The following is a 56,811-nucleotide window of genomic DNA, read 5'->3' on the forward strand; positions in this document are numbered from 1 at the left end:
TCTCCCGGGCGGAGGGCGGCGGCCGGCCCGGCGGCGGATCCGCCGGGTACGCGCCCCTTCTCACGGTCGTCGACCAGCGCGAGCGCCCGGCGTCCGGCGACCGTGCCGCGCTTGTCGGCGAGCGCTCCGCGCATCCCGATCGAGGTCTCCAGCTCGGCGCGCGCCCGGTCCACCCGGTCCGTGCAGAGCGCCAGGACGCCCAGCTCATGGTGGAAGTACGCCTCTTCGGCCACCTCACCCGCTATCCGGGCGGCCTCGGAGCCGATCCGCAGCGCCCGCTCCCAGGCCCCCCAGTGGAGACCGGCGGCGAAGGCGGGCGCGGCGCTGCGGGCGAGCAGTACGGCGGCGCTGGGGTGTCCCGTCGTGTCCTCGGCGTCCGGTCCGGCGGTCCGGCTCGCGACCAGAGCGGTGAGCGCGGCGACGACGGCGTCGGCCTCCAGGGCGGCGCGCTCGGGGGTGACGGAGGGGTGCCCGGTCCACCAGGTGTAGTGCTGGGCGGCGGCATGGGCGTGGGCGGCGGACTCGTCCGCGTACCCCTGCTCCTTGAGCTGGAGCAGTACGCCGGCGGCCAGCCGGTAGCGTCCGCCGACGGGTGAGAGCAGTCCGCAGCCGAGGAGTTCGCCGATGGCCGTGTCGGCGTGGGTGTCGCCGATGAGCGCGGGGAGGTGGGCCTGGTGCGGGACCTCGCCGCCGAGCGCGACGGCGAAGCGCAGGGTCTTACGGGCGGACTCGCTCAGCCGGGAGGCGAGCAGGGGCGCCGGAGCCGCGCCCTGGGCGAGGGTCGGGGTCGGCGGCGCCGCCCCGGCTCCGCCGGCGCCTTCGGACGGTGTGAACGCCGCGAAGGCGCCGGGTTCGTCGCCGAGCCGCTCGCGGAGCTCGTCGCACTGCCGCAGCAGCGCGCCCGCCTGGACGAAGCGCAGCGGCAGTCCCTCGGATTCGAACCAGAGGTCTCCGGCCCAGTTGGTCTCGTCCTCGTCGAGCGGCCGTTCGGCGACGCGCCGCAGCAGTTCCAGGGAGGCGGCCCGGCCGAGTCCGGCGAGGGGGACCTCTTCGAGGCGGGACTCGGCGGCCGGTTCGGCGACCTCGGGGGCCGCCGCCAGGACGAAGGCGCACTCGGGGGTCGCGTCGAGCAGCTCGCTGAGCGCCGCGCCGCCGAACTCCAGGTCGTCGAGGAGGACGACGGCCCCGATGTCCGCGACCCGGCGGAGCAGTTCGGCGCGGCCGGGCCGGTGGCGCGGGGCGTGGTGGACGGCGGCGAAGAGTTCGTGGAGCAGATCGGCCGGGGTGCGGTGGCATCCGTTGAGTCGCACGACTCCATCGGGTGCGAGGTCGGCGCAGTCCTCGGCGACGGCGTCGAGGAGGGCGGTGCGTCCGCTGCCCGCGGGGCCGGTGATCCGCAGGGAGCGGCCCCGGGCCAGCAGCCGCCCGATGTGCTCGCGTTCCGTCTCGCGCTCCAGGAGCGGGAGCCGGGCGGCGGCGGGTCCCGGGGGCACGGGCGGCTGTGCGGCGCGTTCGTGTTCGGCCCGTTCGGCGGCGGTGCGGCGCACGGGCGGGGCCATGGCCGCGGGTCCGCCGGGCGGCGCGGGCTCGATCTCGCTGCCGTCGACCGGGTTGACGGTGAGCAGGAAGTCCCCGGCGGCCAGCCGTACGGTGCGGGCGGGCGCGGGGGCGGAGGGTTCGAAGTCGGGTGTGCCGGGGTCCCGTGGCGGGCGCTTCGAGCCCGCGCCCTCGCCGAAACTGTCGTTGTCCATGGTCAAGCCCCCAGATGCACTTCGCAGAGGTCCGTCCGCGCCGGGATTCCGTCGGGAGTCGGGAGTCCGTGGCGGAGCCGGGTACGCAGGGCGCCTTCCGGTCCTTGCGCACGCCGGCTGTCGCGTCGGTCCGGCAGTCCAGCCGCGCGGCTGCCCGAAGCGGCTCACCGCTCTGGCGCCACGAAGCGCTCCCGCACATCGGCGGACGAACGAACCCTAGACGCAGGCAGGGTATCCGTCATCCGGCGGGGTGCGGCCCGTCCGCTGCGTCACAGCTTGGTGAGAAGGGCGGGCGCGGGCCGCCTGCCCCTGTTCGCGCGGGGTGCCGCCCGGGGGATCGCCCCGGCGGGGATCACACCCGGGGAAGCGACTCGGCGGCGAGACCGCCCTCGATCGCGAGGATGCGGTGGAGCCGGGTGGCCACCAGCAGCCGCTGCATCTGCGGTGGCACGCCGCGCAGTACGAGCCTTCTGCCGCACCGTCCGGCGCGGCGGTGTGCGCCCATGATGACCCCGAGTCCGGTGGCGTCCCAGGAGTCGAGACCGGTCAGGTCGAGCACCAGATCGCCGTCTCCGTCGTCGACCGCCGAGTGCAGGACCGTACGGGCGTCCGCCGCGCTGCGGACGTCGAGGCGGCCCCCGACGACCAGCTCGGCGTGGTCGCCCCTGATGTGCATATGCGCTCCCCGAGAGTGCTTCGGTGCCCTGTGGACATGTCGTGGGCCGGTCCGGCGCCCCCGCCCGTTCGGACCGGTTGTGCTATTTCCCCTTGCATCAACTGACTCCCCTGAGGGCCTATCAGTTGCTGTTTGTAAGCGAACCGATACCGAAATCACTCCGTAGGGTGATACCGGCGGCGTGGGCGAGCCGCTCGGCGGCCTCCGGCGGGCGGGGTGCGTCCGTCCGCCGGCGAACCGGTCCGGATCAGTAGGTGTAGAAGCCCTGCCCGCTCTTGCGGCCGAGGTCCCCGGCGTCCACCATCCGGCGCATCAGCTCCGGCGGGGCGAACTTCTCGTCCTGGGATTCGGTGTAGATGTTCCCTGCGGCGTGGAGCAGGATGTCGACGCCCGTCAGATCGGCGGTGGCCAGCGGGCCCATGGCGTGGCCGAAGCCCAGCTTGCAGGCGAGGTCGATGTCCTCGGCCGAGGCCACCCCGGACTCGTACAGCTTGGCGGCCTCCACGACCAGCGCCGAGATGAGACGGGTGGTCACGAACCCGGCGACATCGCGGTTGACGACGATGCAGGTCTTGCCGACCGACTCGGCGAACTCGCGGATGACGGCGAGGGTTTCGTCGCTGGTCTTGTAGCCCCGGACGAGCTCGCAGAGCTGCATCATCGGCACGGGCGAGAAGAAGTGCGCGCCCACGACCCGCTCCGGACGCTCCGTCACCGCCGCGATCTTGGTGATCGGGATGGCGGAGGTGTTGGAGGCGAGCACGGCGTCGTCGCGTACGAGCTTGTCGAGAGCACGGAAGATCTCATGCTTCACCTCCAGCTTCTCGAAGACCGCTTCGACGACGACATCCGCGTCGGCGACGGCGTCGAGGTCCGTGGTGGCGGTGATACGGGCCAACGCGGCCTCGGCGTCACCCGCTTCGAGCCTGCCCTTGGCGACGAACCGGTCCCATGACGCTTTGATGCCGTCGGTGCCACGGGTCAGGGCCTCGTCGGTGACGTCGCGCAGTACGACGTCCCAGCCCGCCTGGGCCGAGACCTGCGCGATTCCGGAACCCATGAGTCCGGCTCCGATGACGGCGAGCTTCCTGGCCACTGAGACACCCCTTAACGGCTGTTTACATTTCGCCCCTCGGCCGGAGATTAGCGGGCGGGAGGGGCCAAGTGGCGCTGAAGAGATGCGCGTCACGTCTCACATGACGGACATCACATCGACGCCGGGGCGGGTGGGGCGCAACAGGGTGCCGTGACGGGTGTGACGGCCTGGTTCCGGATGTCTCCCGCGCCCGCCGTGACGGGTGTCCCGCGCCCGCCGTCACGGGTGTCCCGCGCCCGCCGTGACGGGTGCGGCGGTCCCTGTCCCAAGGCCCCGGCATCCGGTATCCCGTGTCCGCGTGACGGGCGGCACGGCCCGGGTCCGCTCCCCGGGGCCGGGGCCTCATTACGCTGGACGCATGGTCAATCTGACACGCATCTACACCCGTACCGGCGACCAGGGCACGACCGCCCTCGGCGATATGAGCAGAACCGCCAAGACCGATCTGCGGATCTCCGCGTACGCCGACTCCAATGAGGCGAACGCCGTCATCGGCACGGCGATCGCGCTGGGGCAGCTCGCGGACGACGTCGTCCAGGTCCTGCTCCGCATCCAGAACGACCTCTTCGACGTGGGCGCGGACCTCTCCACCCCGGTGACGGAGAACCCGCAGTACCCGCCGCTGCGGGTGGAGCAGTTCTACATCGACCGGCTGGAGGCCGACTGCGACCGGTTCCTGGCGGAGCTGGAGAAGCTCCGCAGCTTCATCCTCCCGGGGGGCACCCCGGGAGCGGCCCTGCTCCACCAGGCATGCACGGTGGTACGGCGGGCGGAGCGCTCGACCTGGGCGGCGCTGGAGGCGCACGGCGAGACGATGAACCCGCTGACGGCGACCTATCTCAACCGCCTCTCCGACCTCCTCTTCATTCTGGCGAGGACGGCGAACAAGGAGACGGGGGACGTTCTCTGGGTCCCGGGCGGGGAACGCTGACCACCGGCGACCGGGAGTCCTGAAAGCTCAGGAGCTCAGGCGCTGTCGTCCGGGTCCCTTCGGCTGCCCGCCCGGACCGGGACGCGGTCGCCGGCCTCCGGAGCGGGGGCCTTCCCCGGCCGGATCGCGTACGACAGGGCGATCACCCCATGGATGCCCGCCGCCTTCCACGCCTGGTACATCCAGCCCTCCAGCGAGCCGGAGCGGCTCGCGTCGTCCACGTACCAGATCGCCAGCTGGAGCAGGGCCGTCGCCACCGCGGCCCCCAGCAGCGTCCCGGACCAGACCTTCGCCTCGTGGCGTGCCCGGGCCATGCCGTACCGCGGCGGCTTCGGCGGCGGCGGAGCGCCCCCCAGACGGTGGGCCGCGTGCCCGTCGAGCCAGACGACGGTGCGGTGGCCGTGGCCGACGGTGTAGCCGATGTAGAGCGCGGCGAGCCCGTGCCCCCACCCCGGCTCCGCGCCGTTTCTCAGATCGACGGCCGTGGCGATCAGCAGCACGACCTCCAGCAGCGGCTCGCACAGCAGCAGCCCCATGCCCAGCCGGGGCATCCGCAGCGCATAGCGCGCGGCGAGCCCGGCGGCCAGCAGCACCCAGAAGCCGACCTCGCAGACGACGATCAGCGTGACGATCACGGTCCTCTCCTCTCACCGCCTCCAGCCTCCCGTCCCCCGGGCCGCCGGTCGTCGTCGTCAGTGACGACGCGGCACTGCATCCTTCGATGTACCGGGACTCCCCCGCCCCGATGAGGCGCGCGGCGGCGGGCCGCGTGTTGGATGGGAGAGTGACGATTCCCCGCCCCCACCGCGACGACGTCCTCATCGGCGCCGGGACCTTTCTCGGCGGTCTGCTGCTGTGGTCGCTGGGCCTGAACCTCCACGGGGGCCACAGCGAGCTCCCCCACTGGGCCGCCCTCGTACCGCTCGCGGTGATCTGCGCCCAGGAGCTCTTCCGCAGATCGCTGCCGCTCACCACCCTGGCGGTCGGCACCCTGGCGCTGATCGCCGACCTCTTCACGGTCGGCAGTCTCTTCACCGTGCTGGCGTTCACCGATGTGGTCTACGCGGCGGTGGTGTACGGCTCGCCCGCGACCGCCCGCCGGGTCCCGGTGACCGCCGCGCTGCTCACGGTCGCCTCGGCCATCGGTCTGATGGTCCTGCTCCAGGACCCCGAGGGGCTCTTCCTCGGGGTGCTCTTCGGCGTGCTCACCCTCACTCCGTCGATCACCGGGGTCGTCATCCGCAACCACCGCGAAGCCGCCGGAGCGGCGAGGCTGCGGGCCGAGCAGACCGCGCTGCTCGCCGAGATGGACCGGGTGCAGGCGGTGGCCGCCGAACGGGCGCGGATGGCTCGTGAGCTGCACGACATGGTCGCCAACCATCTCTCCGCCATCGCCATCCACTCCACCGCCGCGCTCTCCCTGGACGATCCGGGGACCACCCGTCAGGCGCTCGGGGTCATCCGGGAGAACAGCGTCGCCGGGCTGGCCGAGATGCGACGGCTGATCGGTCTGCTGCGGCAGAGCGACGACGACGACGAACCGGCCGCCGCGCCCACCCTCGCCGGCCTTGAGGCGCTGGTGCGCCAGGCGTGCGTCAACGGCGCGGGCAGCGGGCTGGACTTCGCGCTGGACGACCGGCGCGAGGACGGGCCCGCCCTGCCGGCCCCGGTGGAGCTGGCGGCCTACCGGATCGTCCAGGAGTCCCTGACCAACGCGCTCAAGCACGCGGCCCCCGGCGAGGTGCGCGTCCAGCTCACCCATGCGGCGGGCCGGGCGCTGACCGTGACGGTCAGCAGCCCCTTCGGCAGCAGGCCCGGCCCGCGCGCGCCCGGTTCGGGGGCCGGTCTGGTCGGCATGCGGGAGCGGGTCGCCCTGCTGGGCGGCGAGATCACGGCGGGCCCGGCGGCGGGCCCGCCCGGCGGACCCGCGAGAATCTGGTGCGTACGGGCCGTACTGCCCGTACCGGACGGTAAGGAGCACTCCGCATGACGCGGGACGCACACCCCGAAGACGGCTCGCGGGACGCGGCGCCCGTACGAGTGCTGGTCGCCGAGGACCAGAGCGCGGTCCGCGCGGGCCTGGTCCTCATTCTGCGCAGCGCCCCCGACATCGACGTGGTCGCCGAGGCGGGGGACGGCGAGGAGGCGGTGCGGCTCGCCCGTGCGCTCCGTCCCGATCTCGTGCTGATGGACATTCAGATGCCCCGGCTCGACGGAGTGTCGGCGACCCGGCAGATCGTCTCCGAGCGGCTCGCCGACGTTCTGGTGCTGACCACCTTCGATCTGGACGAGTACGTCTTCGGCGCGCTGCGCGCGGGGGCGGCGGGCTTTCTGCTGAAGAACACCGAAGCCGGGGAGCTGCTGACGGCGGTACGCACGGTGGCGCGCGGCCAGGGGCTGATCGCTCCGGCCGTCACCCGCCGGCTGATCGCGGAGTTCGCCGCCGGGCGTCCCGTCCGCTCCCCCGACGCGCCCGACCCGGCGATCCTCGACCCGCTCACCCGGCGCGAGCGGGAAGTGCTCTCCTGTCTCGGTCAGGGGCTGTCGAACGCGGAGATCGCGGTACGGCTGGAGATGGCGGAGGCGACGGTGAAGACGCACGTCAGCCGTCTGCTCGGGAAGCTGGAACTGCGCAGCAGGGTGCAAGCGGCGGTGCTGGCACAGGAGTTGGCGGCCGAGCTCGGGATCTGACGGGTCGTTTCCCGCCACTCGTGGCCCATCCGTCGCCTTTGGTCTGGACCTATTGACGATTGGTACAGACCTTCCTAGTCTCACCGCAACACACGCTGCGGTGAGCCACGCAGAGTGCGCAGTGCACGGTCCCACCCCACCACTGTCCGGACCTCCCCACAAGGAGCACCCGTGAGCACTCAACCCCCACCACTGCACGGCTTCAGAAAGCGTCTTACCCGATCCGGGGCCCGCCTCTCCACCCGCTCCAGGATCGTCGCGGCCCTGACCGCGCTGCTCCTCCCGCTGGCCGCCATGGTCGGCCTCGCCACTCCGGCCCAGGCGGCGACCTCGGCGACGGCGACCTATGCGAAGGCATCCGACTGGGGCAGCGGCTTCGAAGGCCGCTGGACCGTCAAGAACACCGGCACCACCGCCATCAGCGCCTGGACCGTGGAGTGGGACTTCCCGGCCGGCACCCGGGTCACCTCCGCCTGGGACGCCGATGTGACCAACACCGGCGACCACTGGACCGCCAAGAACAAGTCCTGGGCGGGCTCGCTGGCCCCGGGCGCTTCCGTCACCTTCGGCTTCAACGGCACCGGCTCCGGCGCCCCGTCGAACTGCAAGCTCAACGGCGGCTCCTGCGACGGCGGCACCATCCCGGGCGACAACCCTCCGTCCGCCCCCGGAACCCCGACCGCGAGCGCGATCGGCGACACCCAGCTGACGCTGAGCTGGACGGCCGCGACCGACGACAAGGGCGTCAAGAACTACGACGTCTACCGCGACGGCACCAAGGTCGCCACGGTCACCGGCCTGACCCACACCGACACCGGGCTGACCAAGGCCACCGACTACACCTACACCGTCCAGGCCCGTGACAGCGCCGACCAGCTCGGAACGCAGAGCGGCGCCCTCACGGCGCGCACCACCGGCAAGCCCGACGCCGGCTCCAAGATCAAGATGGGGTACTTCACCCAGTGGGGCGTCTATGGGCGCAACTTCCATGTGAAGAACCTGGACACCTCCGGCACCGCCGCGAAGCTCACCCACATCAACTACGCCTTCGGCAACGTCCAGAACGGCCGCTGTACCATCGGCGACTCCTACGCGGACTATGAGAAGGCCTACACCGCGGACCAGTCCGTGGACGGCGTCGCCGACACCTGGGACCAGCCGCTGCGCGGCAATTTCAACCAGCTGCGGGAGCTGAAGAAGAAGCACCCGCACCTCAAGGTGCTGTTCTCGTTCGGCGGCTGGACCTGGTCCGGCGGCTTCACCCAGGCCATGCAGAACCCGGCCCAGTTCGCCGAGTCCTGCTACAACCTGGTCGAGGACCCGCGGTGGGCCGATGTGTTCGACGGCATCGACCTGGACTGGGAGTACCCCAATGCCTGCGGTCTGACCTGCGACACCAGCGGCCCCGCCGTCATGAAGAACATGATGCAGGCGTTCCGCACCAAGTTCGGCCCCAACTATCTCCTCACCGCTGCCATCACGGCCGACGCGTCCAACGGCGGCAAGATCGACAAGGCTGACTACGCGGGCGCGGCACAGTACGTCAACTGGTACAACGTGATGACGTACGACTTCTTCGGCGCCTGGGCCGCTCAGGGCCCGACCGCTCCGCACTCGCCGCTGAACACCTACGCCGGCATCCCGCAGGAGGGCTTCAACTCCGCCGCGGCGATCAACAAGCTCAAGGCGAAGGGCATCGCGTCCGAGAAACTCCTCCTCGGCGTCGGCTTCTACGGCCGCGGCTGGACGGGGGTGACCCAGGCGACCCCGGGCGGCACCGCCACCGGACCCGCCCAGGGCACCTATGAGCCCGGCTTCGAGGACTACAAGGTCCTCAAGAACACCTGCCCGGCCACCGGCACCGTGGGCGGCACCGCCTACGCCAAGTGCGGCAACAACTGGTGGAGCTACGACACCCCGGCGACCCTCGGCGCGAAGATGAGCTGGGCCAAGAGCCAGGGTCTCGGCGGCTCCTTCACCTGGGAGCTCAGCGGCGACACCGCCAACGGCGAGCTGATGACCGCGATGGACAACGGGCTCAAGCCCTAGGCGCAACAGGCTCAAGCCCCAGCACGACGGGCTACGGCCTGAACCTCACGCCGGGCCGTCATCGGCAAGGCGAAGGGGCCGGGGGATCACCCCCGGCCCCTTCGTATGCCAGTTGCCAGTCCTGTGGAGAGGGAGACCCGCCCGCAGAAGCTACGCCACATTCACCCGCTGGCCCGGCGGAGCCGCCTCCAGCCAGGCGAGAAAGCCGGTCAGCGCGTCCTCGCTCATCGCCAGCTCAAGCCGGACCCCGCGGTGCAGACAGCCCAGCACCACCGCATCCGAGAGCAGCGCGAGCTCCTCCTCGCCCTCCGGGGTGCGGCGGCCGATCACCTCGATCGCCGAACGCTCCAGGACCCGGCGCGGCCGGGGAGCGTAGGAGAAGACCCGGAACCACATGATCCGGTCACCGCTGTAGCGGGCGACGCCGTACACCCAGCCCTTGCCGCCCGGAGCCCCGGCGGCCGGATCGTCCGGCTCCTCCGGGACGTTCCAGCGCAGGGAGCAGTCGAAGGTGCCCCCGGAGCGCTGGATCAGCCTCCGGCGCAGCCCGAAGACGAACAGCCCGATCCCCACCAGGGCGACCAGAGCCAGGACGCTCACAAGCACCGCGAGGAACATCTCCACCGACCTCCTCGCATCGACTCGGCTGAGGACGTACCCAACCGCTATCTCCTACGCACCTGCATTGCCTCAGCCGCGGTCCGGTCTGGAGGACTCCAGTCCGGGCCGCGGCTGAGGGTGACGACTGTCGGCGGGGTGCTCAGCGCACCGCCACCGCACGCAGCCGGACATCGGCACGACGCTCGGCGGCGGCGTCCGAATCCGACTTGGCGCGCTCCAGCGCACGCTCGGCGCGCTGGGCATCGATCTCGTCCGCCAGCTCAGCGATCTCCGCCAGCAGCGACAGCTTGTTGTCGGCGAAGGAGATGAAACCGCCGTGCACGGCGACGACGACCGTACCGGCGCCCTCAGGGGTGCTGGTACGGATGGTCACAGGGCCCGATTCCAGCACACCGAGCAGCGGCTGGTGACCGGGCATGACGCCGATGTCGCCGGACGTGGTGCGCGCGACAACCAGGGTGGCCTCACCGGACCAGACCTGACGGTCGGCGGCGACCAGCTCGACATGCAGCTCCGCAGCCAAGGGTGGCTCCTCGGGTCACCACCCGGCGAGGATGCCGGGTGTTGGGTCAAAGTCTAATGGGGGTCCGGCCGCGGAAGCGTCCGGGCCCCGCCCCGGCATTTCACGGCCGGGATTCCGGGGGCTGGCCCCGGAGAGGCGGAGCGAAGGGGGGCGGGACGGATCCCGCCCCCCTCCTCACCAGCCGTCCGGCTCAGCTGACGCCGAGCGCCTTGGCGTTGGCCTTGAGGTCCTCAATGCCACCGCACATGAAGAACGCCTGCTCGGGGAAGTGGTCGTACTCACCGTCGCAGATCGAGTTGAACGCGGCGATCGACTCGTCGAGCGGCACATCCGAGCCGTCCACGCCGGTGAACTGCTTGGCGACGTGGGTGTTCTGCGACAGGAAGCGCTCCACACGACGGGCACGGTGGACAACGAGCTTGTCCTCCTCGCCCAGCTCGTCGATACCGAGGATCGCGATGATGTCCTGGAGGTCCTTGTACTTCTGCAGGATCCCCTTGACGCGCGTGGCGGCGTCGTAGTGCTCCTGCGCGATGTAGCGCGGGTCCAGGATGCGGGACGTGGAGTCCAGCGGGTCCACGGCCGGGTAGATGCCCTTCTCGGAGATCGGACGGGAGAGAACCGTCGTCGCGTCGAGGTGGGCGAAGGTGGTGGCCGGGGCCGGGTCGGTCAGGTCGTCCGCGGGGACGTAGATCGCCTGCATCGAGGTGATCGAGTGACCACGCGTCGAGGTGATGCGCTCCTGGAGGAGGCCCATCTCGTCGGCCAGGTTCGGCTGGTAACCCACCGCGGACGGCATACGGCCGAGCAGGGTGGACACCTCGGAGCCGGCCTGGGTGTACCGGAAGATGTTGTCGATGAAGAAGAGCACGTCCTGCTTCTGCACATCGCGGAAGTACTCCGCCATGGTCAGACCGGCCAGGGCGACCCGCAGACGGGTCCCCGGGGGCTCGTCCATCTGGCCGAAGACAAGCGCCGTCTTGTCGATGACGCCCGACTCGCTCATCTCGTCGATGAGGTCGTTGCCCTCACGGGTACGCTCACCGACGCCCGCGAACACCGACACACCGTCGTGGTTGTTGGCGACGCGGTAGATCATCTCCTGGATCAGCACGGTCTTGCCGACACCGGCACCACCGAACAGACCGATCTTTCCACCCTTGACGTACGGGGTGAGCAGGTCGATGACCTTGATGCCCGTCTCGAACATCTCCGTCTTGGACTCCAGCTGGTCGAAGCTGGGGGCCTTGCGGTGGATGGGCCAGCGCTCGGTGACCTCGGCGTTGGCCTCCGGGACGTTCAGCACCTCGCCGAGGGTGTTGAAGACCTTGCCCTTGGTGAAGTCGCCGACCGGGACGGTGATACCCGCGCCCGTGTCGGTGACCGCGGCCTGGCGGACCAGACCGTCGGTGGGCTGCATCGAGATCGCGCGGACCACGCCCTCACCGAGGTGCTGGGCGACCTCAAGGGTCAGGATCTTCAGCTCACCGTCGGCGGCCGGGTCGGCCACCTCGACGGTCAGCGCGTTGTAGATCTCCGGCATCGCGTCGACGGGGAACTCCACGTCGACGACCGGGCCGATGACCCGGGCGACGCGGCCCGTGGCAACGGCCGTCTCAACTGTCGTCGTCATTACTTGTCACTCCCCGCGGTCGCGTCGGCCAGGGCGCTGGCGCCACCGACGATCTCGCTGATTTCCTGGGTGATTTCGGCCTGGCGGGCCGCGTTGGCAAGCCGGGAGAGGCTCTTGATCAGCTCTCCGGCGTTGTCGGTCGCCGACTTCATCGCACGCCGGGTGGCAGCGTGCTTGGAGGCAGCGGCCTGGAGCAGCGCGTTGTAGATCCGGCTCTCGACGTAGCGCGGCAGCAGGGCGTCGAGGACGTCCTCCGCCGACGGCTCGAAGTCGAACAGGGGCAGGATCTCGGTCTTGGCCCCGTTCTCCTCCGCGGTCGCAGTCTCAAGGCTGAGGGGCAGCAGCCGGTTCTGCACCGGCGTCTGCGTCAGCATCGAGATGAACTCGGTGAACACGATGTGGAGCTCGTCCACACCGCCCTCGGCCGTGTCCTGCTGGACCGCCGCGATCAGCGGGCCCGCGACCTTCTTGGCGTCCGCATAGGTCGGGCTGTCCGTGAACCCGGTCCACGACTCCGTGACCTTGCGCTCACGGAAGCCGTAGTACGAGACACCCTTGCGGCCGACGATGTAGCTGTCGACTTCCTTGCCCTCGGCCTTGAGCCGGGCGGTCAGCTGCTCCGCCGCCTTGATGGCGTTGGCGGAGTAGCCGCCGGCCAGACCGCGGTCGCTCGTGATGAGCAGAACCGCGGCGCGGACCGGAGACTCGGCCTCGGTGGTGAGGGGGTGCTTGGTGTTCGACCCGGTCGCGACCGCGGTCACCGCGCGGGTGAGCTCGGTCGCGTACGGAGTGGAGGCCGCCACCTGGCGCTGCGCCTTGACGATGCGCGAGGCGGCGATCATCTCCATCGCCTTGGTGATCTTCTTGGTCGCGGTGACGGATTTGATGCGACGCTTGTAGACCCGGAGCTGGGCTCCCATGAGTCAGGTCCCTTCCGTCGTCACTTGCTGGTGCTGACCGGCGCGTCTTCGCCCAGAAGCTTGCCGTCCGAGGTCTCGAACTGACGCTTGAAGGCGGCGATCGCGTCACCGATGGCCTGGAGGGTGTCGTCCGACATCTTCCCGCCGTCCGCGATGCCGGTCAGCAGCTCCTTGCGCTCACGGCGCAGGTGCTCCAGCAGCTCGGACTCGAAGCGGCGGATGTCCTCGACCGGGACGTCGTCCATCTTGCCGGTGGTACCGGCCCAGACGGAGACGACCTGCTCCTCGACCGGCATCGGCTGGTACTGAGCCTGCTTGAGCAGCTCGACCATCCGCTTACCGCGCTCCATCTGGGCCTTCGACGCGGCGTCCAGGTCGGAACCGAAGGCGGCGAACGCCTCCAGCTCACGGTACTGGGCCAGGTCGACGCGGAGCCGGCCGGAGACCTGCTTCATCGCCTTGTGCTGGGCGGAGCCACCGACGCGGGAGACCGAGATACCGACGTTCAGGGCCGGGCGCTGGCCGGCGTTGAACAGGTCGGACTCCAGGAAGCACTGGCCGTCGGTGATGTAGATGACGTTGGTCGGGATGAACGCCGAGACGTCGTTGGCCTTCGTCTCGACGATCGGGAGACCGGTCATCGAGCCCGCGCCCATGTCGTCGGAGAGCTTGGCGCAGCGCTCCAGCAGACGCGAGTGCAGGTAGAAGACGTCACCCGGGTAGGCCTCACGGCCCGGCGGGCGGCGCAGCAGCAGGGACACGGCGCGGTAGGCGTCGGCCTGCTTCGAGAGGTCGTCGAAGATGATCAGGACGTGCTTGCCCTGGTACATCCAGTGCTGGCCGATGGCCGAGCCGGTGTACGGCGCCAGGTACTTGAAGCCGGCCGGGTCGGACGCCGGGGCGGCGACGATGGTCGTGTACTCCAGGGCGCCGGCCTCCTCCAGCGCACCGCGCACGGACGCGATGGTGGAGCCCTTCTGGCCGATGGCGACGTAGATGCAGCGGACCTGCTTGTTCACGTCGCCCGAGCGCCAGTTGTCGCGCTGGTTGATGATCGTGTCGACGGCCAGGGCGGTCTTGCCGGTCTGGCGGTCGCCGATGATCAGCTGACGCTGACCACGGCCGATCGGCACCATGGCGTCGACGGCCTTGTAGCCGGTCTGCATCGGCTCATGGACCGACTTACGGATCATGACGCCGGGGGCCTGCAGTTCGAGGGCGCGGCGACCCTCGGTCTCGATCTCGCCGAGGCCGTCGATCGGGTTGCCGAGCGGGTCGACGACGCGACCCAGGTAGCCCTCGCCGACGGCGACGGAGAGGACCTCGCCGGTACGGGTGACCGGCTGACCCTCCTCGATGCCGCTGAACTCGCCGAGGACGATCGCACCGATTTCGCGCTCTTCGAGGTTGAGGGCGAGACCGAGGGTTCCGTCCTCGAACTTCAGCAGCTCGTTCGCCATGGCCGAGGGCAGACCCTCGACCTTCGCGATGCCGTCGCCGGCCACGCTGACCGTACCGACCTCCTCGCGCGAGGCCGCGTCCGGCTTGTACGACTGGACAAAGTTCTCCAGCGCGTCCCGGATCTCCTCCGGCCGGATCGTGAGCTCCGCCATCTGGGTTCCCTGCTCTCCTTGTTGGGCCCGAAGTTTCTTAAGGGGGTCTGGGGGCCGACCCCCAGGAATCTTCTGCAATCTCTGCACGGCCCAACCGGGCCGCTGGTACTGCTGGTGCTGCTCGTGTGCTGCGTGTTCAGTTGGTGACGGCCGTCAGCCGGCCATACGGCGGGCCGCCTCGCTGAGGCGCTCCGAGACCGTGCCGTCGATCAGCTCGTCGCCGACCCGCACCGAGATCCCGCCGACGACCTCGGGGTCCACGTCCAGATTCAGATGCATCTGGCGTCCGTAGACCCTCGCCAGCACGGCGCCGAGGCGCTGCTTCTGCTGGTCGGTGAGGGGCACCGCCGAGGTGACGACCGCGACCATCCGGTCCCTGCGCGCCGCGGCGAGCTTGGACAGCGAGTCGAGTCCCGCCTCCAGGCTACGTCCCCGGGGCGCGGTGACGAGACGGATGACCAGCCGCTCGGTGACCGGGGTGACCCGGCCGCCCAGCAGGCTGCGCAGCAGCTCGGTCTTGGCGGCGACGGTGGCCGACTTGTCGGTCAGCGCGGCCCGCAGCTCCTTGCTGGAGTCCACGATCCGCCCGAACCGGAACAGCTCGTCCTCGACGCTGTCGAGCGAGCCGGCCTGCTGGGCGGCGGTGAGGTCGGCGGTGGCCGCCAGCTCCTCAAGACCGTCGACCAGGTCGCGCGACTGCGACCAGCGGGCGCGGACCAGGCCGGAGACCAGATCGGCGGTCGCCCCGCCCACCTGGCCGCTCAGCAGCCGGCCCGCCAGCTCGGCCTTGGCCTCGCCGGCCTGCGCCGGGTCGGTCAGGACCCGACGCAGCGACACCTCGCGGTGAAGCAGCGCGGTGACGGCGGCCAGCTCCTCGGCGAGCTTCGCCGCGTCGACCGAGGTGTTGTCGGTCAGCGCGTCGAGGGACTCGCGTGCGGCAGCCAGTGCCTCCCGGCTCGCTCCGTTCATCGGGCGACCCCAGTCGCTTCCGCCTTCTCCTCGAGCTCGTCGAGGAAGCGGTCGATGGTACGGCTCTGGCGGGCGTGGTCCTCAAGGGACTCGCCGACCAGCTTGCCGGCCAGGTCGGTCGCGAGCTTGCCGAGGTCCTGGCGGAGCGCGGCGGACGCGGCCTTGCGGTCGGCCTCGATCTGGGCGTGGCCGGCCGCGATGATCTCCTCGCGCTGCCGCTGGCCTTCCGCCTTCATCTCCTGGATGATCGCGGTACCCTGCTCGGTCGCCTCCTGGCGCAGCCGAGCCGCCTCATGACGCGCTTCGGCGAGCTGAGCCTTGTACTGCTCCAGTACGCTCTCGGCCTCGGTCTTCGCCGCGTCGGCCTTCTCGATGCCGCCCTCGATCGCCTCCCGGCGCTCTTCCAGAACCTTGTTGATGTTCGGGAGAAGCTTCTTCGCGAGGAAGAAGAAGACGATGGCGAACGCGATCAGGCCGATGATGAGCTCGTCGGGATGCGGGATGAGAGGAGGCTGCTCCTCGCCTGCCGCAAGAGTGAACTGAGCGATCACATCAGTGCCTTCCGTGAAAAGAGTTGGGCTGTCCGGTCGGCGTCTTAGTAGACGAAGCCCATGACGATGCCGATGAGGGCGAGCGCCTCACAGAAGGCGAAACCCATGATCTGGTTGGTGCGGATCAGACCGGCAGCCTCGGGCTGGCGGGCGAGGGCCTGGGTTCCGTTACCGAAGATGATGCCGACGCCGACGCCGGGGCCGATGGCGGCGAGGCCGTAACCGATGGCGGCGACGTTTCCTTCGACGGCGGCGAGGGTCTGGAGAGCGGACATGCCGGTTCTTCCTTCTCTTTCAAGGACCCGGTGGGGGTTGGCCACCGGACGTCTGGGTGGGAGTTGGTGCGGGAGGAGAGTCTCAGTGGTGCTCGGAGAGAGCGCCCTGGATGTAGCTGGAGGCCAGGAGGACGAAGACGTACGCCTGAACGGCCTGGATGAACAGCTCGAAGACGATCATCACCATGACCAGCAGGAACGAGGTACCGGCGTAGAGGACGCCGATCCCGTTCAGCAGGTACCAGCTGGCGACGGTGAACATCACGATCAGCAGGTGGCCCGCGAACATGTTCGCGAAGAGCCGCACCGCGTGGGTGAAGGGGCGGATGACCAGGTTCGAGAAGAACTCCAGAACGACGACCAGCGGAAGAATCGGTCCGAGTTCTTTGTTGTAGCCGGTGATGTTCTTCCAGCCACCGACGAAGCCGTGCTTCTTGAAGGTCAGACCGACCCACAGGAAGTAGCCGAGAAGGGCCAGACCCGCCGGGTACGCGATCAGCGAGGTCACCGGGAACTGGGCGACCGGAATGATCGACCAGAGATTCATGATCCAGATGAAGAAGAACAGCGACACCATCAGCGGGACGTACTTCTCGCCGTCCTTCTTGCCGATGATCTCGTAGACGACACCGCGGCGCACGAAGTCGTAGCCGGCCTCACCGACCATCTGGAGCTTGCCGGGCACCACCTTCGGCTTGCTGAAGGCGGCCCAGAAGAACCCGACGACGACGAGCGAGCTCACGAAGGCGAGCAGCATGGGCTTGTCGAACTCGAAGCCACCCACGGTGAAGAGGGGCTCGTACATGAAGGTGTGGAGCCCAGGGGCATTGAATCCACACCCGGTGAAGAGTTGACAGTCCGCCTCAAAGGCGAGCATCTGGGGGTCAGCACTCACCGCGGGCTCCTTCAGCGTGGCGCATAGGTACGGCAACCTCGTTGTGTCGGCGCGGCGCGAAGCCGCGGTTCGGCACTGGACTGGTGTTACGGATGTGGGGGCGGCAGGCGGGCAGAGAGCCTCGCGAATGAGCAGGCGACAGCTCAGATGCCCGCGCCCGCAAAGCCGCAGTTGGCACCGGACGATAGCAGGACCGCGAGAGGTCCTTTATCCCGCCCCTACCCTTCACGTCGACGACCCCGTCTTCTCGGGCTTGTCGCTCTTCGCGGCCTCGGGATCGACATAAAGGATCTTGGCCTTCATGTAAGCCCTGGCCTGCGCGGCCACCCAGACGATGGTCGTCGCCAGCAGCGTGAGGGCGAAGACCTTGGAATCGAAGAGAGTGGTGTCCTTGAACGTCGCCATGAAGACGAAGAGCAGGAGCAGCTGTGTCGTGTAGAGCAGCAGCCCCATGCCCTGGAACAGGTGCGGGTACGCCTTGGCGACACGCTGGAGGACCACCAGGCCGACGCCCATGAAGAGGATGACCACCAGGGTGCCGACGACCGCGCCGAGCGCGCCCTTGCCACCGGCGACGCCCGTGGCGACCGCGATGGCGACAACGCCGGCGGCGACTGTGGGGACAGCTGTGTGGAGAAGGGTGCGAACGTCGTTGGACGGCATGGCGGCAGCTCCGCTTCCTGGGGAAATGGCAGTGGTGTGTCGTCATGGACGAGCGTAATCCGGGTCCGAGTTGGGTCCTCGGGGCCAACAGACCGTCGCACTACGGTCTTTCGGCTCTGTCGCCGGTTCTCGTGAACCGTATCACAAACTATTTGAAGAGGTCTTTACCCTGGCGTGTGCCAACTATCACACATGAGGGCTAACGCGCCCGTGTGTGCACAGAATCGGTACCGAGTTCTGTGCTATTGCACACAAATGTGGGGGTTGTCAGCCGCGTGTTCCGGCCTTCCTCCGGTCGGAAAGACGCGAACGAGCGCCCAGGGCCGTCGCCCCGTTGACGCCCGCGGGAGGGGAGGCGGGCTCAGCGGACGCAGTGGCTTCGGTGGGCCCGGCTCCCCCGCCCGGCTCCCCCGCCAGGGCCGCGGCCGGGGCGGGCGAACCCGCCGCCGGGACAGGGGACTTGCGCCGGCGGTAGCGCGGCGGCACGAAGGACTCGGCCCAGCGCGGCGCGCGGGGGGTGAAGCGCGGAAGGAGCAGCAGCACCAGACCGACCGCGCTCATCCCCACGATCACCGTCACGATCCACGCGGACGTCGAGTTCACGGAGTAACCGACGACCCCGAACGAGATCAGCGTCGACCAGAAATACATCACCAGAACGGCTCGGCTGTGCGAGTGACCGATCTGGAGCAGCCGGTGGTGCAGATGTCCCCGGTCGGCGGCGAACGGCGACTGGCCGTTCCAGGTGCGGCGGACGATCGCCAGCACCAGATCGGCGACCGGGATCGCGATGATCGTCAGCGGCAGCATCAGCGGCATGAAGACCGGGAGCATCGCGTAGGTGGCGCCCCGCTCGCCCCCCGTGAAGAGACCGAGCCGGTCCGGGTCCACCTGCCCGGTGATGGAGATGGCACTGGCCGCCAGAACAAGACCGATGAGCATCGATCCCGAGTCGCCCATGAAAATTCGCGCGGGATGCATATTGTGCGGCAGAAAGCCCAGGCACATGCCCATGAGAATGGCGGTGAAAAGGGTCGCGGGGGCCGCCGCCTCAATGCCGTAGCTGACCCAGATGCGGTACGCGTAGAGGAAGAACGCGGCGGCGGCCACACAGACCATTCCGGCGGCGAGACCGTCGAGGCCGTCCACGAAGTTCACCGCGTTGATGGTTATGACGACCATCGCGACCGTGAGCAGATTGCCCTGCCAGGCGGTGAGCGAGACGGTCCCGATTCCCGGCACGGGCACCCAGAGGATCGTCAGACCCTGAACGACCATGACCCCCGCGGCGATCATCTGACCGCCGAGCTTGATCAGGGCGTCGATCTCGAACTTGTCGTCGAGGACGCCGATGATCCAGATCAGCGCGGCGCCGGAGAGCAGCGCACGTGGCTCGCTCGTCAATTCGAAAGCGCTGTCGAGATTCGAAAGATGAGCGGCGACCAGCAGTCCCGCGCAGAGACCGAAGAACATGGCGATGCCACCGAGCCGCGGTGTCGGTTCTCGGTGTACATCGCGGGCGCGGATCTCCGGCATCGCACCGGTCGCGATGGCGAACTTACGCACCGGACCGGTGAGCAGATAGGTCACCGCAGCCGTGACGCAGAGCGTCAGCAGGTAATCACGCACGGGCTGCCCCACAGGAATCGCTGGCCGTCTAAGCCCCACACCCTAGCTGTGGTGGCCACATGGTCGAGGACATCCGGGAGCCGGGGACGGTTGCAGACGATTCCGGCTACCCCTGATACGGCGGAAATCTACCGGCAAGCTCGCGGACTTCCGCACGTACCCTCCGCGGCGGTCCGTCCGCCTCCCGGATCGCCCGGGTGAAGAAGGAGGCGATCTCGGCCATCTGGGGCTCGCGCATGCCCTGGGTGGTCAGCGCGGCGGTGCCCAGCCGCAGACCGCGGCCGTCCCCCGACGGGAGCGCACAGGTGTCCAGGACCAGCCCGGCCGCCGCGAGCCTGCCCCGGGCGGCTCTGCCGTCCATGCCGAGCGGGGAGGGGTCCGCGCCGATCAGATGGGTGTCCGTGCCGCCGGTGAGCACCGCGAAGCCCTCCGCCTCCAGCGCGCCCGCCAGCATCCGGGCATTGGCGACCACCTGATGGGCGTACGCGGCGAACGCCGGAGCGGCGGCCTCCCCGAAGGCGACGGCCTTGGCGGCGACGGCGTGCATCTGGGCGCCGCCCTGGGTGAACGGGAAGACCGCCCGGTCCAGGCGCTCTGCCAGCTCCGGCCCGCACAGCAGCATCCCGCCGCGCGGGCCCCGCAGCACCTTGTGGGTGGTCGCGCAGACCACATCGGCGTACGGGACGGGGCTGGGGGCCGCCCCGCCCGCGATGAGGCCCATGGGGTGGGCGGCGTCCGCGATGAGATAGGCGTCCGCCTCATCGGCGATCTCCCGGAAGAGGGCGTAGTCCGGGTGGCGCGGATAGGAGATCGAGCCGCAGACGATCGCCCGGGGCCGGTGCTCCCGGGCGAGGGCGCGCACCTGGTCGTAGTCGATCAGACCGGTGTCGGAGTCGACTCCGTAGCCGACGAAGTCGAACCAGCGGCCGGAGACGTTGGCCGGAGAGCCATGGGTGAGATGGCCGCCGTGCGCCAGTCCCATGGCGAGAACGGTGTCACCGGGCCTCAGAAGGGCCGCGTACGCCGCCAGGACGGCCGAGGAGCCGGAGTGGGGCTGCACATTGGCGTGGGCGGCCTTGAAGAGCCCGGTGGCCCGCTCACAGGCGATCCGCTCGGCGGCGTCGACGATCTCGCAGCCGCCGTGGTGCCGGGCGCCGGGGTAGCCCTCGGCGTACTTGTTGGCGAGGGGCGACCCGAGAGCGGCGAGCACGGCGGGCGAGGTGAAGTTCTCGGCGGCGATCAGCTGGAGGGTGTCGCACTGGCGGGCGGCCTCGCCGTCGATGATCTCCGCGATCTCGTGGTCCTGCCGGCGGAGGGCACGGAGATCGGCGTAGGACGCGACGGACGCGACGGGGGTGGTGAGCATGACGGGCTCCGGGCATCGCGAGGGGTGCGCTGCCCCTCCAATGTAGGCCGCGCCGCCCCTGCCCGCCCGGCGCCTGATGCGAACGGGAGGATCTAGCGGCAGGTGGGCGCGGAGATGCCCGTCAGGGCCGTGACCACGGGGTCGAGGGCCTGGTTGATCTCGTCGCCGATCGACCGGAAGAAGGTGATGGGTGCGCCGTACGGGTCGTACACCTCGTCCGCGTCCGGGCTCGGCGCCAGCAGCCAGCCGCGCAGCGCCGCCGACGCCCGCACCAGCGCCCGCGCCCGCTCCACCACGCCCTCGTCGCGCGGATCGGGCAGAGTCGCCGGGTCGATGGCCCGAACCAGCCGGGTGAACTCCTTCAGCGTGAAGGTCCGCAGCCCCGCCGAATGCCCCATCGAGATGACCTGCGCCCGGTGGTCCCGGGTCGCGGTCAGCACCAGGTCCGCCCGGATCACATGCTCGTCCAGCAGCTCACGCCCGGCGAAGCCGCTGGCGTCCGCGCCGAAGTCGGCGAGCACGATCTCGGCGTTGGCCTCCATCGGGGCCCCCTCATGCCCCCAGGTGCCCGCGCTCTCCACGATCAGCCCGCTCGTCACCAGATCGCCGAGGCGGTCGCTGAGGGCATGCCGGGTCAGCCGCTCGGTGATCGGCGAGCGGCAGACATTGCCGGTGCTGACATGGAGGATCCTGAACGTGTCGCCGGTGGCGTCCGCACCTATGCCACGCCCCTCAGGGGCGGTCAAGGGGCCACCTCAAGGTCTGGTACGACCTTGCGCAGCTCATCCGCGTCCAACGCGCCCGCGCGCAGCAGCACCGGGACCTCGCCGGTGACGTCCACGATCGAAGAGGGCACGATCCCCGGGGTGGGGCCCCCGTCGAGATAGACGGAGACGGAGTCGCCGAGCATCTCCTGCGCCGCGTCGCAGTCCTCGGGGGCGCGGTGCCCGGTGAGGTTGGCGGAGGAGACGGCCATCGGGCCGGTCTCCCTGAGCAGCTCGATCGCGACCGGGTGCAGCGGCATCCGGATCGCGACAGTGCCCCGGGTGTCGCCCAGATCCCACTGAAGGGACGGCTGATGCCGGGCGACCAGGGTGAGCGCACCGGGCCAGAAAGCGTCGACGAGCTCCCAAGCCTGCTCGGAGAAGTCGGTGACCAGGCCGTGGAGGGTGTTGGGCGACCCGATGAGGACAGGGGTGGGCATATCGCGGCCCCGGCCCTTCGCCGCCAGCAGATCGGCGACGGCCTCGGAGCCGAAAGCGTCCGCGCCGACGCCGTAGACCGTGTCGGTGGGCAGCACGACCAGCTCACCGCGGCGGACGGCCGACACTGCCTCGCGCAGACCAGTCGCGCGATCGCCGGTGTCGTTGCAGTCGTATCGCCGAGCCATCAGAGGGCCTCCCTTTTTTTGAGCGCTCGGTTCGCCTCCGAGGCGCTGATGCGTGCATCGACGGTCGATCGTGCTCGACCACTCGTACCTCGCGGCCTCCGCGCGTTCTCCCTTTCGACGCCCGCGCGCCTCTTCGGCTCACTCGCAAAGGCAATCCGGGTGGGCGCCAGGGTCGTCACGGTGGCATCGCCTTGCGGGCCGTCGCGAAGCACGGACGCTTGCACAGATCGCGGCTCACTCGCAAAGGGGGTTCGGGTGGGCGGCAGGGAAGCCGCGCGCTCGCTCGCGAGGGTGGTCCGGGTGGTCACGGCATCGCCTTGCGGGCCGTCGCGAAGCGGGGGCGCTTGTTCAGGTCGGGGTGGTCGGCCGCGTCCGCCCAGCCGGACTCCTCGCTGAAGATCCACGGCACCTGCCCGCCCTGGGTGTCCGCGTGTTCGATGACGACCAGACCGCCGGGCCGCAGCAGCCGGTGCGCGGTGCGCTCGATGCCGCGGATGGTGTCGAGGCCGTCCTCGCCGGAGAACAGCGCCATCTCCGGGTCGTGGTCGCGGGCCTCGGGGGCGACGTACTCCCACTCGGTGAGCGGGATGTACGGCGGGTTGGAGATCACCAGGTCGACCTGGCCGTCCAGCTCCGGGAGCGCGGTGAGCGCGTTGCCCTGGTGGATGGTGACCCTGGACCCCTCGGCGTTCTTGCGGGCCCAGCCGAGCGCGTCGTCGGACAGCTCCACGCCGTGCACCCGGGAGCGCGGGACCTCCTGCGCCATGGCGAGCGCGATGGCCCCCGACCCCGTACAGAGGTCGACGATCAGCGGCTCGACGACGTCCATGGCGCGTACGGCGTCTATGGCCCAGCCGACGACCGATTCGGTCTCGGGACGGGGCACGAAGACGCCGGGGCCCACCTGGAGCTCCAGATAGCGGAAGAAGGCCCGTCCGGTGATGTGCTGGAGCGGCTCGCGCGCCTCACGGCGGGCGACGGCCTCCCAGTAGCGGGCGTCGAAGTCCGCGTCCTTGACGGTGTGCAGCTCCCCCCGCTTCACCCCGTGCACGAACGCGGCCAGCTCCTCCGCGTCGAAGCGCGGAGACGGCACGCCGGCGTCGGCCAGCCGCTGGGTGGCCTGGGCCACCTCGGCAAGCAGCAGATTCACTGGTCCTCCACCCGGTTCGTACGAGAGCTTGCTGGGGGTCGTCGCGCGTTACTGCGCGGCGGCGAGCTTGGCGGCGGAGTCCGCGTCCACGCAAGCCTGGATCATGGCGTCGAGGTCACCGTCGAGCACCTGGTCCAAGTTGTACGCCTTGAAGCCGACCCGGTGGTCCGAAATGCGGTTCTCCGGGAAGTTGTAGGTGCGGATCTTCTCGGAGCGGTCGACGGTGCGGACCTGGCTGCGGCGCGCGTCCGCCGCCTCCCTCTCGGCCTCCTCCTGGGCCGCGGCGAGCAGCCTGGAGCGCAGGATACGCAGGGCCTGCTCCTTGTTCTGGAGCTGGCTCTTCTCGTTCTGGCAGGAGGCGACGACCCCGGTGGGCAGATGGGTGATGCGCACCGCGGAGTCGGTCGTGTTGACGGACTGGCCGCCGGGACCGGAGGAGCGGTAGACATCGATCCGGAGATCGTTGGGGTTGATCTCGACGTCGATCTCCTCGGCCTCGGGTGTGACCAGCACACCGGCGGCGGAGGTGTGGATACGGCCCTGGGACTCGGTCGCGGGCACCCGCTGGACGCGGTGCACCCCGCCCTCGTACTTCAGCCGGGCCCAGACGCCCTGACCGGGCTCGGTGGCGCCCTGGCCGCCCTTGGTCTTCACGGCGACCTGGACGTCCTTGTAGCCGCCGAGCTCGGACTCCGTGGCGTCGATGATCTCGGTCTTCCAGCCGACGCGTTCGGCGTAGCGCAGATACATCCGCAGCAGGTCCCCGGCGAAGAGGGCCGACTCGTCGCCGCCCGCGCCCGCCTTGACCTCAAGGATCACGTCCTTGTCGTCGCTGGGGTCGCGCGGGACGAGCAGCAGCCGCAGCTTCTCGGTCAGCTCCTCGCGCTGCTTCTCCAGCACCTTGACCTCGGCGGCGAAGTCCGGGTCGTCGGCCCCCAGCTCACGGGCGGTGCCGATGTCGTCACCGGTCTGCTTCCAGGAACGGTAGGTCCCGACGATCGGGGTCAGCTCGGCGTACCGCTTGCCGAGCTTGCGCGCGTTCGCCTGGTCGGCGTGCACGGAAGGGTCGGCGAGCTTCTTCTCAAGGTCGGCGTGTTCGCCGATCAGTTCCTCGACCGCCTCGAACATCGGTGGCTCCTGTGTCTGTACGAGGTTTGCTGCGGGACGACGGCAAAGCGCCGGTCCCGGCCACCCGCGCGGCGGGCGGCCGAAGACCGGCGCTGTTGGCTCGCTACTTCTTGGCGGAGCCGGCAGCCTTGCCGAAGCGGGCCTCGAAGCGGGCCACGCGGCCACCGGTGTCGAGGATCTTCTGCTTGCCCGTGTAGAACGGGTGGCACTCGGAGCAGACCTCGGCGCGGATCGCGCCGCCGCCGATGGTGCTACGGGTGGTGAACGACGCGCCACAGGTGCAGCTGACCTGCGTCTCGACGTACTCGGGGTGGATGTCGCGCTTCAAGGTGTCTCCTAGTTTCGGGAGGGCTCCGGGTCGCCCGGGCGGATTGCCCGTACGTGAACCGGGGCCGACGTACCAGTCTGCCAGGACTGGCCGTATCTCCCAAAACCGGGGTACCCGTGCTGGTATTCCCCCCGCCCCGCCGCCGGGGGTCCGGCGCGCTATCCCCCGGCCGGCGTACCGCCGTCCGGACCGGTCTTCCCGGCGGTCTCCTGGCCGTCGGGGGCGGTGTCGCCGCCCTTGACCAGGGTTCCGGCCTCGCCCTTGTCGCCCGCGGAGTCCGTGAGGGCGGAGGCGGGGATGGGCTTGTCGAGCGAGAGGGCGGTCCAGACCTGCTGGGCCGCGCCCTTGAGGGGGATCACCCGGTTCGGGTCGACGGGGTCGTACTCCACCGGCATGGTCACCATCTCGACGTCGGAGGGCCCGAGCCCGCTGAGCCCCTCGGCGAAGCCGATCAGCTCGGTGACCGAGTCCAGCTCGGAGTCGGGGGTGATCGCCTTGGTGGCGGTGTCGGCGATGTCCAGCATCTTCGTGGGGTCGTTGAGCACGCCGACCTCCTTGACCTGGGCGATGAATGCCTTCATGAACGCCTGCTGGAGCTGGATCCGGCCGAGGTCGCTGCCGTCGCCGACGCTGCTGCGGGTGCGTACCAGGCCGAGCGACTGCTCCCCGTCGAGGGTGTGGGTGCCGGGCTCCAGATCGAGATGGCTCTTGGCGTCCTTGATCGGCTTGGTGGTGGTGATCTCCACCCCGCCCAGTTCGTCGATGAGCTTCTTGAAGCCGGTGAAGTCGACCTCGATGTAGTGGTCCATCCGGATGCCGGACATCTGTTCGACCGTCTTCACGGCGCAGGCGGGGCCGCCGACCTCGTACGCGGTGTTGAACATGGCCCGGTTCTGGGCGGCGACGGTCCTGCCGTCGTCGTCGACGCACGGCGGGCGGGTGATGAGGGTGTCGCGCGGTATGGAGACCACACTGGCCTTCTTACGGCCGTCGTACAGATGGACGACCATCGCGGTGTCGGCGCGCGCACCGCCCTCGTCGCCGCCGTACCCCGCGTTCGATCCGGCGCGGGAGTCGGAGCCGAGGACCAGGAGGTCCAGGGAGCCGTTGTCGACGTCCCGGGGCCGGTCGGTGCCGAGCCGGGCGTTGATGTCGATGCCTTCGAGATTGCCGTTGAGCTTGAGATACACATAGCCGAGACCGGTGCCGCCGGCGAGGAGAACGGCGGTCACCGTCCATATGACGGCCTTCCCCGCCTTACGGCCCGTGGACTGCGGCTTCCGCCGCCGTCCACGGCCGCCCGCACGGCCTGTGCTGCTGCTCTGCTCGCCCATGGTCTCCTCGGCTTCCCGCTCTTTCCGCTGCCCCCTGGCGGATCGATCAGGCGCGGTCTGTCCGTCCTGTCAATTCTGGCTCCGCCACTGGGGAGACCGCTCGGGGAGCGTAAGGGTTGCACGCACGGCTGAGAACGGGGTGAGAAACGGCCGTGCCCGCCGCGCCGGGGGGCGGGACGGGCACGGTGAGCTTCACCTCACGGATGGTGATCAGCCGAAGAGGTCGGATCAGCCGAAGAGGTTGTAGGACTTCCAGTCGCCGCCGAGCTGAACCCGGCTGCCGAAGAGCTTCGACGCCTTGCCGCTGCCCGGGTAGAGCCACAGCTTGTTCTTGCTGTCGCGGGCCAGCAGGTCAGCGCGCCCGTCGCCGTTGACGTCACCGGTGGTGACCAGGGCGTTCAGCGTGCTGTAGGTGCCGACCAGGGTACGAGCGGAGAACGGCGCCTTCGTGCTGCCGGTGCCCTTGTGGAGGTAGATCTTTCCGCCCGCGGCACGGGAGAGCACATCGGCCTTGCCGTCGCCGGTGAAGTCACCGTGGCCCCGGACCATGCTGAACCGGTCCCAGCCGGACCCGGCCGAGACCCGGGCGCTGAAGGAGCCGTTGCCCTTGCCCGGGTAGACGTACGCCTTGCCCTTGGCCTCGACGGTCATCAGATCGGGGATGTCGTCGCCGGTCAGATCGCCGGGGACCAGGATCTGCCGGTGGGTGCCCCAGCCGGCGCCGATCCGCTTGGGCCCGGTCTCGCCGTGCGCCCAGTACACATCGCCGTTCGTGACCCGGAAGACCAGATCCTGGCTGTCGTCGCGGTTCAGATCGGCCTGGACCAGCAGATTCACCCCGCTGAAGTCACCGAGGTCGTACTTCCGGGTGAGCTTCGTCCCCTTGGCGGAGGAGACCCAGCCGTACAGCGTGTCGCCCTTGCGCGCCAGCAGATCGGCGGAGTGGTCGTGACCGCTGAGATTGGTGTCGTGCACACGGGCCCGGATGTCGGACTGGAAGGCGCTCACCTTGGCGTAGACGCCGTACTTGCCCTTCTTGGAGCAGTCGACATGACCCCAGGAGACCACGCCGACCAGTCTGCCGCCGGCCACCAGCGGGCCGCCGGAGTCGCCGTTGCAGGTGGTCTCGGTGGTGCTGTCCTTACCGGTCGGCGCGCGCCCGGCGCAGTACATGGTGCCCGCGATGAAGTCCGCGCCGTACGCCTTCTTGCAGTCGGCGTCGGAGCGGGCGTCGGCGTCGGCGACCTTCAGCCGGTCGGAGCCCGGCGAGGTCGGGCTGGAGCCGATGCGGCCCCAGCCGTAGACCTTGCCGTCCGTGCCGGCCTTGTAGAGCTTGCTGTCGGAGGACTTCATGATCGGCAGCGGCTTGGCCTTGACCGGCGCGGTCAGGGTGAGGACGGCCACATCGCTGTCGAAGGAGTACGAGTCGTACTTCGAGTGGTGCCACTGGCGGTAGACGCCGCGCACCTCCCCGCCGTGGAAGTCCACGATCGGGTTGCCGTCGGCGTCGGTCCGGCCGGTGTCCGTGGGCACCCGGGTCGCGCCGGTGACCACCGCGCCCGTGGACTTCCAGCTGATGCCCTCGACGCAGTGGGCGGCGGTGAGGATCTTGGTGGGGGCGACCACCGTGCCACCGCAGGAGTACGAATTGCCGAGGCTGTCCCCGAAGTAGAGCTGGGCCATCCAGGGCGCCGAGGCGATCGTGGTGGTCTTGCCGCCGATGATGCGGGCGCTGGGCCCCGAGGACTCGGCCTCGGGAGCGGGCCGGGTCGAGTCGCCGGCGCGTTCGGCGGCGCGGATCCCTTCGAGGGTCCCGGCCACCCGGGCGGCGAGCTCCGCCGGGGCGGGTCCGCCGGACTGCTGCGGGGCGACGGCGGCGGGAACCGGGATCTCCTCGGCCGCCGCCGGGGCGCCGGTGGCCAGCACACCGGTGCCGGCCAGGGCCAGCGCGGCCACTACCGCCGGTATGCCGTGCTTCGTACGGCTCTCACGCCGACCGTCAGGGGTGCGCTCGGGCACTCGGTAACCACCTCGGGCTGTCATGCCGGTGGAGCGCGCGAGCCCCACCGGGAACGGGAGTCGGCGGGGTACGAGAAAGGTGGGGAACGTACCGAAGAGGGGTCATGGCTGACGCGGCAGCGCTGTGACCCCGGAAATCCCCCCTGGAACCCCCGCCTTGAGTGATCGATCGTATGTTCCCGGTCCGTGCACTGGCCAGCCCGGACCGCCTATCCCCCGGAAATGAGACCGCCCCGTCACCTCAGGGGTGACGGGGCGGTCCGCTGACAGACGGTGCGTCAGTCTCCGTTGCCGGAGGACGGGGTCGTCTTCTGGATCTGGAGCAGGAACTCGGCGTTCGACTTCGTCTGCTTCATCTTGTCCAGGAGCAGTTCGATCGCCTGCTGCTGGTCGAGCGCGTGCAGCACCCGGCGCAGCTTCCAGACGATGGCGAGCTCCTCGCTGCCCAGCAGGATCTCTTCCTTACGGGTGCTGGACGCGTCCACGTCCACCGCCGGGAAGATGCGCTTGTCCGAGAGCTTCCGGTCGAGCTTGAGCTCCATGTTGCCGGTGCCCTTGAACTCCTCGAAGATCACCTCGTCCATGCGCGAGCCGGTGTCGACCAGCGCGGTGGCCAGGATGGTCAGCGAGCCGCCGTCCTCGATGTTCCGCGCCGCGCCGAAGAAGCGCTTCGGCGGGTACAGCGCGGTCGAGTCGACACCACCGGACAGGATGCGCCCGGAGGCCGGGGCCGCCAGGTTGTACGCACGGCCCAGACGGGTGATGGAGTCCAGCAGGACGACCACGTCATGGCCCAGCTCCACCAGGCGCTTGGCGCGCTCGATGGCCAGTTCGGCGACGGTGGTGTGGTCCTCGGCCGGACGGTCGAAGGTCGAGGAGATGACCTCGCCCTTGACCGACCGCTGCATGTCGGTGACCTCTTCGGGCCGCTCGTCGACGAGGACGACCATCAGATGGCACTCGGGGCTGTTGACCGTGATCGCGTTGGCGATGGCCTGGAGGATCATGGTCTTGCCGGTCTTCGGCGGGGCCACGATCAGACCGCGCTGGCCCTTGCCGATCGGCGACACCAGATCGATGATCCGGGTGGTCAGCACGCCCGGGTCGGTCTCCAGACGGAGCCGGTCCTGCGGGTAGAGCGGGGTCAGCTTGTTGAACTCCGGCCGCCCACGGCCCGATTCGGGGGCCATGCCGTTGACGGAGTCGAGACGGACCAGCGCGTTGAACTTCTCGCGGCGCTCGCCGTCCTTGGGCTGCCGGACGGCGCCGGTGACATGGTCGCCCTTGCGCAGCCCGTTCTTGCGGACCTGGGCGAGGGAGACGTACACGTCGTTGGGGCCGGGGAGGTAACCCGACGTACGGATGAACGCGTAGTTGTCGAGGATGTCCAGGATGCCCGCGACGGGGATCAGCACATCGTCGTCGGCGACCTGCGGCTCGCTCGTCACGAACTCGTCGCGGCCACGACGGCCACGGCGGTCGCGGTAACGGCCACGGCGTCCGCGGCGTCCGCCCTCGAAATCGTCGTCGTCCTGCTGCTGCTGGCTGACGCCGCCGCCCTGGCGCTGCGGCTGGCCGCCCTGCTGCTGACGCTGACCGCTCTGCTGCTGGTCGTCGCCCTTGCCACGGCGGTCACGGTCACGATCCCGGTCGCGGTCCCCCCGGTCACGGTCGCGGTCCCCCCGGTCACGGTCGCGGTCGCGCTGACGCTCCCGGCGGTCACCGCGCTGGCCGCGCTCCCGGCGGCCCTCGCCGTCCTGCGCGGAGGCGGCGACGGCGGACTCGGTCCTGGCGTCGGCCTGGCCCTCGGCCTTGTCCTTCACATCGACGGCCGTCTCGGTCCGGGCCTCGGCCTGGACCTCCGGGCTGCCCGCCTGCGCGGTGGCGCGGCGGCGGCGGCGCTCACCGGTCGGCTGGTCGTCGCTGGCCGGCTGGCCGGGGATGTCGATCTGCTGCTGCGCCGCGGCCTTCTCGGGCGCGGCCGCGGCGGACTCGGCGGCTGCCTCGCCCGTACGCGCCTTGGAGGTGGCGCGGCGCTTCGGCTTGGTCTCGGCCTCGGCGCTCTTGGACGCGGAGTCCGCCTTCTTGGCCGTGGCCGCGCCGCTTCCGGCCTGCGCCTCCTTGATGACCTCGATCAGCTGGCTCTTGCGCATACGCGCGGTGCCCCTGATGCCGAGGCCGGACGCGACCTGCTGCAGCTCGGCCAGGACCATGCCCTCAAGGCCGGTGCCGGAACGGCGGCGCCGTGAGGTGGTGCCGGAGGCAGCACCTGCGGCGGGCGCGGAGGTGTCGACGTTGTTGTCGGCGCTCACGCCCATCAGATCGGTGGTGTCGCTCACGAAGGGTCCTTCCCTGGAGCGGACGTCGGCCTTCTGGCTCGGCGACCGGTTGTGCTGTCCGACTGCGGTCTCTCTGATCGGACCGGGTCGGGGCGGTGGTCCCCGCCGGGTGTGATACGGCGGAGAGTCAGATACATGCGGGTCCGGCCCGAGTCCCCCTGCTCGGCCCACTCGCTGGTGGGAGCGGGAGGTGTCGTGCCGGTTCCGGAGCGTGCTCGAAACTGCTCAGGCAGGCTGCTCAGGCAGTTGGGGAGGCTCCCGGAAGAATTGGTGGTCCCGAATCGGGACACGAAGCTCCGAGCCGCGAAGGCTTCGGTTGCAGACTTGAGGTTAACACTACCGGCTCCAACAAACATTCCCCCTCTCCATCACCGGCAATCTCGTGTCACTGCGATTCGCCGCGCATCGCTGCGCGGCGGCCGGACCGGCGGATATCACCGGTCCCGCCAGCTGTGCGTCACCCGGGCGCGGCGGCGGCGCGCACCCGTTTCCCGCCCCTTTCCGCTCCCCCGCGCATCACTGCGCGGGGGTGTCACCGCCGGCCGGGGCGAGCGGCAGTACGCTCGCGCCCGCCGTGTCGAAGGCGAGACGGTTGGCCGCCCACCCCTCGCCGGCCAGCCGCGCGACCTTGTCGGCCACGCTGTCCTCGGCCAGTGCGAGCACGGTCGGGCCCGCACCGGAGATGACTGCTGGGACGCCGTCGGCGCGCAGACGGTTGACGAGGTCGACGCTCTGCCGCATCGCCGGGGCGCGGTACTCCTGGTGGAGCCGGTCCTCCGTGGCGGGCAGCAGCAGCTCAGGACGCCTGGTCAGAGCCTCGACGAGCAAGGCGGCGCGACCCGCGTTCGCGGCGGCGTCCACATGGGGGACGGTGCGCGGCAGCAGTCCGCGGGCCGTCTCCGTGAGCACCGGCTTCTCGGGGACGAAGACCACCGGAACGACGGAGTCGGAGGGCTCCATCCTGATGGCGCGCGCGGCCGACCGGTCGGTCCAGGCCAGGGTGAAGCCGCCGAGGAGACAGGCGGCGACGTTGTCGGGGTGCCCCTCGATCTCGGTGGCGAGCTCCAGCAGGGCGGTCTCGTCCAGCCGGGCGTCGCCGCCTATGGTCACCGCGCGGGCGGCGAGGATGCCGGCGCAGATGGCCGCGGACGACGATCCGAGGCCCCGCCCGTGCGGAATCCGGTTGGCGCAGACGACCTCCAGACCGCGCGGCTGCCCGCCGAGCAGATCGAAGGCCGTACGGAGCGACCGTACGAGCAGATGACTCTCGTCGCGCGGCAGTGTGGCGGCTCCCTCGCCGGCGATGTCGATATGCAGGCCGGAGTCGGCCACACGGACGACGACATCGTCGTAGAGCCCCAGCGACAGCCCGAAGGCGTCGAAGCCCGGGCCGAGATTGGCACTGGTGGCGGGCACGCGCACACGGACGGCGGCGGCGCGGAACGCTGGACCGGCCATCGCTCGATGACACTCCTTGGTTCTGACTGCGAAACGAATCCGGCGTCCGGGCGCCGGATGCTCCCGGCGCTCCGATGGGGTCTGGACGTCAGACGTTTCGGCGCTCTGATGTTCTGGGGTTCAGATGTTCTGTCGTTGAGGTGTTCGAGTGACGGGTGTTGCGGCTGCGGGGTGTTCGGGCGGCGGGATTCAGGGGATTCCAGGGGATTCCAGGGGGATGAGCACCCGAGGGCCACAACGTCGACTGCACCGCGGCATATGCGCGGGGTGGGTTCGGTACAGCCTATCGAAGGAAGGTTCTGCGGCGACATAGGGCGCACAGGAGGCGCACGATGCGTGTCGCAAGCCTCCTGTGCCTCTACGTGCGTCGATGCCCTGCTTGGAGAGCTTTTCGCCGGGGTAACCCGGCGGACGGCTCGGGGCCCCGCCGCCCCGGGGACCGCGCTCCGGCATATACCGGGACGCGGGCTCCTCGAAGAGGCTGGCCTCCGAGGTCTCCGGTACGGCGCTTACGCCAGGCCGAGCCGCTCGGCGGCCGTCGCGGCGTCGACCGGGACGGTGACCGGCTGCGGCGCTCCGGCGACGGCCCAGTCCGGGTCCTTCAGACCGTTTCCGGTGACGGTGCAGACGATCCGCTGGCCCGGGTCGACCTTTCCGGCCTCGGCCGCCTTGAGCAGACCGGCCACGGAAGCGGCGGACGCGGGCTCGACGAAGACGCCCTCCTGGGAGGCCAACAGCCGGTAGGCACGCAGGATCTCACGGTCCGTCACCTCGTCGATGAAGCCACCCGACTCATCGCGCGCGGCGAGCGCCTGCTGCCAGGAGGCCGGGTTGCCGATCCGGATCGCGGTGGCGATGGTCGACGGATCCTTGACGACCTCGCCGCGGACGATCGGGGCCGACCCGGACGCCTGGAACCCCCACATGCGCGGCGTACGGGAGGACATGCCGTCGGCGGCGTACTCCCGGTAGCCCTTCCAGTACGCGGTGATGTTCCCGGCGTTGCCCACGGGCAGCACATGGATGTCGGGGGCGTCGCCGAGGGCGTCCACGATCTCGAAGGAGGCGGTCTTCTGGCCCTCGATACGGTACGGATTAACCGAGTTGACCAGGGCCACCGGATAGTTCTCGGACAGGCTCCTGGCCAGATTCAGACAGTCGTCGAAGTTGCCGTCGACCTGGAGGATCTTCGAGCCGTAGACCAGCGCCTGGCCCATCTTGCCGAGCGCGATCTTGCCCTGCGGCACCAGGACCGCGCAGACCATTCCGGCGCGCACCGCGTAGGCGGCGGCCGAGGCCGAGGTGTTGCCGGTGGAGGCGCAGATGACCGCCCGCGCGCCCTCCTCCTTGGCGCGGGTGATCGCCATGGTCATGCCGCGGTCCTTGAAGGATCCGGTGGGGTTCGCGCCCTCGACCTTGAGGTGCACCTCGCACCCCGTGCGCTCGGAGAGGACCTGAGCGGGGACGAGCGGCGTACCACCCTCACGGAGCGTGACGACGGGCGTCGTGTCCGTGACCGGAAGGCGGTGCCGGTACTCCTCGATGATGCCGCGCCACTGGTGGGTGCCCTTGCTGGTCATGGGTCCTTTACTCCCCTTCAACACGCATGATGCTGGCGACACCGCGCACGGTGTCGAGCTCGCGCAGCGCCTCGACGGTCCCGGAGAGGGCGGCGTCGGGCGCGCGGTGGGTGACGACGACGAGCGATGCCTCGCCGTCCTTACCCTGCTAGCGGACGGTGTCGATCGACACCCCGTGCTCGGCGAAGACCGTCGCGACCTGGGCGAGCACGCCAGGCTTGTCGGCCACGTCGAGACTGATGTGGTACCGCGTGACCACGTCGCCCATGGGGCTCACGGGCAGTCGGCTGTACGCGGACTCGCCCGGTCCGGTGGACTCGGCGAGCTTGTTCCGGCAGACGGCGACCAGGTCGCCGAGGACCGCGGACGCGGTCGGCGAGCCGCCCGCGCCGGGTCCGTAGAACATCAGCTGCCCGGCGGCCTCCGCCTCGACGAAGACGGCGTTGTACGCCTCGCGGACGGAGGCGAGCGGGTGGCTGAGCGGGATCATCGCGGGGTGCACCCGCGCGGTGACGGACTTGCCGTCGGCGGCGCGCTCGCAGATGGCGAGCAGCTTGACCGTGCAGCCCATGCGCCGGGCGGAGGCCATGTCGGCGGCGGTGACCTCGGTGAGGCCCTCACGGTAGACGTCGTCGAGGCGTACGCGGGTGTGGAAGGCGATCCCGGCGAGGATGGCGGCCTTGGCGGCGGCGTCGAAGCCCTCGACGTCGGCGGTGGGGTCGGCCTCGGCGTAACCGAGCGCGGTGGCCTCGTCGAGCGCCTCGGAGTAGCCCGCGCCGGAGCTGTCCATCCGGTCGAGGATGAAGTTGGTGGTGCCGTTGACGATGCCGAGCACGCGGTTGACCTTGTCCCCGGCGAGCGACTCGCGCAGCGGCCTGATCAGCGGGATGGCGCCGGCGACGGCGGCCTCGAAGTAGAGGTCGCGGCCGTGCTCCTCGGCGGCGGCGTAGAGCGTCGCGCCGTCCTCGGCGAGCAGCGCCTTGTTGGCGGAGACGACGGACGCGCCGTGCTCGAAGGCGGTGGTGATGAGGGCGCGGGCGGGCTCGATGCCGCCGATGACCTCGATGACGACGTCGATGTCGCCGCGTTTGACCAGCGCGGTGGCGTCCGTGGTGATGAGCTCCGGGGGGATGCCCTCGCGCACCTTCGACGGCCTGCGCACGGCGACGCCCGCGAGTTCCACGGGGGCGCCGATCCGGGCGGCGAGGTCGTCGGCGTGCGTCGTCATGATGCGCGCCACCTCTGAGCCGACGACTCCACAGCCCAGCAGCGCCACCTTCAGCGGACGCGTACGCATCATCCGACCTCGCTTCTCATCACTACTACAGTTGGACCAGTCTCACTCACCGGACGGAAGTTTCTATCCTCCGTCCGGCATGCGAGACATCTATCTCATCAACCTACGTCCAGACGCAGAAGATCTTCCTCCGTCTCACGCCGGACGATCACTCGCGCCGCTCCGTCCGCGACGGCCACGACCGGCGGGCGGAGCGCATGGTTGTAGTTGCTGGCCATGGAGCGGCAGTACGCGCCGGTCGCGGGCACGGCGATCAGATCGCCGGGCGCGAGGTCGGCGGGCAGAAACGCGTCCTTGACCACGATGTCACCGCTTTCGCAGTGCTTGCCGACGACACGGGAGAGCATGGGCGCGGCGTCGGAGGCACGCGATACCAGTGTGACGCTGTATTCGGCGTCGTACAGCGCGGTGCGGATGTTGTCGGACATGCCGCCGTCGACGCTGACATAGGTCCGCAGGCCCTCCAGGGGCTTGATGGTCCCGACTTCGTACAGGGTGAAGGCGGTCGGGCCGACGATGGCGCGGCCGGGCTCGACGGAGATCCGGGGGACGCGCAGCCCGGCGCTCTCACACTCACGGGTGACGATCTCGCGGAGCGCCTTGGCGATGTGATGCGGCTCACGGGGGTCGTCGGCGGAGGTGTACGCGATCCCGAGGCCGCCCCCGAGGTCGATCTCGGGCAGCTCGACGCCGTGCTCGTCGCGGATCTCCTTCAGCAGGCCGATGACCCGGTGGGCGGCGACCTCGAAGCCGGAGGTGTCGAAGATCTGCGAGCCGATGTGGGAGTGGATCCCGATCAGTTCGAGGCTGTCCAGTCCCAGCACCCGGCGCGCGGCCTCGGCGGCCTGCCCGCCGGCGAGCGGAATGCCGAACTTCTGGTCCTCGTGGGCGGTGGCGATGAACTCATGGGTGTGGGCCTCGACCCCGACGGTGACCCTGATGAGGACGGGCTGGCGCACACCGAGGCCCCGGGCGATGTGGGCGACGCGGACGATCTCCTGGAAGGAGTCGAGGACGATCCGCCCGACGCCGGCGCGGATGGCGCGCTCGATCTCCTCGGGAGACTTGTTGTTGCCGTGGAAGGCGAGGCGCTCGGCGGGCATGCCGGCGTCGAGCGCGGTGATCAGCTCGCCGCCGGAGCAGACGTCGAGGTTGAGCCCCTCCTCGTGGAGCCAGCGCACCACGGCCTTGCTGAGGAACGCCTTCCCGGCGTAGAAGACGTCGGCGTCCCCGCTGAAGGCGTCGGCCCAGGAGCGGCAGCGGGCCCGGAAGTCGGCCTCGTCGAGGAAGTAGGCCGGGGTGCCGAACTCCTCGGCCAGCCGGGTCACTTCGATGCCGCCGACGGTGACGACCCCGTCGTCGCCGCGGGCGACGGTGCGGGCCCAGACCTTGTCGTCGAGGTGGTTGAGGTCGGCGGGCGGGGCGGTGTAGTGCCCTTCGGGGAGCAGATCGGCGTAACGGGGCCCGGCGGGGTGTGCGGAACGGCTCATGATGTCTCTCTCACAGATGTTCGGGTGCGCTGACGCCGAGCAGGGACAGGCCGCCGGCGAGCACCGTCCCGGCGGCCTCGGCGACGGCGAGCCGGGAGCGGTGGGCGGCCATGGGTTTCTCGTCGCCGAGGGGCAGCACGGTGTGCTGGAAGGCGAGCAGGGCGTCGGCGGTGCTCTCCAGATGCCGGGCGAGCCGGTCGGGCGCGCCCAGCCGGGCGGCGGAGGCGAGAACGGCGGGATAGTCGGCGATGAGCCCGGTGAGCCCGCCGGCCTCGACCTGTTCGAGCGGCGCGGCGGTGAACCCGAGCCGCTCGGCGTCCCGCCGGAGGGCGCGGGCGCGGGAGTGGGCGTACCGGACGGTGAAGAGAGGGTTGCTCTCGTGCTGCCGGAGCAGTTGCGGCCCGATCCGCGGCCGATCGTGCGCGGCGGCGGCGAGCAGACCCCAGCGGATGGCGTCGTCGCCGAGGGAGGGGTCGTACGGAGGGGCGGGGGTGAGGGCGCCTGCGGCCCGGGGGCGGGCGGCGGCGCCCTGGGTGCGCAGGAGCCGGGCGACGGTGTCGTCCCAGAGGAGGGCGCGGGGGTCGGGGGCTGGGTGGCGGGAATCCCGGCGGGCGGGATCTTGACGGTCAGGGCCGGAATCCTGACCGCCGGGGGACGGGGCGGCGCTCTGCCAGCCGTACCGTCCGCCCTGCTCCAGCACCTTCCGGATCAGGGCCTGCTGTGAGCCCTCCCCCAGGGTGATGTTGAGGAAGCCGGGCCCGGTGATCTCCACGGAGGCGATGGCGGGATCCTGGGCGATGCGCTCGCGCAGGGCCTCGGCCACGGCCCGCGGCGGCTGCCCGGCCGGCCGGGCGAGCCGGAGCGCGACATTGGTGGCGTAGTCGCCGCACCCGCCGGGGCCGGGCCGCTCGACGCTGACGCTCTCGGGCGGGACGACCCGCAGCGCACCGTCCGCCACCGCGCTGCGCACGGCGTGCAGCACGGTTCGGGAGAGCTCGGCGGGAGTCACGGGCCAAGCGTAGGTGAGGGAGGGGGGCCCTTCGCCAACCGTTTCGCCATGCGGTCAGCCGCGGGCGCTCTCCGCCCGTCCGGCCCCATGCCTTCCGTCCAGGGACGGCGGCCCCTCGGGGCGTCTCAACCGCCGTACGAGCCGGACCAGCTCGGCCGGTTCGAAGGGCTTGGCGAGAAACGCGTCGACCCCGGCGGCGAGGCCGCTCTCCACCTCGTACTGGGTGCAGGCGCTGATGATCGCGACCGGCAGATGGCTGGTGAGCGGCTCGGCCCGGAGCCGGGCCGCGGTGCGCAGACCGTCGAGCCGGGGCATGACCACATCGAGCGTCACGACATCGGGCCGCACCTGCTGGACGACCTCCAGACACTCGGCACCATCGGCCGCGGTCACGACCTCGAAGCCCTCCAGCTCAAGGTTGACCCTGATCAATTGCCGGATGACCCGGTTGTCATCGACAACGAGCACACGGCCGGACGCTCCTGACACAACTAGAGAGTAGGTGCCACAACGCGGCTGCGTCCGGGTTTTGCCCACTTCCACCCCGTGCGGGCGACGCGCCCCCACCCCGGGCCCACCCCCACGATGGCCCGCGAGCCCCGGAAATACCTGTTCACAGGCACCCTGTGGGAGCTGGTAGTGTTCTACCCGTCACCGCGCAGGGCACCAACCCGGCGGGGACAGTGCGCCCCCGTAGCTCAGGGGATAGAGCAACGGCCTCCGGAGCCGTGTGCGCAGGTTCGAATCCTGCCGGGGGCACTTCTGCCGGACCAGCGTGAAACACTCGCTGACCTGCACGAGTGCCAAGCATGAAGACCTGGACCCAGTCCCACTGAGTCCAGGTCTTTGTCGTTGTTACGCACTGGTCGCGATAGACCTGCGATAGAGGTCGCTACGCCTCGGCACCGTCGCCCCCGGCTGACTCCTCTCCCGGCCAGTCGAGTTCCTGCTCGATCTTCGCGTTCATGGTCGCCTCCTGGCCGTAGATGCACCCCTCGTACACCCGATGGATAGTTGTCCCTGGGGAACAGCCCGCCAGCCGCGCTGCATGACGACGACCTGACGTCCGGTGAGGCGTTGTTGCACTCATTCGTTCGCCTGGGCGTCTGGGGGCCGGATCAGGCAACCGTCGTCGGCCGGAGCATCCAGGACCTGACTCCTCATGTCTACGGCGCGATGAAGTCCGGATCCCCAACAGACTCGTTTCAGGAGACGTTCCGGACTCGACGGAGAGAACTGCAAGCGTTATGGGCGGATTTCCTCAGCCTCGCCGCACAAGCCCTCAGAGACCGCGGACAAGTCGCCTGAAGGCTGTCCCGATATGGGGCCTCAGCCGGGCTCACTGAAGAAGTCTCCAGTGCCCGCGATGGTTCGGCCACAGCGCACCGCCGGGCCTGCAGCACCCTCAGGAAGCGGCGCACCCTGTGGGAATGCTCCAGAGTCGAAGTGGAAGGATCAAACATGGCCGAGCCTACCGGTAAGTACTCGATCACCATGCCACGCGACATCGCCGAGGCCGCGAAGGCCCGCAGCGGTCCCTCCGGGCTGTCCGCCTATGTGGCCGCCGCCGTCGCCCGCCAGATCGAGCGCGACAACCTCAACGAGCTCATCCAGGTCGCCGAGGCCGAGCACGGCCCCATCACCGATGAGGAGATCCAGTCGGTGCGCGACCAGCTCCATCGGGCCCGGAGCGAGCAGACACAGGGCGGAGCGAACACCGTGTGACCCGCTCCCCCGCCGTCCCCGGCGGCACTCTCGTGCTCGACAGCGGAGGGCTGGCCAAGGCCGTCCTGCGCGACCGCTCGGTCACCGCCTGGCTCGCGCTGGCACGCACCGACGATCTCCGCGTGGTCACGTCCGCTGCCGCCCTGGTGGAGGTCGTCCACCCCCGGATCAACCGCCCGGCCCTGGAGTGGACGCTCTCCCGCCTCGTCGTCGAACCCATCACCGAGCCCGTAGCCCGCCACGCCGCCGCCCTTCTCGCGGACGCCAGCCTGCACGGCCACAAGCACGCCATCGACGCCATGCTCAGCGCCACCGCCCTCGCCGCACCCGGGCCGACCACCATCCTGACCTCCGACCCTGAGGACCTCGGTGTGCTCTGCGGCGGGCAGGTCACCGTCACCAAGGTCGTTTCCGCTGTTCAGGCCGGCTTCCGAAATCGTCCGGGGGATATCCCCCCGACGATTTCGGAAGCTGCCACCAGCGCGCGGCGGCAGGGGCCCGGACCAGGATGTTCCTCACATCGCGTGACGCACATCGAGGGGTACGAAAAAATGGACGGGCACCGGAAGCGCATCAGCCGGCGGGGACTGCTGGCGACGGCGGTCATCGCGATGGGGGCCGTTCTCGCACCCGTGGCGGCCCAGGCGGCCCCGGGGTCGGCGTCGGCTCACGCGGCCGGTGGGAAGCAGGATCCGGTGCGCGCGCTGGAGAAGGCGGCCCATCCGCTGCGTTCGACCGAGCCCGGGAAGAAGACGGGCGACCTGCGGGCGCTCGGCGCGATGATCGGCGACGCCACGGTGGTCGGGCTCGGCGAGGCCACGCATGGCTCCCATGAGTTCTTCACCATGAAGGAGCGCGTCTTCCGTTATCTCGTCGAGGAGAAGGGCTTCACGACCTTCGCCCTGGAGCTGGGCTGGTCCGCGGGGCTCCGGATCGACGAGTACCTCCAGACCGGCAAGGGCGACGCCCGCGAGATCGCGAAGGAGACGCTGAGCAACTCCCCGTGGGAGCGTGAGGAGTTCGTGAGCCTCATCGAGTGGATGCGCGACTACAACCGCCGCAACCCCGGCCGTACCGTCCACTTCATGGGCGACGACATCGGCTCCCCCGCGGTCAGCGACGAGTTCTTCGGCCGGGTGACCGGCTATATGAAGCGCCACCACCCGGAGACGCTGCCGCGGCTCGACGAGCTCTACACCGGCCTGCGCCCGATCGACGACGTCTTCGCCTATCTGAGCAAGCCGCTCGCGGAACGCCGGCGGCTCGCCGCCCAGGCACAGCAGGCCCTGGAGCTGATCAGCGCCCAGGGCTCCGGTGGAGAGGCTTTCGCGTGGGCCGAGCAGAACGCCCGGTCCATCGCCCAGACCGCCCGGTTCCTCACCATGGACCCCGACGACCCGGAGTCGGTGGCCGCCGCTCAGCTCTACCGCGACGAGGTCATGGCCCAGAACGTCACCTGGTGGCAGCGGCGCACCGGGGACAAGATCCTGCTGTCGGCGCAGAACGACCACGTCGGCTACGCCGCCGGTGATCCGAAGCTGTATCCGAAGACGCAGGGGGCGTTCCTGCGCGACACGATGGGCGAGAGCTATCTCCCCATCGGCTTCACCTTCAACCAGGGCTCCTTCCTGTCGAAGGACGCCGCCCTCGGCGGCGACTGGAAGAAGTTCACCGTGGGCGCCGCCACGCCCGGTATGAACGAGCACACCCTCGACAAGGTCCGCTACCGGGACTACTACCTCGACGCCCGCAGGGCCCCGGCCGCCGCCCGCGCCTGGCTGAACGCCGCCCGGCCCACGCGCAACGTCGGCACCCAGTACCCCTGGCCGGACTCCGGCATCGCGATCGCCCGCTCCTTCGACGTCCTGATCCACCTCGACGAGGTCCGGGAGGCCGACAAGCTGAAGCCGTGACGGCCCGGCCCGCGGAACCGACGGCGCCGCCCGCCCCCCGGCAGGAAGGGGGCGGGCGGCGCCGTCCGTCAGGCCGGGGTGCCGCCCGTCAGGCCAGGGTGAGGAAGAGCTTCTCCAGCTGCTCCTCGCTGAGCTTGGGCTCGCCGCCGTCCTCGCGGGCGGTCATGCACTCGCGCATCCGGCTGGCGATGATCTTGAAGCCGGCGCGGTCCAGCGCGCGGCTGACGGCGGCGAGCTGGGTCACCACATCACGGCAGTCGCGGCCCTCCTCGACCATGGCGATGACTCCGGCCAGCTGCCCCTGCGCACGGCGCAGCCGGTTGAGCACGGCCCGGGCGGCGGCCTCGTCGTCGGCCGTCATGGCGGGCGTGGCGGGCACTGCGGGCGCGGCGTGCACTGCGGCTGCGGTCTCCGGGGCCGGGGTCGGCGGGGTCGGGTTCATCCGTTCAGCTCCTTGGTGAGTGCGGCGAGGGCTCTGTCCAGTCTGCGGGCTGCTGCCTCGCTCCCGGCGAGGTCGGGCCGCTCGGCCGCCGCCGTGCGGGCGGCGCCGGCCGGGACACGCACTGTGCGGTCGTATCCCAAGATCGGATATTCCGGGTGATTCACCCCTCACTATACCCCTGGGGGTAATCTGTTACGGTCGAATTAATACCCCGGGGGGTAATCAATGAGGATGTGAGTGGCACATGTTCTTCGTCGAGACCATCGAGATCGAGGGCCTGGGCAACCGGCACTATCTGGCCGGGGGCGCCCGGGCGGCGGTGGCGGTGGACCCGCCCCGCGACATCGACCAGGTGATCGCGGCAGCCGCCCGCCGGGGTGTGCGCATCACGCATGTCGTCGAGACGCACGTCCACAACGACTATGTGACCGGCGGTCTGGAGCTGGCCCGGGTGACCGGCGCCGTCTATCTGGTGCCCGCCGCCGCCCAGGTGTCCTTCGCTCGTGAACCGGTCCGCGACGGGGATGTGATCGAGGTCGACGCCGGCCTCACCCTGCGAGCCCTGGCCACCCCCGGCCACACCCCGCACCACACCGCGTACGTACTCCAGGAGAGCGGCCGTCCGGTCGCCGCGTTCACCGGCGGCTCCCTGCTCATCGGCACCGTCGGCCGCCCCGACCTGGTCGAGCCCCGGCTGACCGAGCAGCTGGCCCGGGCCCAGCACGCCTCCGCGCACCGGCTCGCCGCCGAGCTGCCCGACGACGCCTCGGTGCTGCCCACCCACGGATTCGGCAGCTTCTGCTCCTCCGGTCAGGCCGAGGGCGACGCGAGCACCATCGGCCGGGAGAAGACCGTCAACGCGGCCCTCTCCCAGGACGTGGACGCCTTCGTCACCGGGCTGCTGGCCGGTCTGGAGGACGTACCCGCCTACTACGCCCACATGGGACCGGCCAACGCGGCGGGCCCGGACCCGGTCGATCTGACCGCACCGGCCCGCGCGGACGCCGAGGAGATCGCCGCCCGGCTCGCGGCCGGTGAGTGGGTCGTCGATCTGCGCAGCCGGGTCGCCTACGCCCAGGGGCATGTCGCGGGATCGTTCAACTTCGAGGCCGACGGCAAGATCGCCACCTATCTCGCGTGGATGATCCCCTGGGGCAAGCCCGTCACCCTGCTCGCCGAAACGCCCCGGCAGCTCGCCGAAGCACAGCGCGAGCTGGTCCGCGTCGGCATCGACCGCCCCGCCGCCGCGGCGACCGGCGGCCCGGCCGACTGGCTCCGCCCCGGCGAGGCCCCGGCCTCCTTCCGCCGGGCGGTCTTCGCCGACCTGGCCGCGGAGCTCGACGGGAAGCCCGACGGGGCGTCGGCGCGGACGGTGGTCCTGGACGTACGCCGCGACTCCGAACGCGCCGGCGGGTACATCGAGGGCTCGGTCCACATCCCCGTACACCTGCTGCACCAGCGGATCGACGAGGTGCCCGCCGGAACCGTCTGGGTGCACTGCGCCGGCGGCATGCGGGCCGGGATCGCGGCCTCCCTGCTGGACGCGGCCGGACGCGATGTCATCGCCGTCGACGACGGCTTCGACCGGGCGGTCGATGCGGGTCTGACCGTGACGCGTCCGCGTTTCGGCCGGGCCTCCGGCGCGGCCTGACCGCCAACCGTCCGCACGCGCTGAGCACTCGTCTGCGCTGAGGCACCCGCCCGCGCCGAACCGCGCTCACGGAGCCGAACCACTCTCACGGAGCGCCCCGGCCTGCCCGGAGAGCGCTCGAAGGAAGCACTGTCATGATCTTCTCCCGATGGAGGACCGGCCCCGGCCGGCTCACCGCCGCCGAGGCCCACCGCCTGCTCCAGGAAGGCTCCGCCGTCCTGCTGGACGTACGCGAGCAGGACGAGTGGCAGGCCGGGCACGCCCCCGGCGCCCGGCATCTGCCGCTCTCCCGGCTGACGGCCGGGGCAGCGGCGCCCGGTACGCCGGCAGGCCGGCGGCTGGTGCTGATCTGCCGCTCCGGACACCGTTCCCAGCAGGCCGCCCGGCTGCTGCGGGCACGGGGCACCGACGCTGTCGACGTCACCGGCGGCATGACCGCCTGGGCCCGGAAGGGACTGCCGGTCCAGAGCTCCGCCGGGAGCGCGGGCACGGTCATATGAGCGTGCTCGTCCTCGCGCTGGCCGCCGGAGCGGTGGTCGGTCTGGCCCTGGGCGGGCTGGGCGGCGGCGGCAGCGTCCTGGCCGTTCCCGCGCTGATCTATCTGCTCGGCTTCAGCCCCGTCGCCGCCACCACCGCGAGCCTGATCATCGTTGCCGCGACCTCCGCCAGCTCGCTGGTCGCGCACGCCCGGGACGGCGACGTGCGCTGGCGGGCCGGGCTGCTGTTCGCCGCCGCGGGCATCGGACCCGCCATGCTCGGCGGGCTCGCGGCCGGGCGTATCCCCGGCTCCGCGCTGACCGTCGCGTTCGCGGTGATCGCCGCGCTCGCCGCCTGGCGCATGCTCCGCCCAAGCCGCCCGGCGGAGGACCGGCCCGTACGGCCGGTCCGGGCCGCCGGCGCCGGAGCCGGGCTCGGCGCGGTCACCGGCGTACTCGGCGTGGGCGGGGGCTTCCTGGCCGTACCGGCCCTGGTGAGCGTGGTCGGCCTGCGGATGAAGGCCGCCGTCGGCACCAGCCTCCTGGTCATCGTCGTCACCTCGCTCGCCGCGCTCGCCACCCGTACCGGCACCGCCGACGGGCTCGACTGGGCCGTCATCGCGCCCTTCACCGGAGCCGCGATCCTCGGCGCCTGGGACGGCAGACGCCTCGCCGCGAAAGTCTCCGGCGACCGGCTACGGCGCCTCTTCGCCTACGTCCTGCTCGCCGTGGCCGCCCTCATGCTCCTCGACAGCCTCATCTGACCTCTGACCTCTGACCCAGCACATACGCATCCGAATCCGCATCCGCATCCGAAGGACACCCGTCGCATCATGAACACGACCCTCACCCCCGGCATCGCCCGTGAGCGCCTGCACTCCCTGACCGTCATCGACGTACGCACCCCCGGCGAGTACGCGGGCGGACATCTGCCCGGCGCCCACAACATCCCCCTCGACGACCTGGACCGTGCCCTGCCGACCCTGCGCGAGGCCGCGGGCCGCCGCGAGCTCCTCGTCGTCTGCGCCTCCGGCGCCCGCTCGCAGAGCGCCTGCGCCGTGCTGTCCCGCGACGGCATCCCCGCCGCCACCCTGGAAGGCGGGACCGCCGCCTGGGCGTCCGCCGGAGGAGAGCTGCACCGGCCCGCCGCCGCACGGCCCACGTGGGCCATGGACCGCCAGGTCCGTCTCACCGCGGGCTCCCTGGTCCTGCTCGGCCTCCTCCTCGGCCTGCTGGTCCACCCCGCCTTCCAGCTGTTCTCCGCGGGCATCGCCGCCGGGCTCGTCTACTCCGCGCTCTCCAACACCTGCGCCATGGCCGCCCTGCTCGGAAAGCTCCCCTACAACCGCACCGACCGCGCCGCCCTGGACGGCGTCCTCGCCAGTCTGCGACGGGGCTGACTCCGTCAGCGCGCGGTCAGCGGCGCCCCTGGTTCCTCGGGTGGTTGCGGGCCGTGCGTTCGTTGCCGAATTTGTACGCCCCGGTCCAGCGGGCCATGACCAGCTGGGCGTCGCCCGACGCCACCTGGGTCAGGAACTTGTCGGCGCGTGAGCCGCGCAGGGTGGCGGCCGTCCGGCCGCGGTGGGTGATGACCACCGTGCCGTCGGGGTGCCGCTCGTAACTGAATCCGGTGGCTGGGGGCATGACGGGGATTCTTCCCTCTGTCTCGGTGGAGTCAACGCCTCAAGGGCTGCCGGGGAGCGATCGGTGGTGGGGGGTGCGGGTCGTCAGCAGGGAGGGGTGGCCGGTGAGCACGGCCTGGTGGAGCCGGCGGAGTTCGGCGCACGGCTCGATGCCCAGCTCCTCGTCGAGGGTGGCGCGGGCGGCGCGGTAGGCCGCGAGCGCGTCGGCCTGCCGGCCCGCCCGGTAGAGGGCGGTCATCAGGGTGGCGCGCAGCCCCTCGCGCAGTGGGTTGGCGGCGATCAGCGCGGTCAGCTCGGGGATGAGGGCCGTGTGTCTGCCGAGTTCCAGATCGGCGTCGATGCGCTGTTCCAGGGCGACCAGACGCTCTTCCTCCAGCCGGTCGCGCTCCAGTCGGACGAGCGGTTCGCAGACTCCGCCCAGTGCCACGCCGCGCCAGACCGCGAGAGCTCCGCGCAGCAGCCGGGCCGCGGAGGCGGGGTCGCCGGCGGCCAGGGCGGCGGCGCCCCGGCGGGCGTGGTCCTGGAATTCGGCGAGGTCCACCCGGACGCCCCGGTGGGGCAGGCGGATCAGATAGCCGGGGCGGCGGCGTTCGACCTCGGCTGCCGGGCCGATCAGCTGCCGTACCCGGGAGGCGTAGGTGTGGATCTGGGCGGGCGAGGTGGCGGGCGGGGCGTCGCCCCACAGGAGCGCGGTGAGCTCGCTGTCGGGCACCACCCGGCCCCGGGCGAGCAGCAGCGCTGTCAGTACGGTGCGGGGTTTGGCGCCGCCGAGGTGGAGCGGCCGGCCGTCGCGGTGGGCCTCGACGGGCCCGAGCAGGCTCAGGGTGAGGCCCGGCGTCCTGGTCGGCTCCGTGGACCAGTGCCGGCCCTGGGCCAGGTCCGTTTCCCGGCCCGGAAAGGTGATCTGGGTCAGGGTCACGGCGATCACGGGCCCCAGATGTTGTCCGGCCTGGCGTCGTCGCCCTGCCCGCCGCCCGCGCCGATCTCCTTCGCCACCGGGGCGGCCGGCGGGACGTCCCCGTCATGGGGGCCGCCGGCGCCCGTCCCGCCGAGGGCGAGCACCAGGGCCACGGCGAGGGCGCCGGCGCCGAGCATGGCCTTGGGACGGAGCCAGGTCTTCATGTGTTCTCCCCTGTGAGCGCATCGGACGAGTGCAGGAGCGTGCCCCGTCCGGTCCGGGCGGTGTGTCCTGCTCGATGGGTACGACTCTGCTCGGGAGGCAGGGGTTTGCCCAGGGTATGGGCCTGTCAGGGAGCTGCAATGGCAGGACTATGTCAGGGCGGCCAGGCTGGTCAGGCCGGACCGGCCCTTTCCTCGGCATCCGCGGCGCGGGCCTACCGGGACTACCGAACCCCGGGCCCCGGGCCGCCCGTTCCCAGGGGAAGAGCAGCGTTCACCCCCGGTCCGCGCCATAGGCCGACAGCTCTACCAGCGTGGCCAGCGGCACCGTGGACCGTCTGCTGAGCCGCCAGCCGTCCACGGCGCAGCGCGCCAGCACCGCGTCAGCGGACTGTTCGGCCTCGCCGAGCGTCCGCCGGGCGAAGAAGAGCACCGCCTCGACGGACGGCGACGCCCCGTCCGGCTGGACATAGACGTGTTCCAGCCGGTCGGCGGGGAGCGCCGCGTCCGACAGCAGCGAGCGCAGCTCCTCGCCGAGGCGCTCGGCCCCGTGAGCGGGGGCGGTCATGGGCTCCAGCCGGATGCTCACCAGGTACACAGCTCGTCCTCCGCGGCATGGCCCGGTCGTGCCCCGAAAAAAACCGTGCTCGGGAACCCATCGTTCTGATCGAGCCATCCCATAGAGTATGGCCGCATGACTCGCCGATCAGCCGGACGGAGAGAGTCATGGAAGTTCTTGTGCTGTCGCCCTTGGGGGAGGGGAAAATGCTTGGTCAGCTGGGTCTCGGCCCGGATGAGGAAGCCATCTACCGTGCGATGTTGGTGGATCCGACGGGAGAGGTTTCCAGCCATACCGATCGGTTGGGCTGGACAGAGGAGCGGACCCGTTCCGCACTCGACCGACTGGCCGCCCTCTCGCTCATCAGACCGTCGCCGGACGGCGGACCGGGATGTCCGGTCGATCCCGAACTGGGTCTCAACTCGCTGCTCATCAGCCAGGAGGCCGAGGTCCTCGAAAGCCAGCGGCGGATCGGGGCGAGCAGGCTCGCGGTGACCCGGATGCTCGCCGATCTGCGGGCGTCCGGCGAGGGGGGCGCCGCCGAGGTGCAGAAGCTCCAGGGGCTCGGCATGATCCAGTCGAAGATCGAGCATCTGGCGAACACCTGCACCACCGAGGTGGCGGCCTTCGTCCCGGGCGGCGGGCAGAACGAGAGGCATCTGGAGGCCGCCCGGCCGCTGGATCTGGCGGTGACCGGGCGGGGCGTACGGCTGCGGTACATCTTTCTGGACAGCGCGCGGAACTCGCAGCCGACCCGGAAGTACATGGAGTGGCTCGGGGAGCGCGGCGCACTGGTGCGCACGGTCCCCCGGCTCCCTCCGCGCATGCTCATCTACGACCGCGCCACGGCGATCGTGCCGGTCGATCCGGGCGCGGCCGACCAGGGTGTGCTGGTGCTGCACGGTACGGGTGCGGTGGCCGCGCTGCTGACCCTCTTCGAGACCAACTGGCAGGCCGCGCGTCCGCTCGGACAGCCCGCCGTGACCGCCGACGATCCACTGCCGCCGCAGGAGCGCGTGGTGCTGGAACTTCTCACCCAGGGGCTCACCGACGACGCCATCGCCCGTCAGCTGGGGGTCTCCGTGCGCACCACCCGCCGGATCACCGCCGAGTTGATGCAGCGGCTGGGGGCCCGGAGCCGGTTCGAGGCGGGGGCGCTCGCCGCCAGCCGGGGCTGGGTGCGCCCCTGACACCGGGTGCCCGTCTGAGACCGGATGCGCCCCTGACGCCGCGTACGCCCCCGACACGGGGTGCGTGCCCGGGACCGGGCTCGTACTCAGAGCCGCGTACGCCGCCGGGACCGGGCCCGTCGCTGACACAGGGCACGTACACACCGCGTACGCCCCCCGGGCGCGGGCCCACACGCGTCCGGCCGGTCCTCGCGCTCCATCGGCGGGCGCGCGGACCGGACCCGGCCGTGCGTCGGTCACCACGACTGCCTCATCAGGGCCTTCCGTGTCGTACGGGGCGAGTGCTGCTGCCGGCCGAGGCTGTCATCGGCTCCTACATTTTCTCTGCACCGGCCAGTTGCAGATCCTGCCCGGCGGCCTCCGCGAGGGTCCCGGCGGACTGCCGGGCCCGGAACCAGTCGATGGTCTCGATGAGTCCGCGCTCCGTGGCGAACTCGGCCCGCCAGCCGAGGCATTCATACGCCTTGGCGGTGTCGGGGCACCGGACCGACGGATCGTCCACCGGACGCGCCACCTGGACGATACCCGCCGGGGACGCGGTGAGCTCCCGGATCCGCTCGGCGAGCGCGAGTATCGTCACCTCCTCCTGGTTGCCCAGGTTGACCGGGCCCTCGACGGTGGAGCCGGTCATCCGGACGATGCCCTCGATCAGATCGGAGACGTAGCAGAGCGAGCGGGTCTGGGAGCCGTCGCCGGCCACCGTGATCGGCTCGTGGGCGAGCGCCTGGCGGATGAAGGTGGGCACGGCCCGCCCGTCGTGGGCGCGCATCCGGGGGCCGAAGGTGTTGAAGATACGGATGATCCCGGTGTCCACGCCGTGGGTGCGGCGGTAGGCCATGGTGATCGCCTCGGCGTAGCGCTTGGCCTCGTCGTAGACCGAGCGCGGGCCGACCGGGTTGACATTGCCCCAGTACGTCTCCGGCTGGGGGTGGACCAGCGGATCGCCGTAGGTCTCCGAGGTGGAGGCGAGGATGAACCGCGCCTCCTTCTCCCTCGCCAGGTCCAGCAGATGCCGGGTGCCTTCGGAGCCCACCCGGAGGGTTTCCAGCGGGAGTTCCAGATAGTCGACCGGGGACGCGGGCGAGGCGAGGTTGAGAACGGCCGTGACCGGCCCCTCGATCCGCAGCGGTCCCGCCGAGACATCGGCCTCGATCAGCCGGAACCCCTCGGCGCCGGTCAGATGGGCGATGTTCTCCGGGGATCCGGTGACGAAATTGTCGACGCAGACGACATGCCAGCCGTCGGCGAGCAGCCGTTCGCACAGATGCGATCCGAGAAACCCCGCCCCGCCGGCCACCACGGCTGTTCCGGCCGCCCCGCTCATCCTGCTCGTTCGCATTCCCATTTCCTCCCTGGAATTACACGGCATACGGGGGAATGTGACATCAAGAAAGCAACCTACGCAAGAGTAAATTCTTCACATCCAGCACAGGCCGGGTGTTCTTCATACCGGATGTGAGATCTTCACATCCCATCGCCGCATGGCATCTTCATTCGCCATTGATGACGAGAGAACTACCGCCCCGGGGCGGCTTGCGAGAAGAATCGGACCAACGACGGCGACCGGAGGGAATTCCGGCCGCCGAGTGCCGATACCGTTGAGGAGCAACCCGCCATGACGCAGCGCGAGATAACCGCCGCCACGGTCGAAGAGCTGATCGCCAAGAACATCTCGGAGCGCTTCGACAACGACCACGAGGTCGTCAAGCTCTCCCAGCACTTCCGCCGCGAGGGCTATGTCAAGCTGCCCGGTCTGGTCTCGCCGGAGGTCTTCGACGCCGTGGCCGAGGAGACCCACCGGCTCATCGACACCCATCAGAAGCGCATCGACATCCGGCTCAAGGAGACCGGCGACTCGCCGCGCTACATGTCCACGGTGGGCCAGAAGGCCATCGCCACGGACGGCGAGCTCGTCCCGGCCGTCTACGAGTCGCCCGCGCTGAAGGGGTTCCTCTCCCGCATCGCGAAGGAAGAGGTGCTGGACTGCCCGTGGGACGAGGAGAAGTACATCATCACCCGTCAGCACCAGCGCGGTGACACCCACGGCTGGCACTGGGGCGACTTCAGCTTCACCGTCATCTGGCTGATCGAGGCGCCGTCCCTGGAGTACGGCGGCATGCTCCAGTGCGTCCCGCACACCGACTGGAACAAGGAGGACCCGCGGGTCGAGGACTACCTCCAGGAGCACCCGATCCGCTCGTACGGCCACGCCAAGGGCGACATGTACTTCCTGCGCTCGGACACCACGCTGCACCGCACGGTCCCGCTGAACGCCGACCGTACCCGGATCATCCTGAACACCTGCTGGGCCGGTCAGCGGGACATGACCAAGACCGCCACCCACGAGACCATGCAGGCGATGTTCGACTGACAGGGGCGATCGGCGAGAACGCGCAGCAGAGGACGGCCAGGATGCCTGCCACGCTTTCGATCACCGCGATGGTGCCCTGTTTCAACGAGGAGGAATGCATAGAGCAGGCATACCTGGAAATCAAGCGCGAGATATACCGCTACGAAGACTCGGAGATCCTCTTCATCGACGATGGATCCACGGACGGCACGCTCGGCATCATCAAGCGGATCGCCGCCGCGGATCCCCGCGTCAGCTATCTCTCCTTCGCCCGCAATTTCGGTCTGGAATCGGCTTTCACAGCCGGTTTCGCCTATGCGTCGAAGGAATGGACCGTCCAGCTCGACGCTGATCTCCAGTCCCCGCCCGCCGAACTGCATAAACTCGCCCGGCGGGCCGTGGAGGGCGACTACGACGCGGTGTTCGCGATCCGGGCCAACCGGCAGGACCCCTGGCACCGCCGGCTCGGCACCCGGGCCCACCAGGCCATCGCCACCCGGATCCTGGGCATCGAACTGCCGGTGCGGGCCTCGGTGTTCCGGGTGGTGCGCACCTCGGTGGCGCGCAAGGTCGCCGAATGCCGGGTCAGCACCCCGTACTTCATCGCCACCCTGCCGCTGATCGGCGCCAGCTACACCACGATGGAGGCCGCGCACGCCGCCCGGCGTGCCGGACGCGCCAAGTGGTCCCTGGGCAAGCTGTTCCGGCACGCGCTCGACCTGTTCGTCGGGTTCTCCTACCGTCCGCTCGCCCTGATCTATCTGGCCGCCGGGGGCGCCGCGGCAGCCGCGACCGCGCTCGCGCTCTCCTCCGGCGGGACCCGGGTGCTCGCCGTGGCCTCGGTGATCCTGCACGCCTTCGGCCTCGGCGCGCTCGCGCTGCTCGCCCGCTATCTGGTGCGCATCATGCGCGGCGGCGCGGGGCTGCCGCGCTATCAGATCCGGGAGGCCAATGTGCCCATCCGGCCCCAGGACGACCTCTACGCCTATCGACACGCTTCCACCGGCGGCCGGGGCCCGGCCGCGCCACTGCCGCAGCAGGGCCCGGCCGCACCGCCACCGCAGACAGGCCCGGCCGCACCGCTACCACTACCGCTGCCGCAGACAGGGAAGCAGACAGGGAGACTGCCATGACAGAGCCACAGCACATCCTGGTGCTGGGCGGGGGCGAGGACCAGCTGCCCGCCTACCACGAGGCACGCCGCCTCGGGTACCGGGTCATCGGGGTCGACCGGCGCCCGGACGCGCTCGGGGCCGCCGCCAGCGATCTCTTCCTCTGCATGACCACCCGGGCGCCGGACCGGATCGCCGCGATGGTCGGCCATCTCGACGTCGCCGCGGTGATCTCCCCCGCCAGCGACGCCGCGCAGGAGTCGGTGGCGGAGCTGAGCCGGCTGCTGGGCACCCCGTACCAGCCCGCCCCGGACGCCGTGCGCGCCTCGGTCGACAAGGGCTGGTTCCACACCGTGCTGGACCGCCTCGGACTGCCCGGCTACGCCTACGCGCAGTCGTCGGACGAGGCGGAGCTGCGCCGGGCCGCCGCCGATCTGCCGCTGCCCGTCATCGTCAAGCCCAGCGACTCCTCCGGCAGCAAGGGCGTCCAGGTCGTCGCCGACCCGGCGGCCCTGCCGGGCGCGCTCGCCGAGGCCCGCCGGCACTCCTTCACCGGCGAGGTGATCGTCGAGGAGATGCTGCTCGGCCGGCATCTGTCCGCCGAGGCGTTTCTGCGCGGGTCCACGCTGGCGACCATCGCCGTCACCGAGCGCTCCACCACCGGCGCCCCGCATATGATCACCACCGCCCATACGGTCCCCGCCGAGCTGACGCCGAGCACCGAGATCCGGCTGCGCTCCATGATCATGGACATCTGCGGCGAACTCGGCCACACGGACGGTCCGGTCAACTTCGACTTCGTCGTGGACGCCGCCGACGAGATCCGCTTCATCGAGATGGGCGCACGGCTCGGCGGCAACGGCATGCCCCTGCTCGTCCGGCACGCCTTCGGCATCAACACCTACGAGGCCGCGCTCCGTCTGGCGCTGGGGCAGCCCACCGAACTGACGCCGCGCCACCACCGCAAGACCGCGCTGCGGATCCTGACCGCCGACACCGACGGCGTCCTGCTCGGCGTCGACGGCACGGACGCGGTCCGCGCGCTGCCGGAGACCGTGGAGCTCCAGCTCTTCGCCGAACCCGGCAGCCGGGTCCACCGCTACACCCAGGCCGGACACAAGCTCGGCTATCTGCTGCTCGTCGCCGACACCCATGACGCGCTCCGCGCCGCGCAGGCCAGGGCCGAGTCCCTGCTGCGCTTCCGGATCGAGCCCGCCACCCCCCGCGCGGCGTCCGCCGCCGCCCCCCGTTCCGAGGAACTTACGGAGCAGATCCGTTGAACACCATCCGCCGCAACGCGGCCTTTCTGATCCTCACCGCCCTGGCGCTGTTCTTCGCGGGCATCGTGTGGTTCGCCATGCCCCACGAGCGCGAGGTGAAGAGCCTCTGGGTCCTGCTGTTCAAACTGGTGCCGTTCGTCTTCGCCACCGAGGCGATCGCCCAGCTCGACCCGGTGTGGGCGAAGCGGGCCCGGCTCCATCTGACCGTGCCCCTCTGCTTCCTGGTGTACTTCACCTTCTTCGTACCGAAGATCTTCTTCTACGCCACGGTCCACCCCGAGCTGTACTACTACATCCTGACGCTGACGCCGTTCCTCATTCTGACCTTCGTCTTCAACTACCGGCTCGGCGGCGGCGCCGCCCATCTGGTCCGCAGGCTGTCGTACGCGATGATCCTGCTGATGCTCTCCGGTCTTGAGGACCTCGCCTACCTCACGGTCAACGAGCACACCGACCCGGCCTGGGCCACCATCCCCGAGGTATGGACCTGGGCCTCGCATATGACGGTCCGGCTCGGCCACCCGGCCAGCAAGTACGAGGCGTACGCCTTCATCGTCGTCCATGTGGCGGTGGCGCTGTTCGTGCTGCTCGCCCCCACCCGCTGGTTCACCCTGCTCACCGACCGGTTCCGGCGCGGCGGCACGCCGTCGCGCACCGTCACGGCGAAGGCCGCGGAAAAGGCCCCGGCGAGCGGCGACACCGCCCCGGACGCGCCCGCCACGGACGCGCCCGCCACGCAGGCGAAGCCGTCCGCCCGGCGCACCCCGGCCGGCTGAGGGCGGGGGCGGCGACGATGTTCCTCAGAGAGGCCTGGTACGTACCGGTGGGCATCGCCCGCCAGTACGGCACCAGGGCCGCCCTGCGGCGGCGTCAGCTCACCGGGCTCAACCGGATGCTGGCGCACGCCCGCGCCCATGTCCCCTACTACCGGGACGACCCCGACTACGCCCGCACCGGTCCGCTGCGCACGCTGGCCGAGCTGGCGGAGCTGCCGGTCATCGACAAGGAAGTGCTGCGCGGGCGGCCCCTGGAGGAGCTGCTCGCCGACGGCGCGCGCCCCGGCGACCTCCCCACCTTCCGTACCAGCGGTTCCACCGGCCGGCGGGTGACCGTGGTACACGACCGGCACAGCCACGACTACCACATGGCGTGCTGTGTACGCCGGTTCCTCGCGACCGGCCGCTATCTGCCCACCGACCGGCTCTCGCACATCCGGCCCTTCGCGCCGCCCTCGCGCGGCTTCGAGAAGGCCGGGCTGTTCCGCCGCCATGTGCTGCTCACCGACCGGCCGATGACGGAGATCAAAGCCGCGCTGCTGGCCGCGCGGCCCCAGGTGCTGATCGGCTACCCGGTCCATCTGCGCGCGCTGCTCAGGGCCCTGACCCCGGCGGAACTGGCCCGGCTGCGCGGCACGCTGAAGCTGGTGATGACGGAGTCCGAACTGCTGGTCGACGCCCACCGGGCCCTCTTCGAGCGGGAGTTCGGAGCGCCGGTGCACGACGAGTACTCGGCGTTCGAGGTGCTGAACATCGCCTACGACTGCGCCCACGGCCGGGCCCATCTCGCCGAGGACCGGCTGCTGGTCGAGATCCTCGGGGCGGACGGGCGGCCGGTGCCGGACGGCGAGGAGGGCCGGGTGACGGTGACCGCGTTCATGGAGCGCGCGATGCCGCTGATCCGGTACGACCTCGGTGACGTCGGCCGGATCGATCCGCGCCGCTGCCCGTGCGGGCGCCGCTTCCGTACGCTCCGGCTGACCGCGGGCCGGGTCAACGACGCGGTGCTGCTGCCCAGCGGGCGTCAGCTCTACCCGGATGCCTTTCTCCATCTGGCGGCGACCTTCCCCGGCGTCGACGAGTGCGGGGTGCATCAGGACGCCACCGGCGCGGTACGGCTCAGCGTGGTGCCGTCCGAGCCCGGCGATCCGTCCCCCGACGCCTGGGCCGGGCTGCGCGACCGGGTGCACGAGCGGGTCATCGCGCTGGCCGGCTGCGACTTCCCGCTGGAGGTCGTGCGGGTGGACCGGGTGGAGATCACCGCCGGAGGCAAGGGCCGGTTCGTCACCTCCGAGCTGACCGGGGCCCCCTCCCCCGGTGCCGCCGGTCCGGTATGAGCGGCACGAAGGAGCCGGGGAGCGCATCGGCCGGCGCGTCCACCACGTCGCTGCGGCCCCGGGCCGGCGTGCTGCTCTCCCTGCTCGCCGGGCGCACCGCCTTCCGGCTCGCCCTGCTCGGCGCCAACGCGGCGCTGCTGGCGAGCTGGGGCGAGGGACCCTACGAGCACTACGCGCGGGCCATGGGCACCGCCCAGGTGCTCACCACGATCACCTCCCTCGGCATCGAGAAGTGCGCGCTGAAGCTCGTGCCCCGGGCACGCCGCACCGGCCCCCAGCTGATCACCGTGTTCCTGGCGGCGGCGCTGCTGCTGGCCTCGGCCGCCGCGATCTGGCTGGGCTGCGCGACGCTCTACGCGTCCGACGGCCGCCACCTCGGTGTGCTGGGCCCGCTGGCCGGGCTGTACGCGGCGCTGCTCGGTCTGAACATGGTGCTCGTCGGGCTCTGCCGGGCGCTCGGCCGCAACCGCGCCGACGTCGTCAACTTCGCCGTCCTGTCGGTGATCGTGCTGACCGGCGCCGGGGGCGCGGCCCTGCTGGAGTGGGGCCCGGTGGCGTTCACCGGCTGGCTCCTCGGCGGCACGGCCCTGCTCAATCTGGCCCAGCTGCCCGCCCTGCACCGGGCCGCGTCCCGGCCGGTGCGCCGGGACCTGGCCCGCCAGGCGGTCGCCACCTCGCTGCTGATGGCGGCGGGGGACGTGGCCGCGAGCGGCGCGGTCAGCGTGCTCTTCGCGGTCCTGGCCCGGTCCCGGCATCACGACGAGAGCGGCCATCTCTATCTGATGGTGCTGGCCTCCTCGGTGCTGCTGAACGTCTTCGGCTATGTGATGCGGCTCTTCCAGCCGCATGTCTCGCTGACCCTGCGGTCGGCGGATCCGGCCCTGCTGGACCGGCGGGTCGTCGGGCGGCTGCTGCCCGTCGCGCTCTGGGGCACGGTGTGGACCGCCGCCGCGTTCGCGCTCACCCGCTCCGCGGAACGCGCCGCCGGGCTGGAGCCCGCCGTGACGGTGCTGCTGCTGTATCTGCTCTGCGTACCGCTGTTCTTCGCGGTGGGCAGCCTCCACTATCTGCTGGAGAACGCGACCGCGGGCACCCTGCGGGCCACCGCCGTGGCCGCGCTGGCGGGCCTCGGCTGCGCCGCCGCCCTGGGGCTGCTGCTCGTACCCCTCCTGGGGGCGCTGGGCGCGGTGACCGCGCTCGCCGCCGGGGAGATCGCCCACGCGCTGGCCGCATGGCTGCTGCTGCGCGGCGGCTCCCGGCCCGCGGCCCCGGCCCAGGGACCCGCCGCCCCTCCGGAGCGCCCGGAGCGCCCGGAGCCCGTCGCTCCCCACGCCCTCCCCCTCGAAACCGCCGCCGTACGCGCCGAGAGCGCCACGGACCCGACCCGTCAGGGAGTCGATCGATGACCAAGGCAGAACATCCGCGCGCGTCCGGCCGGAGCCCGCGCGGCGGCCCGCCCGCATGGCGCGGCGTCGTCTGGCCGCTGCTGATCTCGGCCGTCGCTCTGGGCGCGCTCATCGCCGTGCTGGGCTTCGGGCTCGGCACACCGGAGGATCTGCCCGGGGCCGCGTCCCCCGATGCGACCACAGGCGGCGGGACCCACCCCAGCGAGACGATCCTGCGGGTGACCTGCGCGCTCGCGGCGGTCGCGGCGGTGGCCGCGCTCGGCGGCCGGCTGGCCCGGCGGCTCGGTCAGCCCCCGGTCATCGGCGAGATCGCGGCGGGGCTGCTGCTGGGCCCGTCCGCGCTGGCGGGGCTGGTGCCCGCGTCGACCGAGGTGTTCTTCCCCGAGTCGGCGAGGCCGCTGCTCTCCCTGCTCGCCCAGGTCGGTCTGATCCTCTTCATGTTCGCGGTGGGCTCCGAG

General features: G+C 70.7%; 54 protein-coding genes, 1 tRNA gene and 2 pseudogenes (1 of these 57 only partly in view). 20 read left to right on the top strand and 37 right to left on the bottom strand.

The features are described 5' to 3' along the window. From FF041_RS01200 to FF041_RS01210, 3 genes are all read right to left on the bottom strand, one after another. On the bottom strand, positions 1–1,751 hold a 1,751-nt coding region (locus FF041_RS01200; RefSeq protein WP_153520625.1), incomplete at its 3' end, for an ATP-binding protein. Between the two features lie 352 nt (positions 1,752–2,103). Then, on the bottom strand, positions 2,104–2,427 hold the full coding sequence (locus FF041_RS01205; protein WP_153484418.1) for an STAS domain-containing protein: 324 nt from the start codon (positions 2,425–2,427) through the stop codon (positions 2,104–2,106). A 247-nt stretch (positions 2,428–2,674) separates the two neighbouring features. Continuing rightward, positions 2,675–3,523 (bottom strand): 3-hydroxyacyl-CoA dehydrogenase family protein, encoded by an 849-nt coding sequence (locus tag FF041_RS01210; RefSeq protein WP_323390915.1) that lies wholly within the window; start codon positions 3,521–3,523, stop codon positions 2,675–2,677. Positions 3,524–3,881: 358 nt separating this feature from the next. Between FF041_RS01210 and FF041_RS01215 the strand changes: the two genes are divergently transcribed. Then, positions 3,882–4,454 carry a cob(I)yrinic acid a,c-diamide adenosyltransferase gene (locus tag FF041_RS01215; RefSeq protein WP_153484419.1) on the top strand — a complete coding sequence of 191 codons (573 nt, stop codon included), beginning with the start codon at positions 3,882–3,884 and terminating at the stop codon, positions 4,452–4,454. A gap of 35 nt (positions 4,455–4,489) precedes the next feature. Here FF041_RS01215 and FF041_RS01220 read toward each other — a convergent pair whose 3' ends face one another. Continuing rightward, positions 4,490–5,089 (bottom strand): hypothetical protein, encoded by a 600-nt coding sequence (locus tag FF041_RS01220; RefSeq protein WP_323390917.1) that lies wholly within the window; start codon positions 5,087–5,089, stop codon positions 4,490–4,492. Positions 5,090–5,199: 110 nt separating this feature from the next. On the opposite strand from FF041_RS01220, the gene FF041_RS01225 reads away from it, so the two are divergent. The 3 genes from FF041_RS01225 (at position 5,200) to FF041_RS01235 (ending at position 9,194) form a co-directional block, all read left to right on the top strand. Next, the gene (locus FF041_RS01225) at positions 5,200–6,444 is read left to right on the top strand and encodes a sensor histidine kinase (RefSeq protein ID WP_153520665.1); all 1,245 of its coding nucleotides are present in this window, start codon (positions 5,200–5,202) and stop codon (positions 6,442–6,444) included. Beyond that, the gene (locus tag FF041_RS01230) at positions 6,441–7,145 is read left to right on the top strand and encodes a response regulator (RefSeq protein WP_153520626.1); all 705 of its coding nucleotides are present in this window, start codon (positions 6,441–6,443) and stop codon (positions 7,143–7,145) included. Before FF041_RS01225 ends, FF041_RS01230 begins: the two co-directional genes overlap by 4 nt. A 294-nt stretch (positions 7,146–7,439) precedes the next feature. Further along, positions 7,440–9,194 carry a glycosyl hydrolase family 18 protein gene (locus tag FF041_RS01235; RefSeq protein ID WP_153520666.1) on the top strand — a complete coding sequence of 585 codons (1,755 nt, stop codon included), beginning with the start codon at positions 7,440–7,442 and terminating at the stop codon, positions 9,192–9,194. A gap of 150 nt (positions 9,195–9,344) precedes the next feature. Here FF041_RS01235 and FF041_RS01240 read toward each other — a convergent pair whose 3' ends face one another. The 26 genes and pseudogenes from FF041_RS01240 to FF041_RS01365 all read right to left on the bottom strand — a co-directional run bounded on the left by FF041_RS01240 (position 9,345) and on the right by FF041_RS01365 (position 37,911). Then, positions 9,345–9,812, bottom strand: a complete 468-nt coding sequence (locus FF041_RS01240; protein WP_153520667.1) for a DUF2550 domain-containing protein — start codon at positions 9,810–9,812, stop codon at positions 9,345–9,347. 142 nt (positions 9,813–9,954) lie between these two features. Beyond that, on the bottom strand, positions 9,955–10,338 hold the full coding sequence (locus FF041_RS01245) for a F0F1 ATP synthase subunit epsilon (RefSeq protein ID WP_153484424.1): 384 nt from the start codon (positions 10,336–10,338) through the stop codon (positions 9,955–9,957). A gap of 190 nt (positions 10,339–10,528) precedes the next feature. Beyond that, positions 10,529–11,971 (bottom strand): F0F1 ATP synthase subunit beta, encoded by a 1,443-nt coding sequence (atpD, locus tag FF041_RS01250; protein ID WP_153484425.1) that lies wholly within the window; start codon positions 11,969–11,971, stop codon positions 10,529–10,531. After that, complete coding sequence (locus tag FF041_RS01255; RefSeq protein ID WP_153520627.1) at positions 11,971–12,891, bottom strand: F0F1 ATP synthase subunit gamma; 921 nt, start codon at positions 12,889–12,891, stop codon at positions 11,971–11,973. Before FF041_RS01255 ends, atpD begins: the two co-directional genes overlap by 1 nt. A 20-nt stretch (positions 12,892–12,911) precedes the next feature. After that, positions 12,912–14,504, bottom strand: a complete 1,593-nt coding sequence (gene atpA, locus FF041_RS01260; RefSeq protein ID WP_153520628.1) for a F0F1 ATP synthase subunit alpha — start codon at positions 14,502–14,504, stop codon at positions 12,912–12,914. A gap of 153 nt (positions 14,505–14,657) precedes the next feature. After that, positions 14,658–15,473: a F0F1 ATP synthase subunit delta gene (locus tag FF041_RS01265; protein WP_153520629.1), complete on the bottom strand. Its 816-nt coding sequence runs from the start codon at positions 15,471–15,473 to the stop codon at positions 14,658–14,660. Further along, positions 15,470–16,024, bottom strand: a complete 555-nt coding sequence (locus FF041_RS01270; RefSeq protein ID WP_323371868.1) for a F0F1 ATP synthase subunit B — start codon at positions 16,022–16,024, stop codon at positions 15,470–15,472. The genes FF041_RS01265 and FF041_RS01270 overlap by 4 nt, the downstream gene beginning before the upstream one ends. Before the next feature lie 44 nt (positions 16,025–16,068). Continuing rightward, the gene (gene atpE, locus FF041_RS01275) at positions 16,069–16,299 is read right to left on the bottom strand and encodes an ATP synthase F0 subunit C (protein WP_006346597.1); all 231 of its coding nucleotides are present in this window, start codon (positions 16,297–16,299) and stop codon (positions 16,069–16,071) included. Between the two features lie 82 nt (positions 16,300–16,381). Continuing rightward, complete coding sequence (gene atpB, locus FF041_RS01280) at positions 16,382–17,194, bottom strand: F0F1 ATP synthase subunit A (RefSeq protein ID WP_323390920.1); 813 nt, start codon at positions 17,192–17,194, stop codon at positions 16,382–16,384. A 225-nt stretch (positions 17,195–17,419) separates the two neighbouring features. Then, a complete protein-coding gene (locus FF041_RS01285; protein ID WP_153484429.1) occupies positions 17,420–17,857 on the bottom strand; it encodes a hypothetical protein in 438 nt (145 codons plus the stop codon). Between the two features lie 267 nt (positions 17,858–18,124). Continuing rightward, the gene (locus FF041_RS01290) at positions 18,125–19,498 is read right to left on the bottom strand and encodes an MraY family glycosyltransferase (protein WP_323390922.1); all 1,374 of its coding nucleotides are present in this window, start codon (positions 19,496–19,498) and stop codon (positions 18,125–18,127) included. Positions 19,499–19,592: 94 nt separating this feature from the next. Next, a complete protein-coding gene (locus FF041_RS01295; protein ID WP_153520630.1) occupies positions 19,593–20,852 on the bottom strand; it encodes a serine hydroxymethyltransferase in 1,260 nt (419 codons plus the stop codon). A 92-nt stretch (positions 20,853–20,944) separates the two neighbouring features. Continuing rightward, a complete protein-coding gene (locus FF041_RS01300) occupies positions 20,945–21,598 on the bottom strand; it encodes an arsenate reductase/protein-tyrosine-phosphatase family protein (RefSeq protein ID WP_153484433.1) in 654 nt (217 codons plus the stop codon). Beyond that, positions 21,595–22,242, bottom strand: a complete 648-nt coding sequence (locus FF041_RS01305) for an L-threonylcarbamoyladenylate synthase (protein ID WP_153484435.1) — start codon at positions 22,240–22,242, stop codon at positions 21,595–21,597. The genes FF041_RS01300 and FF041_RS01305 overlap by 4 nt, the downstream gene beginning before the upstream one ends. A 304-nt stretch (positions 22,243–22,546) precedes the next feature. Beyond that, on the bottom strand, positions 22,547–23,392 hold the full coding sequence (gene prmC, locus FF041_RS01310) for a peptide chain release factor N(5)-glutamine methyltransferase (protein ID WP_323371871.1): 846 nt from the start codon (positions 23,390–23,392) through the stop codon (positions 22,547–22,549). Between the two features lie 48 nt (positions 23,393–23,440). Continuing rightward, entirely contained in the window at positions 23,441–24,520 is a 1,080-nt protein-coding gene (gene prfA / locus FF041_RS01315; protein ID WP_153484436.1) for a peptide chain release factor 1, read from the bottom strand. Between the two features lie 103 nt (positions 24,521–24,623). Then, positions 24,624–24,848 (bottom strand): 50S ribosomal protein L31, encoded by a 225-nt coding sequence (gene rpmE / locus FF041_RS01320; RefSeq protein ID WP_153484437.1) that lies wholly within the window; start codon positions 24,846–24,848, stop codon positions 24,624–24,626. 158 nt (positions 24,849–25,006) lie between these two features. Continuing rightward, on the bottom strand, positions 25,007–26,182 hold the full coding sequence (locus FF041_RS01325) for an LCP family protein (RefSeq protein ID WP_153520631.1): 1,176 nt from the start codon (positions 26,180–26,182) through the stop codon (positions 25,007–25,009). A gap of 228 nt (positions 26,183–26,410) precedes the next feature. Continuing rightward, on the bottom strand, positions 26,411–28,201 hold the full coding sequence (locus tag FF041_RS01330; RefSeq protein ID WP_323390924.1) for a trypsin-like serine protease: 1,791 nt from the start codon (positions 28,199–28,201) through the stop codon (positions 26,411–26,413). A gap of 278 nt (positions 28,202–28,479) precedes the next feature. Continuing rightward, complete coding sequence (gene rho / locus FF041_RS01335; RefSeq protein ID WP_323390926.1) at positions 28,480–30,540, bottom strand: transcription termination factor Rho; 2,061 nt, start codon at positions 30,538–30,540, stop codon at positions 28,480–28,482. Positions 30,541–31,056: 516 nt separating this feature from the next. Then, the gene (gene thrB, locus FF041_RS01340) at positions 31,057–31,998 is read right to left on the bottom strand and encodes a homoserine kinase (protein WP_153520633.1); all 942 of its coding nucleotides are present in this window, start codon (positions 31,996–31,998) and stop codon (positions 31,057–31,059) included. A gap of 509 nt (positions 31,999–32,507) precedes the next feature. Continuing rightward, positions 32,508–33,578 (bottom strand): threonine synthase, encoded by a 1,071-nt coding sequence (thrC, locus tag FF041_RS01345; protein ID WP_153484441.1) that lies wholly within the window; start codon positions 33,576–33,578, stop codon positions 32,508–32,510. 7 nt (positions 33,579–33,585) lie between these two features. Next, positions 33,586–34,878: pseudogene (locus FF041_RS01350) on the bottom strand (homoserine dehydrogenase). Positions 34,879–34,973: 95 nt separating this feature from the next. Further along, complete coding sequence (lysA, locus tag FF041_RS01355) at positions 34,974–36,365, bottom strand: diaminopimelate decarboxylase (protein ID WP_153520634.1); 1,392 nt, start codon at positions 36,363–36,365, stop codon at positions 34,974–34,976. Between the two features lie 10 nt (positions 36,366–36,375). Next, positions 36,376–37,374 (bottom strand): ArgS-related anticodon-binding protein NrtL, encoded by a 999-nt coding sequence (nrtL, locus tag FF041_RS01360; protein ID WP_323390928.1) that lies wholly within the window; start codon positions 37,372–37,374, stop codon positions 36,376–36,378. Between the two features lie 54 nt (positions 37,375–37,428). Continuing rightward, positions 37,429–37,911 (bottom strand): response regulator, encoded by a 483-nt coding sequence (locus FF041_RS01365; RefSeq protein WP_323371878.1) that lies wholly within the window; start codon positions 37,909–37,911, stop codon positions 37,429–37,431. Between the two features lie 150 nt (positions 37,912–38,061). Between FF041_RS01365 and FF041_RS01370 the strand changes: the two genes are divergently transcribed. The 4 genes and pseudogenes from FF041_RS01370 to FF041_RS01390 all read left to right on the top strand — a co-directional run bounded on the left by FF041_RS01370 (position 38,062) and on the right by FF041_RS01390 (position 41,012). Further along, positions 38,062–38,133: transfer RNA gene (locus FF041_RS01370), tRNA-Arg, on the top strand. A 702-nt stretch (positions 38,134–38,835) separates the two neighbouring features. After that, positions 38,836–39,099: a CopG family transcriptional regulator gene (locus FF041_RS01380; RefSeq protein ID WP_153520636.1), complete on the top strand. Its 264-nt coding sequence runs from the start codon at positions 38,836–38,838 to the stop codon at positions 39,097–39,099. Beyond that, positions 39,096–39,506: pseudogene (locus FF041_RS01385) on the top strand (DNA-binding protein); the annotation flags it as partial. The gene FF041_RS01380 and the pseudogene FF041_RS01385, both read left to right, overlap by 4 nt. Positions 39,507–39,944: 438 nt before the next feature. Then, a complete protein-coding gene (locus FF041_RS01390) occupies positions 39,945–41,012 on the top strand; it encodes an erythromycin esterase family protein (RefSeq protein ID WP_323390937.1) in 1,068 nt (355 codons plus the stop codon). Positions 41,013–41,100: 88 nt separating this feature from the next. Here FF041_RS01390 and FF041_RS01395 read toward each other — a convergent pair whose 3' ends face one another. Beyond that, positions 41,101–41,373: a metal-sensitive transcriptional regulator gene (locus FF041_RS01395; protein WP_153484508.1), complete on the bottom strand. Its 273-nt coding sequence runs from the start codon at positions 41,371–41,373 to the stop codon at positions 41,101–41,103. Between the two features lie 77 nt (positions 41,374–41,450). Continuing rightward, positions 41,451–41,576 carry a hypothetical protein gene (locus FF041_RS39990; RefSeq protein WP_267133171.1) on the bottom strand — a complete coding sequence of 42 codons (126 nt, stop codon included), beginning with the start codon at positions 41,574–41,576 and terminating at the stop codon, positions 41,451–41,453. A gap of 122 nt (positions 41,577–41,698) precedes the next feature. Between FF041_RS39990 and FF041_RS01400 the strand changes: the two genes are divergently transcribed. The 4 genes from FF041_RS01400 to FF041_RS01415 all read left to right on the top strand — a co-directional run bounded on the left by FF041_RS01400 (position 41,699) and on the right by FF041_RS01415 (position 44,981). Continuing rightward, positions 41,699–43,105, top strand: a complete 1,407-nt coding sequence (locus tag FF041_RS01400) for an MBL fold metallo-hydrolase (RefSeq protein WP_153520637.1) — start codon at positions 41,699–41,701, stop codon at positions 43,103–43,105. A gap of 134 nt (positions 43,106–43,239) precedes the next feature. Next, complete coding sequence (locus FF041_RS01405; protein ID WP_153520638.1) at positions 43,240–43,605, top strand: rhodanese-like domain-containing protein; 366 nt, start codon at positions 43,240–43,242, stop codon at positions 43,603–43,605. Further along, positions 43,602–44,345, top strand: coding sequence for a sulfite exporter TauE/SafE family protein (locus FF041_RS01410; RefSeq protein ID WP_153520639.1), 744 nt, complete (start codon positions 43,602–43,604; stop codon positions 44,343–44,345). The genes FF041_RS01405 and FF041_RS01410 overlap by 4 nt, the downstream gene beginning before the upstream one ends. 69 nt (positions 44,346–44,414) lie before the next feature. After that, positions 44,415–44,981, top strand: a complete 567-nt coding sequence (locus tag FF041_RS01415; protein ID WP_153520640.1) for a rhodanese-like domain-containing protein — start codon at positions 44,415–44,417, stop codon at positions 44,979–44,981. Between the two features lie 16 nt (positions 44,982–44,997). Here the strand turns inward: FF041_RS01415 and FF041_RS01420 are convergent, their stop codons facing one another. The 4 genes from FF041_RS01420 to FF041_RS01435 form a co-directional block, all read right to left on the bottom strand. Further along, a complete protein-coding gene (locus FF041_RS01420; protein WP_153520641.1) occupies positions 44,998–45,225 on the bottom strand; it encodes a hypothetical protein in 228 nt (75 codons plus the stop codon). A 39-nt stretch (positions 45,226–45,264) separates the two neighbouring features. Then, complete coding sequence (locus FF041_RS01425; protein ID WP_323390931.1) at positions 45,265–46,143, bottom strand: AfsR/SARP family transcriptional regulator; 879 nt, start codon at positions 46,141–46,143, stop codon at positions 45,265–45,267. Between the two features lie 5 nt (positions 46,144–46,148). Then, a complete protein-coding gene (locus FF041_RS01430; RefSeq protein ID WP_153520642.1) occupies positions 46,149–46,346 on the bottom strand; it encodes a hypothetical protein in 198 nt (65 codons plus the stop codon). A 271-nt stretch (positions 46,347–46,617) separates the two neighbouring features. Beyond that, entirely contained in the window at positions 46,618–46,941 is a 324-nt protein-coding gene (locus FF041_RS01435; protein ID WP_323390933.1) for a hypothetical protein, read from the bottom strand. A 263-nt stretch (positions 46,942–47,204) separates the two neighbouring features. On the opposite strand from FF041_RS01435, the gene FF041_RS01440 reads away from it, so the two are divergent. Further along, entirely contained in the window at positions 47,205–48,092 is an 888-nt protein-coding gene (locus FF041_RS01440) for a LuxR C-terminal-related transcriptional regulator (protein WP_228387966.1), read from the top strand. Positions 48,093–48,405: 313 nt separating this feature from the next. Here FF041_RS01440 and FF041_RS01445 read toward each other — a convergent pair whose 3' ends face one another. Next, a complete protein-coding gene (locus tag FF041_RS01445) occupies positions 48,406–49,431 on the bottom strand; it encodes a UDP-glucuronic acid decarboxylase family protein (protein ID WP_228386879.1) in 1,026 nt (341 codons plus the stop codon). 276 nt (positions 49,432–49,707) lie between these two features. On the opposite strand from FF041_RS01445, the gene FF041_RS01450 reads away from it, so the two are divergent. The 7 genes in view from FF041_RS01450 to FF041_RS01480 are tightly spaced (at most 41 nt apart) and all read left to right on the top strand, a layout consistent with a single transcriptional unit that may run on beyond the window. Further along, positions 49,708–50,463, top strand: a complete 756-nt coding sequence (locus FF041_RS01450; RefSeq protein ID WP_153520644.1) for a HalD/BesD family halogenase — start codon at positions 49,708–49,710, stop codon at positions 50,461–50,463. Positions 50,464–50,504: 41 nt separating this feature from the next. Further along, entirely contained in the window at positions 50,505–51,575 is a 1,071-nt protein-coding gene (locus FF041_RS01455; protein ID WP_153520645.1) for a glycosyltransferase family 2 protein, read from the top strand. After that, positions 51,572–52,834: an ATP-grasp domain-containing protein gene (locus FF041_RS01460; RefSeq protein ID WP_153520646.1), complete on the top strand. Its 1,263-nt coding sequence runs from the start codon at positions 51,572–51,574 to the stop codon at positions 52,832–52,834. The genes FF041_RS01455 and FF041_RS01460 overlap by 4 nt, the downstream gene beginning before the upstream one ends. Then, entirely contained in the window at positions 52,831–53,610 is a 780-nt protein-coding gene (locus tag FF041_RS01465; protein WP_228387967.1) for a hypothetical protein, read from the top strand. Before FF041_RS01460 ends, FF041_RS01465 begins: the two co-directional genes overlap by 4 nt. Before the next feature lie 17 nt (positions 53,611–53,627). Beyond that, the gene (locus tag FF041_RS01470) at positions 53,628–54,947 is read left to right on the top strand and encodes a phenylacetate--CoA ligase family protein (RefSeq protein WP_153520647.1); all 1,320 of its coding nucleotides are present in this window, start codon (positions 53,628–53,630) and stop codon (positions 54,945–54,947) included. Continuing rightward, positions 54,944–56,353: a hypothetical protein gene (locus FF041_RS01475; protein ID WP_153520648.1), complete on the top strand. Its 1,410-nt coding sequence runs from the start codon at positions 54,944–54,946 to the stop codon at positions 56,351–56,353. The genes FF041_RS01470 and FF041_RS01475 overlap by 4 nt, the downstream gene beginning before the upstream one ends. Further along, a protein-coding gene (locus FF041_RS01480; protein ID WP_153520649.1) for a cation:proton antiporter crosses the window boundary here: on the top strand, positions 56,350–56,811 show its 5' end (the start). Its footprint extends 1,041 nt past the window's final position; only the first 462 of its 1,503 coding nucleotides appear in the window; its start codon is at positions 56,350–56,352; the stop codon falls past the right edge of the window. Before FF041_RS01475 ends, FF041_RS01480 begins: the two co-directional genes overlap by 4 nt.

The organism is Streptomyces jumonjinensis, from assembly GCF_009600885.1.
Taxonomy (GTDB): domain Bacteria; phylum Actinomycetota; class Actinomycetes; order Streptomycetales; family Streptomycetaceae; genus Streptomyces; species Streptomyces jumonjinensis.

Coding starts and splice junctions, on each gene's coding strand:
- FF041_RS01390 (WP_323390937.1), top strand. CDS start 39,945: ATGAAGGAGCGCGTCTTCCGTTATCTCGTCGAGGAGAAGGGCTTCACG.
- FF041_RS01265 (WP_153520629.1), bottom strand. CDS start 15,473: ATGAACGGAGCGAGCCGGGAGGCACTGGCTGCCGCACGCGAGTCCCTC.
- FF041_RS01235 (WP_153520666.1), top strand. CDS start 7,440: ATGGTCGGCCTCGCCACTCCGGCCCAGGCGGCGACCTCGGCGACGGCG.
- FF041_RS01405 (WP_153520638.1), top strand. CDS start 43,240: ATGATCTTCTCCCGATGGAGGACCGGCCCCGGCCGGCTCACCGCCGCC.
- FF041_RS01455 (WP_153520645.1), top strand. CDS start 50,505: ATGCCTGCCACGCTTTCGATCACCGCGATGGTGCCCTGTTTCAACGAG.
- atpD (WP_153484425.1), bottom strand. CDS start 11,971: ATGACGACGACAGTTGAGACGGCCGTTGCCACGGGCCGCGTCGCCCGG.
- FF041_RS01430 (WP_153520642.1), bottom strand. CDS start 46,346: ATGAAGACCTGGCTCCGTCCCAAGGCCATGCTCGGCGCCGGCGCCCTC.
- FF041_RS01230 (WP_153520626.1), top strand. CDS start 6,441: ATGACGCGGGACGCACACCCCGAAGACGGCTCGCGGGACGCGGCGCCC.
- lysA (WP_153520634.1), bottom strand. CDS start 36,365: ATGAGCCGTTCCGCACACCCCGCCGGGCCCCGTTACGCCGATCTGCTC.
- thrB (WP_153520633.1), bottom strand. CDS start 31,998: ATGGCCGGTCCAGCGTTCCGCGCCGCCGCCGTCCGTGTGCGCGTGCCC.
- atpA (WP_153520628.1), bottom strand. CDS start 14,504: ATGGCGGAGCTCACGATCCGGCCGGAGGAGATCCGGGACGCGCTGGAG.
- atpE (WP_006346597.1), bottom strand. CDS start 16,299: ATGTCCGCTCTCCAGACCCTCGCCGCCGTCGAAGGAAACGTCGCCGCC.
- thrC (WP_153484441.1), bottom strand. CDS start 33,578: ATGACCAGCAAGGGCACCCACCAGTGGCGCGGCATCATCGAGGAGTAC.
- FF041_RS01400 (WP_153520637.1), top strand. CDS start 41,699: ATGTTCTTCGTCGAGACCATCGAGATCGAGGGCCTGGGCAACCGGCAC.
- FF041_RS01240 (WP_153520667.1), bottom strand. CDS start 9,812: ATGTTCCTCGCGGTGCTTGTGAGCGTCCTGGCTCTGGTCGCCCTGGTG.
- FF041_RS01410 (WP_153520639.1), top strand. CDS start 43,602: ATGAGCGTGCTCGTCCTCGCGCTGGCCGCCGGAGCGGTGGTCGGTCTG.
- FF041_RS01325 (WP_153520631.1), bottom strand. CDS start 26,182: ATGGGCGAGCAGAGCAGCAGCACAGGCCGTGCGGGCGGCCGTGGACGG.
- FF041_RS01305 (WP_153484435.1), bottom strand. CDS start 22,242: ATGGCTCGGCGATACGACTGCAACGACACCGGCGATCGCGCGACTGGT.
- FF041_RS01450 (WP_153520644.1), top strand. CDS start 49,708: ATGACGCAGCGCGAGATAACCGCCGCCACGGTCGAAGAGCTGATCGCC.
- FF041_RS01445 (WP_228386879.1), bottom strand. CDS start 49,431: ATGCGAACGAGCAGGATGAGCGGGGCGGCCGGAACAGCCGTGGTGGCC.
- FF041_RS01295 (WP_153520630.1), bottom strand. CDS start 20,852: ATGCTCACCACCCCCGTCGCGTCCGTCGCGTCCTACGCCGATCTCCGT.
- FF041_RS01255 (WP_153520627.1), bottom strand. CDS start 12,891: ATGGGAGCCCAGCTCCGGGTCTACAAGCGTCGCATCAAATCCGTCACC.
- FF041_RS01215 (WP_153484419.1), top strand. CDS start 3,882: ATGGTCAATCTGACACGCATCTACACCCGTACCGGCGACCAGGGCACG.
- FF041_RS01415 (WP_153520640.1), top strand. CDS start 44,415: ATGAACACGACCCTCACCCCCGGCATCGCCCGTGAGCGCCTGCACTCC.
- FF041_RS01460 (WP_153520646.1), top strand. CDS start 51,572: ATGACAGAGCCACAGCACATCCTGGTGCTGGGCGGGGGCGAGGACCAG.
- FF041_RS01470 (WP_153520647.1), top strand. CDS start 53,628: ATGTTCCTCAGAGAGGCCTGGTACGTACCGGTGGGCATCGCCCGCCAG.
- FF041_RS01205 (WP_153484418.1), bottom strand. CDS start 2,427: ATGCACATCAGGGGCGACCACGCCGAGCTGGTCGTCGGGGGCCGCCTC.
- FF041_RS01420 (WP_153520641.1), bottom strand. CDS start 45,225: ATGCCCCCAGCCACCGGATTCAGTTACGAGCGGCACCCCGACGGCACG.
- FF041_RS01225 (WP_153520665.1), top strand. CDS start 5,200: ATGAGGCGCGCGGCGGCGGGCCGCGTGTTGGATGGGAGAGTGACGATT.
- FF041_RS01475 (WP_153520648.1), top strand. CDS start 54,944: ATGAGCGGCACGAAGGAGCCGGGGAGCGCATCGGCCGGCGCGTCCACC.
- prfA (WP_153484436.1), bottom strand. CDS start 24,520: ATGTTCGAGGCGGTCGAGGAACTGATCGGCGAACACGCCGACCTTGAG.
- FF041_RS01395 (WP_153484508.1), bottom strand. CDS start 41,373: ATGACGGCCGACGACGAGGCCGCCGCCCGGGCCGTGCTCAACCGGCTG.
- FF041_RS01285 (WP_153484429.1), bottom strand. CDS start 17,857: ATGCCGTCCAACGACGTTCGCACCCTTCTCCACACAGCTGTCCCCACA.
- FF041_RS01380 (WP_153520636.1), top strand. CDS start 38,836: ATGGCCGAGCCTACCGGTAAGTACTCGATCACCATGCCACGCGACATC.